General features: G+C 31.8%; 53 protein-coding genes and 1 tRNA gene. 26 read left to right on the top strand and 28 right to left on the bottom strand.

Annotated elements, in window-relative coordinates:
• From ABJD66_RS16585 to ABJD66_RS16530, 12 genes are all read left to right on the top strand, one after another.
• The coding region (locus ABJD66_RS16585; RefSeq protein ID WP_348133723.1) for an energy transducer TonB at window positions 1-732 on the top strand (732 nt) is incomplete at its 5' end.
• 319 nt (window positions 733-1,051) lie between these two features.
• Entirely contained in the window at window positions 1,052-2,071 is a 1,020-nt protein-coding gene (locus tag ABJD66_RS16580) for a LacI family DNA-binding transcriptional regulator (RefSeq protein ID WP_100894857.1), read from the top strand.
• Between the two features lie 107 nt (window positions 2,072-2,178).
• Window positions 2,179-2,871: a glycerophosphodiester phosphodiesterase family protein gene (locus ABJD66_RS16575; protein ID WP_348133718.1), complete on the top strand. Its 693-nt coding sequence runs from the start codon at window positions 2,179-2,181 to the stop codon at window positions 2,869-2,871.
• Window positions 2,871-4,151 carry an NAD(P)/FAD-dependent oxidoreductase gene (locus ABJD66_RS16570; RefSeq protein ID WP_348133715.1) on the top strand — a complete coding sequence of 427 codons (1,281 nt, stop codon included), beginning with the start codon at window positions 2,871-2,873 and terminating at the stop codon, window positions 4,149-4,151. Before ABJD66_RS16575 ends, ABJD66_RS16570 begins: the two co-directional genes overlap by 1 nt.
• Window positions 4,148-4,690: a DUF1697 domain-containing protein gene (locus ABJD66_RS16565; protein WP_348133712.1), complete on the top strand. Its 543-nt coding sequence runs from the start codon at window positions 4,148-4,150 to the stop codon at window positions 4,688-4,690. The genes ABJD66_RS16570 and ABJD66_RS16565 overlap by 4 nt, the downstream gene beginning before the upstream one ends.
• Before the next feature lie 74 nt (window positions 4,691-4,764).
• Window positions 4,765-5,847, top strand: coding sequence for a diphosphomevalonate decarboxylase (mvaD, locus tag ABJD66_RS16560; RefSeq protein ID WP_348133709.1), 1,083 nt, complete (start codon window positions 4,765-4,767; stop codon window positions 5,845-5,847).
• 22 nt (window positions 5,848-5,869) lie between these two features.
• Window positions 5,870-6,805 carry a mevalonate kinase gene (locus ABJD66_RS16555; RefSeq protein ID WP_303543020.1) on the top strand — a complete coding sequence of 312 codons (936 nt, stop codon included), beginning with the start codon at window positions 5,870-5,872 and terminating at the stop codon, window positions 6,803-6,805.
• Window positions 6,806-6,823: 18 nt separating this feature from the next.
• The gene (locus tag ABJD66_RS16550) at window positions 6,824-7,729 is read left to right on the top strand and encodes a geranylgeranylglycerol-phosphate geranylgeranyltransferase (RefSeq protein WP_100894863.1); all 906 of its coding nucleotides are present in this window, start codon (window positions 6,824-6,826) and stop codon (window positions 7,727-7,729) included.
• Window positions 7,729-8,679 carry a carbon-nitrogen hydrolase family protein gene (locus ABJD66_RS16545; RefSeq protein ID WP_348133705.1) on the top strand — a complete coding sequence of 317 codons (951 nt, stop codon included), beginning with the start codon at window positions 7,729-7,731 and terminating at the stop codon, window positions 8,677-8,679. The genes ABJD66_RS16550 and ABJD66_RS16545 overlap by 1 nt, the downstream gene beginning before the upstream one ends.
• Window positions 8,680-8,717: 38 nt before the next feature.
• A complete protein-coding gene (locus ABJD66_RS16540; RefSeq protein ID WP_348133702.1) occupies window positions 8,718-8,948 on the top strand; it encodes a hypothetical protein in 231 nt (76 codons plus the stop codon).
• A gap of 1 nt (window position 8,949) precedes the next feature.
• Window positions 8,950-10,026 carry a hypothetical protein gene (locus ABJD66_RS16535; RefSeq protein WP_348133699.1) on the top strand — a complete coding sequence of 359 codons (1,077 nt, stop codon included), beginning with the start codon at window positions 8,950-8,952 and terminating at the stop codon, window positions 10,024-10,026.
• 189 nt (window positions 10,027-10,215) lie between these two features.
• Window positions 10,216-11,052, top strand: a complete 837-nt coding sequence (locus tag ABJD66_RS16530) for a S4 domain-containing protein (protein ID WP_100894867.1) — start codon at window positions 10,216-10,218, stop codon at window positions 11,050-11,052.
• 233 nt (window positions 11,053-11,285) lie between these two features.
• On the opposite strand, the gene argH is transcribed toward ABJD66_RS16530, so the two are convergent.
• From argH to ABJD66_RS16455, 15 genes are all read right to left on the bottom strand, one after another.
• A complete protein-coding gene (argH, locus tag ABJD66_RS16525; RefSeq protein WP_348133695.1) occupies window positions 11,286-12,560 on the bottom strand; it encodes an argininosuccinate lyase in 1,275 nt (424 codons plus the stop codon).
• Between the two features lie 30 nt (window positions 12,561-12,590).
• Window positions 12,591-13,652 carry a M20 family metallo-hydrolase gene (locus tag ABJD66_RS16520; RefSeq protein ID WP_348133692.1) on the bottom strand — a complete coding sequence of 354 codons (1,062 nt, stop codon included), beginning with the start codon at window positions 13,650-13,652 and terminating at the stop codon, window positions 12,591-12,593.
• A gap of 1 nt (window position 13,653) precedes the next feature.
• Window positions 13,654-14,433: an acetylglutamate kinase gene (gene argB / locus ABJD66_RS16515; protein WP_348133689.1), complete on the bottom strand. Its 780-nt coding sequence runs from the start codon at window positions 14,431-14,433 to the stop codon at window positions 13,654-13,656.
• A 2-nt stretch (window positions 14,434-14,435) separates the two neighbouring features.
• Window positions 14,436-15,374, bottom strand: a complete 939-nt coding sequence (locus ABJD66_RS16510; protein WP_348133686.1) for an acetylornithine carbamoyltransferase — start codon at window positions 15,372-15,374, stop codon at window positions 14,436-14,438.
• On the bottom strand, window positions 15,374-16,507 hold the full coding sequence (locus ABJD66_RS16505; protein ID WP_348133683.1) for an aminotransferase class III-fold pyridoxal phosphate-dependent enzyme: 1,134 nt from the start codon (window positions 16,505-16,507) through the stop codon (window positions 15,374-15,376). Before ABJD66_RS16505 ends, ABJD66_RS16510 begins: the two co-directional genes overlap by 1 nt.
• 2 nt (window positions 16,508-16,509) lie before the next feature.
• The gene (gene proC / locus ABJD66_RS16500; RefSeq protein WP_348133680.1) at window positions 16,510-17,307 is read right to left on the bottom strand and encodes a pyrroline-5-carboxylate reductase; all 798 of its coding nucleotides are present in this window, start codon (window positions 17,305-17,307) and stop codon (window positions 16,510-16,512) included.
• Window positions 17,308-17,332: 25 nt separating this feature from the next.
• Window positions 17,333-18,307, bottom strand: a complete 975-nt coding sequence (gene argC, locus ABJD66_RS16495) for an N-acetyl-gamma-glutamyl-phosphate reductase (RefSeq protein ID WP_348133677.1) — start codon at window positions 18,305-18,307, stop codon at window positions 17,333-17,335.
• Window positions 18,308-18,312: 5 nt separating this feature from the next.
• Window positions 18,313-19,497 (bottom strand): argininosuccinate synthase domain-containing protein, encoded by a 1,185-nt coding sequence (locus tag ABJD66_RS16490; RefSeq protein ID WP_100894875.1) that lies wholly within the window; start codon window positions 19,495-19,497, stop codon window positions 18,313-18,315.
• Window positions 19,490-20,116 (bottom strand): GNAT family N-acetyltransferase, encoded by a 627-nt coding sequence (locus tag ABJD66_RS16485; protein ID WP_100894876.1) that lies wholly within the window; start codon window positions 20,114-20,116, stop codon window positions 19,490-19,492. Before ABJD66_RS16485 ends, ABJD66_RS16490 begins: the two co-directional genes overlap by 8 nt.
• A gap of 203 nt (window positions 20,117-20,319) precedes the next feature.
• Window positions 20,320-21,699 carry a polyprenol phosphomannose-dependent alpha 1,6 mannosyltransferase MptB gene (gene mptB / locus ABJD66_RS16480; protein WP_348133673.1) on the bottom strand — a complete coding sequence of 460 codons (1,380 nt, stop codon included), beginning with the start codon at window positions 21,697-21,699 and terminating at the stop codon, window positions 20,320-20,322.
• A gap of 175 nt (window positions 21,700-21,874) precedes the next feature.
• A complete protein-coding gene (locus ABJD66_RS16475; RefSeq protein WP_100894878.1) occupies window positions 21,875-23,359 on the bottom strand; it encodes a cellulose synthase family protein in 1,485 nt (494 codons plus the stop codon).
• Between the two features lie 2 nt (window positions 23,360-23,361).
• Entirely contained in the window at window positions 23,362-24,051 is a 690-nt protein-coding gene (locus ABJD66_RS16470) for a glycosyltransferase family 2 protein (protein WP_100894879.1), read from the bottom strand.
• Window positions 24,051-24,533, bottom strand: a complete 483-nt coding sequence (locus ABJD66_RS16465; RefSeq protein ID WP_348133670.1) for a hypothetical protein — start codon at window positions 24,531-24,533, stop codon at window positions 24,051-24,053. The genes ABJD66_RS16470 and ABJD66_RS16465 overlap by 1 nt, the downstream gene beginning before the upstream one ends.
• A 3-nt stretch (window positions 24,534-24,536) precedes the next feature.
• Window positions 24,537-26,117, bottom strand: coding sequence for a 4Fe-4S binding protein (locus ABJD66_RS16460; RefSeq protein ID WP_348133667.1), 1,581 nt, complete (start codon window positions 26,115-26,117; stop codon window positions 24,537-24,539).
• A 12-nt stretch (window positions 26,118-26,129) separates the two neighbouring features.
• On the bottom strand, window positions 26,130-27,473 hold the full coding sequence (locus ABJD66_RS16455; protein ID WP_348133664.1) for an FAD/NAD(P)-binding oxidoreductase: 1,344 nt from the start codon (window positions 27,471-27,473) through the stop codon (window positions 26,130-26,132).
• A gap of 213 nt (window positions 27,474-27,686) precedes the next feature.
• On the opposite strand from ABJD66_RS16455, the gene ABJD66_RS16450 reads away from it, so the two are divergent.
• Genes ABJD66_RS16450 through ABJD66_RS16425 form a run of 6 tightly spaced genes read left to right on the top strand, consistent with a single transcriptional unit; the run spans window position 27,687 to window position 33,407 of the window.
• Entirely contained in the window at window positions 27,687-28,406 is a 720-nt protein-coding gene (locus ABJD66_RS16450) for a DUF547 domain-containing protein (RefSeq protein ID WP_348133661.1), read from the top strand.
• A gap of 45 nt (window positions 28,407-28,451) precedes the next feature.
• Window positions 28,452-29,330, top strand: coding sequence for a hypothetical protein (locus ABJD66_RS16445; protein ID WP_348133659.1), 879 nt, complete (start codon window positions 28,452-28,454; stop codon window positions 29,328-29,330).
• Between the two features lie 47 nt (window positions 29,331-29,377).
• Window positions 29,378-30,379 carry a glycoside hydrolase TIM-barrel-like domain-containing protein gene (locus tag ABJD66_RS16440; protein ID WP_348133656.1) on the top strand — a complete coding sequence of 334 codons (1,002 nt, stop codon included), beginning with the start codon at window positions 29,378-29,380 and terminating at the stop codon, window positions 30,377-30,379.
• On the top strand, window positions 30,366-31,100 hold the full coding sequence (locus ABJD66_RS16435) for a hypothetical protein (protein ID WP_348133653.1): 735 nt from the start codon (window positions 30,366-30,368) through the stop codon (window positions 31,098-31,100). The genes ABJD66_RS16440 and ABJD66_RS16435 overlap by 14 nt, the downstream gene beginning before the upstream one ends.
• Before the next feature lie 3 nt (window positions 31,101-31,103).
• Window positions 31,104-32,366 (top strand): POTRA domain-containing protein, encoded by a 1,263-nt coding sequence (locus ABJD66_RS16430; protein WP_348133650.1) that lies wholly within the window; start codon window positions 31,104-31,106, stop codon window positions 32,364-32,366.
• 24 nt (window positions 32,367-32,390) lie between these two features.
• On the top strand, window positions 32,391-33,407 hold the full coding sequence (locus ABJD66_RS16425) for an N-acetylmuramoyl-L-alanine amidase (RefSeq protein WP_100894887.1): 1,017 nt from the start codon (window positions 32,391-32,393) through the stop codon (window positions 33,405-33,407).
• Here the strand turns inward: ABJD66_RS16425 and ABJD66_RS16420 are convergent.
• The 7 genes from ABJD66_RS16420 to ABJD66_RS16390 all read right to left on the bottom strand — a co-directional run bounded on the left by ABJD66_RS16420 (window position 33,404) and on the right by ABJD66_RS16390 (window position 37,225).
• Window positions 33,404-34,102 (bottom strand): TIGR04283 family arsenosugar biosynthesis glycosyltransferase, encoded by a 699-nt coding sequence (locus tag ABJD66_RS16420; protein ID WP_100894888.1) that lies wholly within the window; start codon window positions 34,100-34,102, stop codon window positions 33,404-33,406. The two genes, ABJD66_RS16425 and ABJD66_RS16420, sit on opposite strands and share 4 nt — an antisense overlap.
• Window positions 34,089-34,835, bottom strand: a complete 747-nt coding sequence (locus tag ABJD66_RS16415; protein ID WP_348133646.1) for a DUF547 domain-containing protein — start codon at window positions 34,833-34,835, stop codon at window positions 34,089-34,091. The genes ABJD66_RS16420 and ABJD66_RS16415 overlap by 14 nt, the downstream gene beginning before the upstream one ends.
• Window positions 34,836-34,880: 45 nt before the next feature.
• Entirely contained in the window at window positions 34,881-35,696 is an 816-nt protein-coding gene (locus tag ABJD66_RS16410) for a purine-nucleoside phosphorylase (protein WP_100894890.1), read from the bottom strand.
• 1 nt (window position 35,697) lies between these two features.
• The gene (locus ABJD66_RS16405) at window positions 35,698-36,345 is read right to left on the bottom strand and encodes a TIGR04282 family arsenosugar biosynthesis glycosyltransferase (protein WP_348133643.1); all 648 of its coding nucleotides are present in this window, start codon (window positions 36,343-36,345) and stop codon (window positions 35,698-35,700) included.
• The gene (locus tag ABJD66_RS16400) at window positions 36,326-36,823 is read right to left on the bottom strand and encodes a rhodanese-like domain-containing protein (protein WP_348133640.1); all 498 of its coding nucleotides are present in this window, start codon (window positions 36,821-36,823) and stop codon (window positions 36,326-36,328) included. The genes ABJD66_RS16405 and ABJD66_RS16400 overlap by 20 nt, the downstream gene beginning before the upstream one ends.
• Before the next feature lie 121 nt (window positions 36,824-36,944).
• Window positions 36,945-37,103 (bottom strand): GIY-YIG nuclease family protein, encoded by a 159-nt coding sequence (locus ABJD66_RS16395; protein ID WP_348133637.1) that lies wholly within the window; start codon window positions 37,101-37,103, stop codon window positions 36,945-36,947.
• A 49-nt stretch (window positions 37,104-37,152) separates the two neighbouring features.
• Window positions 37,153-37,225 (bottom strand) — tRNA-Phe (locus tag ABJD66_RS16390).
• A gap of 98 nt (window positions 37,226-37,323) precedes the next feature.
• On the opposite strand from ABJD66_RS16390, the gene ABJD66_RS16385 reads away from it, so the two are divergent.
• The 7 genes from ABJD66_RS16385 to ABJD66_RS16355 all read left to right on the top strand — a co-directional run bounded on the left by ABJD66_RS16385 (window position 37,324) and on the right by ABJD66_RS16355 (window position 45,046).
• Window positions 37,324-38,052 (top strand): type III pantothenate kinase, encoded by a 729-nt coding sequence (locus ABJD66_RS16385; RefSeq protein ID WP_348133634.1) that lies wholly within the window; start codon window positions 37,324-37,326, stop codon window positions 38,050-38,052.
• Window positions 38,053-39,330: a hypothetical protein gene (locus ABJD66_RS16380; protein ID WP_348133631.1), complete on the top strand. Its 1,278-nt coding sequence runs from the start codon at window positions 38,053-38,055 to the stop codon at window positions 39,328-39,330.
• Window positions 39,331-39,368: 38 nt separating this feature from the next.
• Window positions 39,369-40,757 (top strand): hypothetical protein, encoded by a 1,389-nt coding sequence (locus ABJD66_RS16375; RefSeq protein ID WP_303543081.1) that lies wholly within the window; start codon window positions 39,369-39,371, stop codon window positions 40,755-40,757.
• A gap of 55 nt (window positions 40,758-40,812) precedes the next feature.
• Window positions 40,813-41,364 carry an LPS export ABC transporter periplasmic protein LptC gene (lptC, locus tag ABJD66_RS16370; RefSeq protein WP_303543083.1) on the top strand — a complete coding sequence of 184 codons (552 nt, stop codon included), beginning with the start codon at window positions 40,813-40,815 and terminating at the stop codon, window positions 41,362-41,364.
• Complete coding sequence (locus tag ABJD66_RS16365) at window positions 41,361-41,561, top strand: hypothetical protein (RefSeq protein WP_100894897.1); 201 nt, start codon at window positions 41,361-41,363, stop codon at window positions 41,559-41,561. Before lptC ends, ABJD66_RS16365 begins: the two co-directional genes overlap by 4 nt.
• A gap of 2 nt (window positions 41,562-41,563) precedes the next feature.
• Window positions 41,564-42,853 carry a hemolysin family protein gene (locus ABJD66_RS16360; RefSeq protein WP_348133626.1) on the top strand — a complete coding sequence of 430 codons (1,290 nt, stop codon included), beginning with the start codon at window positions 41,564-41,566 and terminating at the stop codon, window positions 42,851-42,853.
• 90 nt (window positions 42,854-42,943) lie between these two features.
• Complete coding sequence (locus ABJD66_RS16355; RefSeq protein ID WP_348133623.1) at window positions 42,944-45,046, top strand: SurA N-terminal domain-containing protein; 2,103 nt, start codon at window positions 42,944-42,946, stop codon at window positions 45,044-45,046.
• Between the two features lie 54 nt (window positions 45,047-45,100).
• Here the strand turns inward: ABJD66_RS16355 and ABJD66_RS16350 are convergent, their stop codons facing one another.
• Both ABJD66_RS16350 and ABJD66_RS16345 read right to left on the bottom strand, forming a co-directional pair.
• Window positions 45,101-46,024 carry a GYDIA family GHMP kinase gene (locus ABJD66_RS16350; protein ID WP_348133620.1) on the bottom strand — a complete coding sequence of 308 codons (924 nt, stop codon included), beginning with the start codon at window positions 46,022-46,024 and terminating at the stop codon, window positions 45,101-45,103.
• Entirely contained in the window at window positions 46,017-47,336 is a 1,320-nt protein-coding gene (locus ABJD66_RS16345; RefSeq protein WP_348133618.1) for a hydroxymethylglutaryl-CoA reductase, degradative, read from the bottom strand. The genes ABJD66_RS16350 and ABJD66_RS16345 overlap by 8 nt, the downstream gene beginning before the upstream one ends.
• Before the next feature lie 262 nt (window positions 47,337-47,598).
• Between ABJD66_RS16345 and ABJD66_RS16340 the strand changes: the two genes are divergently transcribed.
• The gene (locus ABJD66_RS16340; RefSeq protein ID WP_303543094.1) at window positions 47,599-49,131 is read left to right on the top strand and encodes an oligopeptide:H+ symporter; all 1,533 of its coding nucleotides are present in this window, start codon (window positions 47,599-47,601) and stop codon (window positions 49,129-49,131) included.
• Between the two features lie 76 nt (window positions 49,132-49,207).
• Here the strand turns inward: ABJD66_RS16340 and ABJD66_RS16335 are convergent, their stop codons facing one another.
• The 4 genes from ABJD66_RS16335 to lpxB all read right to left on the bottom strand — a co-directional run.
• On the bottom strand, window positions 49,208-49,936 hold the full coding sequence (locus tag ABJD66_RS16335) for an MIP/aquaporin family protein (protein ID WP_348133614.1): 729 nt from the start codon (window positions 49,934-49,936) through the stop codon (window positions 49,208-49,210).
• Between the two features lie 103 nt (window positions 49,937-50,039).
• On the bottom strand, window positions 50,040-52,043 hold the full coding sequence (locus tag ABJD66_RS16330) for a ComEC/Rec2 family competence protein (protein WP_348133611.1): 2,004 nt from the start codon (window positions 52,041-52,043) through the stop codon (window positions 50,040-50,042).
• Between the two features lie 3 nt (window positions 52,044-52,046).
• Window positions 52,047-52,604 carry a C40 family peptidase gene (locus tag ABJD66_RS16325; RefSeq protein ID WP_348133608.1) on the bottom strand — a complete coding sequence of 186 codons (558 nt, stop codon included), beginning with the start codon at window positions 52,602-52,604 and terminating at the stop codon, window positions 52,047-52,049.
• A gap of 54 nt (window positions 52,605-52,658) precedes the next feature.
• Window positions 52,659-53,776, bottom strand: a 1,118-nt coding sequence (gene lpxB / locus ABJD66_RS16320; RefSeq protein WP_348133605.1) for a lipid-A-disaccharide synthase, incomplete at its 5' end; no start/stop codon positions are given.

The raw sequence follows: 53,776 nt of genomic DNA, 5'->3' as shown, positions 1-53,776 counted from the left end.
AAAAGAGCTTGTTTTAATGATAAAATAAATGAACATATTAGAAAACATTTTAGTTATCCAGAATCTGCACAAAAAGAAGGAGTACAAGGTAGAGTTTCTGTGCGTTTTGTAATTATGGAAGATGGCAAAATGGGTAAGTTGCAAACTCGCGGGCCAGCTGTAATACTAGAGGAGGAAGCAATACGTATTATAAAATTATTGCCAAATTTTAAACCAGGTAAGCAAAGAGGGCAAAATGTAAGAGTTCCTTTTTCATTGCCAATTTCATTTAGGTTAACGCCAGAGAGTGATAAAGAAAAATTAACTAACGATGTAAAGGCAGCTTTATTACGTAAAGAACAAGAAGAAAAAGATAGGTTGTATAAAGACGCAAAAGAAGTTCCTTTTTCTGTAATAGATGAGGTTCCTGTTTTTCCAGGTTGTGAAAATGCTACAGATAAAAAAGCTTGTTTTAATGATAAAATAAATGAACATATTAGAAAACATTTTAGTTATCCAGAATCTGCACAAAAAGAAGGAGTACAAGGTAGAGTTTCTGTGCGTTTTGTTATGATGGAGGACGGTAGCATTGGTAAAATTCAGATGCGTGGACCAGATGTTAGATTGGAAGAAGTTGCGTTGAATATTATAAAAAAATTACCAAATGTTACACCAGGTAAGCAAAGAGGAAAAGCCGTGAAAGTTCCTTTTTCATTGCCAATTACATTTAAGCTGCAGAAAAAAAATGACTAAAAGTTTTTATGCAATACAATTAATTGTTCTGTTTTTAACTTTAAAAGCTGGGGCGCAATCCTCGGCTTTTAAAATTGCAGAGGTAATTAAAGCAAAAATCAGAGTCTAAAGACTCTAGTAGTCAGTATTTTGTAGTGTTTGCAGAAAAACGAATTTCAGAATTAAAGAGTGAGATTTTTGCGAAAGGCGGATAAATTTTAGTAGATAATTGTCAATTTCTTCAATCTAAGACAAATTTAAAATCACAATCTGCTTTTATTATTTTAGAATATTGTTTTTTATATGTACATTCATCTGTTAGAAAAAAACAAAGTTCATTTTGAAAAAAGTTATCACCCTTAAACACATAGCAAGAGAGTTAGAAGTGTCTATATCTACTGTTTCTAAAGCACTTAAAAATAGTGAAGAAATAAGCAGAGATACCAAAGAGCGTATACAAGCTTATGCAAAACTTTACAACTACAGACCAAACAATATTGCAATTAGCTTAAAAAATAAGCGAACAAAAAATATAGGGGTAATTATACCAGATATTGTACATCATTTTTTTACAACTGTAGTACGTGGTATAGAGAGTTATGCCAATTCTAAAGGGTATAATGTTATCGTTTGCCTTTCTGATGAGTCTTTTGATAAAGAAGTTATAAATATGGAAATGCTTGCCAATGGTAGTATAGATGGTTTTATAATGTCTTTGTCTGTAGAAACACAATTAAAAAATGACTACAATCACCTTAAAGAAATTACAGACCAAGGTATTCCTTTGGTAATGTTTGATAGGGTTACTGATGAAATTGAGTGCGATAAAGTAATTATAAATGATAGAGAAGGTGCTTATTTAGCAGTTAAAAAATTAATAGCAAACGGACGTAAAAAAATAGCATTAATTACCACAGATAATTATTTAAGTATTGGTAAACAGCGTACAGAAGGATATTGTGATGCTTTGCGTGACCATGGTTTAGAGGTAAATGAAAACCTAATTTTAAGCTTGCCACAAATGAAAATGGATGAGCAAGCCATTAGCGATTTTTATGACAGAGAAGAGGTAGATGCTGTTTTATGTGTACATGAGTTATTTGCAATGTATAGTATGCGTGTAGCACTTAAAAGAGGATTAAAAGTGCCAGAAGATATAGAGTTTATTGGCTTTACAGATGGTAATTTGTCTAAATACGCTTATCCAAGTTTAACTGCAATTGCACAACATGGAGAGCAAATGGGAGAAATGGCTTCTAAAATGCTAATAGAAAAAATTGAAAGCGAAAAAGAAGAAGAAACCTATGTTACAGAGGTGTTGCAATCTACACTAGTAGAACGCGAGTCCACTAAAAATTAAGAATTAAAAATAGAAGACAAAGGACTAAAGCTAAGTTTTAGTCCTTTTTTTTATGCAGTTTTTTTACAATTTTACTTTGTGTATTTTTACTGTAAATACTAGTTTGTATGACTAAAAAATTACTTGTTATTGGCCATAGAGGAGCAATGGGTCATGAGACCGAAAATACTTTGGCTTCTATTAAAAAAGCCTTAGAATTAAAGGTTGATATGATAGAGATTGATGTTTTTAAAATTAAAAGCGGAGAAATTATTGTATTTCATGATGATGAGGTAAATAGACTAACAAATAGTACAGGCAGGGTTGAGGATTATTCGTGGCAACAACTACAAGAGCTTACACTTGTAGGCAACCATAAAATACCATTACTAACAACTGTTTTAGACACTATTAATGCTAAAGTTCCTGTAAATATTGAGCTAAAAGGAGCAGGCACAGCAAAAGATGTAAACACAATACTAGAGGGTTATATCAATACAAAAAACTGGAAATTAGACCAGTTTTTTATTTCTAGCTTTAATTGGGATGAGCTAATAGCAATGAGATCAATTAATAGCAAAATAGCTATTGGTGTGTTAACAGAAGAAGATCCGTTACAAGCAATACCTATGGCAAAACAATTGGGAGCACTAAGTATAAACCCAGATGAAAAAGATATTACAGCAGCTGTTGTAGCTACTATAAAAGGAGAAGGTTTTAAACTGTATACGTACACTGTTAATGCCCCAGAAAATATAATAAAAATGAAAAATTTACTTGTAGATGGTATATTTACAAATTATCCAGAACGTATATATTAATGTTTGATGTTATTATAATTGGCGGAGGCGCCGCAGGTTTTTTTACAGCTATACAAATTGCAGAACAAAATAGTAGTTTAAAAGTTGCTATTTTAGAGCGCGGTAAAACAGTTTTAGCCAAAGTAAAAGTTTCTGGTGGTGGTAGATGCAATGTAACGCATGCCGAGTTTAATCCGGCAGACTTGGTGCTTAATTACCCGCGTGGAGAAAAAGAGTTACTAGGACCTTTTCATAGTTTTTGCACAGGAGATACTATGGCCTTTTTTGAAGAAAGAGGTGTGCCATTAAAAATAGAAGAAGACGGTCGTATTTTTCCACAAAGCGACTCATCACAAAGTATTATTGACTGTTTTATTAATGAAACAGAACGTTTAGGCATTAAGGTAATGAAACTTTGTCCGGTTTCTAATATTGCTTATGCAGATAAAAACAAGCCAGAATTAGGCTTTTTTGTAACTACTCCTAAAAAAGAGTTTCAAGCTAAAAAAGTAGTTGTAGCAACAGGTAGTAATCCTAAAATATGGAATTTACTAGAAGGTTTGGGACATAAAATTGTGCCGCCAGTACCATCGCTTTTTACATTTAATATAAAAGATAGTCGTATTACAGGTATTCCTGGTGTGAGTACCACAGCCAGAGTTACTGTTTTTGATTCTAAAAAAGGCAAAACAAAAGTATCTAGCAAAATAAAAACTACGGTTAGTAAAAAACCATTGTTAGAGGCAGAAGGTCCTTTGTTAATTACACATTGGGGAATGAGTGGGCCAGCAATTTTAAAATTATCTGCTTGGGGAGCAACGCTATTGCACGCAAAAAATTACCAGTTTATAGTACAAGTAAATTGGTTGCCAGATATGGTTCCGGGTGCAGTTTTAGAGTATTTAAATTCGGTAAAAGAAACAGATCCTAAAAAAACAATTTTGCGTACAAAAATATTAGATATTCCTAGGCGTTTGTGGGTAAACTTGGTAAAAGCAGCAGACATAGATGAAACTGTAAAATGGGCTACAGCTACCAAAATACAGCTGCAAAATTTAGCAGATCAGTTAACAGAAAGCGAGTTTTCTGTAAACGGAAAAAGCACCTTTAAAGAGGAATTTGTAACCGCTGGCGGTATAGATTTAAAAGAGGTAAACTTTAAAACATATGAAAGTAAAGTAGCAAAAAACCTGTATTTTGCTGGGGAAGTTATAAATGTAGATGCCATAACTGGAGGTTTTAATTTTCAGAACGCGTGGACAGGTGGTTTTATAGCAGCACAAGCAATTTCTAAATTATGATAACTTATATAGCGCTTTTAAGAGGTATAAACGTTAGTGGTAAAAATAAAATTTTAATGGCAGATTTAAAGCAAATGCTATTACAATTAGAACTCTCTAATATTACAACCTACATACAAAGTGGTAATGTTGTTTTTACTTCTGATGAGGTTGATGCAACTGTTTTATCAGAAAAAATACACACTAAAATTTTAAACACTTTTAAGTTAGATGTTCCTGTTTTAGTGATAGCATCATCAACCTTACAAGCAATTTTTAAGAACAATCCGTTTTTGTCTGAAGAAGAAAAAGAAATTTACTTTGTATTGTTGGCAACTAAACCTAACGCAACGTTAGTATCAGAAATAAACAAAGGAACATATGCTACAGAAAAGTTTACAATTACAGACCATTGTGTGTATTTGCATTGCTTAAACGGTTTTGGTAAGGCAAAATGTAACAATAACTTTTTTGAGCGTAAACTAAAAGTGCAAGCCACAACCAGAAACTACAAAACAATGGCTAAGCTTATAAGTTTATGTGAGGCTTTAGAAGCTTAAAATATATTTTTATATTGCCATATAACCCAAATCTACTGGGAATTTTATTTTTATATTTGCTAAAATTTTAAAATATGACCCAAGAGGAGTTTGTGCCTAAAGCGTATACAAATGCAGCTTTAGAAGGAACCGTAAAATGGAAATCGCCCAGTAATATTGCTTTGATAAAATATTGGGGTAAAAAAGATAATCAAATTCCTGCAAACCCATCTATTAGTTTTACTTTAGATGCCTGTGCAACAACAACCTCTGTTACGTATAAAAAGTTAGATAGTAAGGCTGATAATTTTTCATTCGATTTATTTTTTGAAGGAAAACCTAAAGAAGATTTTAAACCAAAAATTGAAACTTTTTTAACTAGAATTGAAGCTTATCTTCCGTTTTTAAAGGAGTATCATTTTAAAATAGAAACATCAAACTCTTTTCCGCACAGTAGTGGTATAGCGTCATCTGCCAGTGGTATGTCTGCTTTGGCGTTGTGTTTTATGAGTTTAGAGAAAAAACTAAATCCGTCTATAACAACAGCATTTTTTAATAATAAAGCATCATTTTTAGCACGTTTGGGCTCTGGTAGTGCTTGCCGTAGTATAGAAGGTCCGTTGGTACAATGGGGAAATCATAAAAAAACAGAAGGTAGTACAGATTTGTTTGGTATAAAATACCCAAACGAGGTACATTCGGTTTTTAAAAATTACCACGATACTATACTGTTAGTAGACAAGGGACAAAAGCAAGTAAGCAGTACAGTTGGTCATAATTTAATGCACAACCACCCATTTGCTAAAGAACGTTTTGCACAAGCACATACAAATTTAAACGAGTTGCAAACAGTTTTTAAAGAGGGTAATTTAAAAAGATTTGTAGAAATTGTAGAGAGTGAGGCGTTAACCCTGCACGCTATGATGATGACAAGTATGCCGTATTTTATTTTGATGAAACCTAATACATTGCAGATTATCAATAAGATATGGGAATTTAGGGCAATAAATAAGTCAAATATTTGTTTTACCTTAGATGCAGGTGCAAACGTACACGTTTTGTACCCAGAAAACGAAAAACAAGTAGTGTACCAGTTTATTAAAGATGAGCTTGTTGCATATTGCGAAAACGAGCAGTATCTTTGTGATAGAATTGGTTTAGGCGCTAAACAATTGTAAATTAGTAATTAGATATTTAAAAATGAAAGGACCTTTATTTTACTCAAAAATTCTATTATTTGGAGAGTACGGAATCATAAAAGATTCTAAAGGACTTTCTATACCTTATAATTTTTTTAAAGGAGCATTAAAATCTTCTGATGAATTAACTGATGAGGCTAAAAAATCTAACGAGAGTTTACAACGTTTTGCTCTTTATTTAGAAAAAGTATCTGCAGAAGATAATAGCTTTTCTTTTGATATTGAAGCTTTAAAAGCAGACGTTGAGCAAGGTATGTATTTTGATAGCTCTATACCGCAAGGGTACGGAGTAGGTAGTAGTGGCGCGCTTGTTGCTGCTGTTTACCATAAATACGCACACAATAAAATTACTGTTCTAGAGAATTTAACTAAAGATAAATTGCTTACGCTTAAAGGGATTTTTGGTAAAATGGAATCTTTTTTTCACGGTAAATCTTCTGGTTTAGATCCTTTAAATAGTTATTTAAGTTTACCAATTTTAATAAACTCTAAAGATAATATAGAGTCTACAAGTATACCGTCTCAAAATAACCAAGGTACAGGAGCTGTATTTTTGTTAGATAGTGGTATAATTGGCGAAACTGCGCCAATGGTGCAGCTTTTTATGGAGCGTATGAAAGAAGATGGTTTTAGGCATATGCTTAAAGACCAGTTTATAAAACATACAGATGCTTGTGTTGAAGATTTTATTAGCGGTAACGTAAAATCTTTGTTTGGTAATATAAAACAACTATCTCACGTAGTGTTAGATCATTTTAAACCAATGATTCCGTCTCAGTTTCATAAACTATGGAAACACGGTATAGACACTAACAAATACTACTTAAAACTTTGTGGTTCTGGCGGCGGCGGTTATATCTTAGGTTTTACAGAGGATATAGATAGTGCACGTAAAGAACTTAAAGATTATAACTTAGAGGTAGTTTATAATTTCTAAAATTTTCATTTTTACTTTATGCTTAACAGAAAGAACAAACACCTTGTTTTAAAGTTCTTAAGTCTGTTTTCTGTGGTTAGAGGTTACAATATTTTAGTAATTGCTCTGGCTCAATATTTGGCATCAATTTACATACTGGCGCCAAACTTACCATTGCGTAGAGTAGTTTTTGATCTTAATTTATTTATAATAGTACTTGTATCAGCAATGGTTATTGCATCGGGCTACATTATTAATAATTTTTACGACTCGGAGAAAGATCTTATCAACAAACCTAAAAAAACAATGTTAGACAGGTTGGTGAGTCAGCGTACCAAGTTAACAACCTATTTTGTACTTAACTTTTTGGCTGTGTTTTTTGCCAGTTACGTATCATTTAAAGCTGTACTTTTTTTCTCGTCTTATATTTTTGGAATCTGGTACTATTCACATAAATTAAAAAAGATACCATTTTTAGGTAACTTTGTGTCTGCAACATTAGCTATAACACCTTTTTTTGTGGTTTTTGTGTATTATAAAAACTTTGAAACAGTAATTTTTGTACACGCAATTTTCTTGTTTTTACTCATTTTAGCACGTGAAATGATAAAAGATTTAGAAAACATAGCAGGAGATTTAGCTCAAAATTACAAAACAATTCCTGTGATTTACGGTGCAAAAACCTCTAAAATTGCAATTACTATTCTTATAGCATCTAGTCTTGTACCATCATTATTACTTATTTATAATTTTGATGTTGGCCATATGCACTACTACTTTAAATTGGCGGTTTTACTATTAGTTATTTTTTTAATATTTCTATGGAAATCAGACACCAAAAAGCAATACAATACATTACATAATATCTTAAAGTTTGTAATTATAAGCGGTGTTTTTAGTATTTTGTTGGTCGATATAAATCTCGTCCTAAACAGAATTTTATAATGAACAACATTTTAAAAGTTGGTTTGGCTCAAATTTCTCCGGTTTGGCTAGACAAAGAAGCTACATTAAAAAAAATTGAACATACAATTGTTGCAGCCGCAGAACAAAAAACAGAACTTTTAGTTTTTGGAGAAGCATTGTTACCTGGTTATCCTTTTTGGTTGGCGCACACCAATGGTGCTTCATGGGATTTAAAAGTAAATAAAGAAATACACGCACATTACGTTCGTAATTCTATACAAGTAGAGGCAGGAGAGTTAAACAGCATATGTGCATTAGCTAAAACTCATAAAATGGCCATTTATTTGGGTATTATGGAACGTGCTAAAGACAGAGGCGGACACAGTATTTATTGTTCTTTAGTATACATAAATGAAAAAGGTGAAATAAAATCTGTACACAGAAAATTACAACCAACGTATGATGAGCGCTTAACTTGGGCGCCGGGAGACGGCAACGGTTTGCAAGTACACCCTTTAAAAGATTTTACAGTAGGCGGCTTAAATTGCTGGGAAAATTGGATGCCTTTACCAAGAGCAGCATTGTATGGTTTAGGAGAGAATTTGCACATAGCAGTTTGGCCAGGTAGTGATTACAATACCAAAGATATTACAAGGTTTATAGCACGTGAATCTCGTAGTTTTGTTATTTCTGTATCATCTTTAATGAGAAAAGAAGATTTCCCTAAAAACACACCACACTTAAGTAAAATTTTAGAAAATGCTCCAGATGTTTTAGCTAATGGAGGCTCTTGTATTGCAGGTCCAGATGGCGAGTGGGTAGTAGCACCTATTTTACACAAAGAAGGAGTAATCTGCCAAAAAATAGACTTTAATAGGGTGTATGAAGAACGACAAAACTTTGATCCCGTTGGGCATTACTCAAGACCAGATGTTACTAATTTACAAGTAAATAGAGAGCGACAAAGCACTGTTACGTTTAAAGATTAATTTTTTAGTTTAATTATTTATTTAACGGCACAAGCAAGATGCTTGCGTTAGCGGGGGCTAATAAAAATAATTTAAAAGAACTTTGGAAAAAAGCATTTCAAAACACAGATACCAGCAAAGGACCTACTAAAACTGAAATATTTAATAATATTGATATAAGCTTAAAACAATCCTTATTTGGTCAAAACACAAATACTCAATTTCAAATATTTGAAAGTGTAGTTAATGATACAAATTCAAACCTTTATAAATTTATAAAAGCACAATAATATGTTTTTGCAAATAGAAAAAAAAGAACTAATAAGAAATTTTTTAGTCTCAGAAAATCTAATTTTAAGAGTTAATAATGACTTTGAATTATTTAAAAATGAAGTTTTCATTTCTGATAAAGTATTGGATAATAGTTATGAGAATTTTAAAGAAAAAATTATCTATTCAGATAAAACAGGAACTTGGATAGATAAAAATAAATTTGAAAATTTATCCTATTTAAAAAATAGTAAAGATTTACGCAATGAAACAATTATATTTTCTGGTGATTTTAAACTTGACTATCCAAATTTTTCAAACAAATATTATCTATACAATTTAAAAACAAGAGAAAAGAAATTTCTTCTAAAATTTAAAAATTTATTTTATTTTTTTCGTAAGAATACCTTTTTGTTCTTTTCTGATAAAATTAAAATTTATTCTTTCATAATATCTGATGATGCCTTTGTTTGGCAATTCAATTTAGAAACTTTAGGTAAGTTTGAAGACAGAGATGGCAACTTACAAAACTATGAAGTTCTTAAATTTATAGGTGCTTGGCAGAACTCTATATTAGTTGCGTGTTCTGGACAATTGGTTTTAGATATTAATAGTAACACAGGTGAACTAAATAGAAAATGGCAAGCATTGCCTGGTTATGGAAGTTCTGCTTTTCAAGGGCGTTTGCAACATAAAATACCTTCTACTGATGGTTTTCAGCTAGATATTTCTAAATCGTACCTATACCATTTAGCAGGTGCTTATATAGTAACAATAGATTTAGTTACTGGCAAAGCAGATTATCAGTCATTAAAAAATGCTTTAGAAGAGCACGTATTTTCTGGTTTTAGGTGGAGTACTGGCTATGCAGAAGATGAAACTCACATTTATACTATAGCAGAAATGAACCGTTTAAAGTTAGGTTTAGACTATATACCGCAATGTATTGTTGCATTTAATAAAAAAACACTAAAAATAGATTGGCACTATAGGTTTGAAGGAGATTGGATAAAAACTGAGATTCCTCAAATAGCCAATAATAAACTATATCAACTTAGCGGAGATAACACATTATATATTTTTAAAAAAGAAGAATAAATTAGCTTAACTAAAGTGTAGTAGGAGCGTTGTAAATTCAGTAAGCTAAAATAGTAATTCTAATTCAGATGTTACTAATTTACAAGTAAATAGAGAACAACAAAGCACTGTTACGTTTAAAGATTAATTAGTTAAACTATTATATAGTTATTCAAATTCCTTTGCTACCTTTGCAAAAAATATAATACAATGAGTAAATCTGACTATAATAAGGACAGAAAATCTTCAGGAAAGGATAATGGAGGAACAAGAAAGAGGAATTTTACTGGTTCAGGTGCTCCAAAACCAAAAAATACTCCAAAGCCATTTAATCCAGATTCTATAAGATTAAATAAATATGTTGCTAATTCTGGAGTATGTTCTAGAAGAGAAGCAGATGTTTTTATTGCTGCTGGTAGTGTTACCGTAAATGGTAAAGTAGTATCAGAAATGGGATATAAAGTAAAACTATCAGACGTTGTTAAGTTTGACGGTAGGCACTTAAACCCGGAAAAAAGAGAATACGTTTTATTAAACAAACCAAAAGACTTTAGTACAATGGTAAGAAACGAGCAAGGGAAAAGAAACGTTGCTGGTTTAATTTCTAATGCATCTAAAGCTACGTTATTGCCAGTAGATAAAATGGCAAAAGCATCTACAGGGTTATTGTTGTTTACTAATGATATGGAGCTAACAAGACGTTTAGTTAACCCTAAAAATGGTTTACGTAAAATTTATCATGTAGAATTATCTAAAGCATTAAGTGCTGCAGATTTAAAAAAGATTCAAGACGGTATTGCTATTGATGAAAAAGTAGTAAACGTACACGATATTAGCTATGTAGATAACGCACCTAAGAACCAAGTTGGTATTGAACTTTTTAGTAGTAGAAGTAATATTGTTACTAAAATTTTTGAACACCTAGGTTATGAAGTTGCTAAATTAGACAGAGTAATTTACGGTGGTTTAACTAAAAAAGATTTACCACGCGGACACTGGCGTTACTTAACAAAACAAGAAGTTGTTAACCTAGGAATGGTTAATTAATAAAAAAAGCCGTGTTTTTAAAAACACGGCTTTTTTTATTTCTAATATTTACCAGACACTTAATACCAAAATAGCAGCAAGGATAATATAAACAAGAATAGCTTTCATATTTTACATTTTTAGTTTGATGTAAAATTAGCTAGAGAAAAATATTTTTAATAGCTGACTTATAGCCAAAATAAAACCCCTGAGATCAGGGGTTTTATTTTTGTTTAGGGGAAAAGGTGTAAAATTTAATCAATTAATTTATTTCTAATTTCTTGCAAGCATAAATTACCCAAGCTGCCTTGGTGTGTGTGTTTAATATCTTTTTTAGGAGAAAAAGTACCTTCATTAATTTCTATGCCCATTTTTTTATAAGCATCTCTAAATGGTATTCCGCTTAAAACCAACTCGTTTAAGGTGTCTACGCTAAATAAATAATCATATTTAGGATCCTCTAAAATAGCTTCATTTACACGTACTTCTTTTAAGCTAAAAGTCAGTATTTCTAAACAAGCTTTAATGTCTTGTATTGCAGGTATAATAACTTCTTTTACCAACTGTAAATCTCTGTGGTAGCCACTAGGTAAGTTGTTTGTTATTAAAATTAATTGGTTAGGTATAGCTTGTAGTTTGTTGCATTTACCACGTATTAACTCAAAAACATCTGGGTTTTTCTTATGTGGCATAATGCTAGAACCCGTTGTAAGCTCATCTGGGAAAGAAATAAAATTAAAATTCTGACTCATATACAAACAAATATCCATTGCCATTTTAGATAGGGTAGCGGCTACATTGCTAATGCCAAAAGCAGTAGCTTTTTCTACTTTACCACGACCCATTTGCGCAGCAACAACATTGTATTTTTGTGTAGCAAAGCCCATTTCTTTAGTAGTAAAATCTCTGTCTATAGGAAAAGAACTTCCGTAACCAGCAGCACTACCAAGCGGATTTTGATCTGCTATTTTGTATGCAGCATCAACAAAATATAAATCATCTATTAAACTCTCTGCATAGGCAGAAAACCAGAGTCCAAAGGAAGATGGCATAGCAATTTGCAAATGCGTATAACCAGGTAATAGTACACCTTTATATTTTTCGGCAAGGTTTAAAAGCAGGTCAAATAAAACTTTTACTTCGCTCTTAATTTCTTGTAATTCATCTTTTAAATACAAATGCATAGCCACTAAAACCTGATCGTTTCTAGAACGTGCTGTATGTATTTTTTTGCCAGTATCTCCTAGTTTTTCGGTTAGTATAAACTCTATTTTAGAGTGCATATCCTCAAAAGAATCTTCAATAACAAAAGTTCCTTTTTCTATAGTTTTTGCAATTTCATTAAGCTCTTTTACCAAACTTTCTGCTTCTTGTGCTGTAATAAGCCCTATTTTGCCAAGCATTTTTGCATGAGCTTTAGACGCTATAACATCGTATTTAGCAAGTAGCAAATCTAATTCTCTATCGTTGCCAACAGTAAAGTGATCTATTTTTTTATCGGTACTAAATCCTTTATCCCAAAGTTTCATAATCTTTTTGTTTTTATAGTTGATTGCTTATTACAGAAACCCGTTTAATATTTTAATATATAAATCTATACCTTCTTCAATTTCATTTACATAAATAAATTCATCTGCAGAATGTGATCTAGTGCTGTCACCTGGACCTAATTTTAAAGATTGACACGTAAGTGCCGCTTGGTCTGATAGTGTTGGTGAACCATAAGTTTCTCTTTCTAAAGCAATACCAGATTGCACTAAAGGGTGGCTAATATCTATAGCTGATGAATTTAATTTTAAACCACGCGGAGTAAGCTTGCAAGGAGCTTCTTTTTGTAACATCTCTGCAACCTCTTTATTTGTATATTTATCATTAACCCTAACATCTATAACCAAGTCTACTTTAGCAGGTACAACATTATGTTGCTTGCCAGCATTAATTTGTGTTACCGTAAGTTTTACTTCGCCTAAAACATCAGAAACTTTAGAAAAAGTATAATTTTTAAACCACTCTAACACCTTTATAGTGTTGTAAATAGAATTATCATTATTAGGGTGCGCTGCATGAGATGGTGTTCCTTTTACTTCTGCGTCAAAAACAACAAGTCCTTTTTCTGCAATAGCCAACTGCATTAAAGTAGGTTCACCTACAATAGCAACATCTATTTTTGGTAGTTTAGGTAGTAAACCTCTTAAGCTATTTGGTCCGGCAGATTCTTCTTCCATAGATGCAACCATAAGTATGTTGTGGTTTAAGTTCTCTGCGTTGTAGTAGTGAACAAATGTAGCCAATAAAGACACCAAACAACCACCAGCATCATTACTACCTAAGCCGTATAATTTTCCGTCTTCTATATGCGGATTAAATGGATCTTTTGTGTAAGCAGAGTTTGGTTTTACAGTGTCATGATGCGAGTTTAAAAGCAGAGTTGGTTTGCTATTATCCCAATATTTGTTTTTTGCATAAACATTGTTATTGTCTCTAGTAAACGGAATATTAAAACTTGTAAACCAGTTTCCTATTGCATTTGCAGTTTTATCTTCTTCAGAAGAGAACGATTGTATAGATATTAGTTCTTTTAATAAATCTATAGCCTTTTCTGTAAGCTGTTTTTGTTCCATTTTATAATGTTATAGTGGTGTAAAGCGTTTCATTTTTATTTAACATAGAAACATCTCCTATGCAGACCGTAGTTACTTTTTTGTGCAATGCATTAAAGCAGTTCTCAAGTTTTGGGAGCATACCATCTGCAATTATCTTACTATCTAAAAGTTCTTTGTAAGTGTCTGTATTTAATTGTTTTACTACAGATTTATTATTAGTTACGTCTAGTAAAACACCTTTTTTCTCAAAGCAATAATACAAAGTAGTATTGTATAAGCTACTCATTGCAATTGCAATTTCAGAAGCAATAGTATCTGCATTGGTGTTTAGTAATTGCCCAGATTTATTATGTGTAAGTGCACAAAAAACAGGAGTCCATTTGTTTTGTAGCATAGTATTAATAGCGTTGCTATTAACAGTTACAATATCACCTGCAAAGCCATAATCTATGTCTTTTACTGGTCTTTTTACTGCTTGTATAACATTAGCATCTGCACCGCTTAATCCTATAGCGTTACAATTTATACTTTGTAATTTAGACACAATGTTTTTATTAGCCAAACCACCATATACCATTGTAATTAACTCTAAACTTTGTGCGTCTGTAATACGTCTTCCGTTTATAAGTGTAGATTCTATACCTAGTTTTTTTCCGAGTTCTGTAGCTAATTTTCCGCCACCGTGAACTAATATTTTTAGGCCTTCAATTTTAGAAAAAGCAATTAAAAACTTACTTAGTTCTTCTTTGTTCTCTATTACGTTGCCGCCAATTTTTACAATGGATAATTTTTGTGCCATGGTTACTGGTTTTCTAATATTTTTTTTAGTGCTATTTGTGCAGCAAAAGTTCTGTTATTGGCTTGTTCTATTACTAAAGATTGGTTGCTGTCTAAAACAGCATCTTCTACAATTACATTTCTACGTACAGGCAAGCAGTGCATAAATTTAGCAGCTCCTAATTTTTTTAAAGTAATTGTCCAGTTTTTATCTTGATTTATAGTTTTACCATAATCTTGATAACTACTCCAGTTTTTAACGTATACAAAATCAGCGTTTTCTAAAGCCTTCTCTTGGTCATATTCTATAGTGGTATTTTTTGTAATATCAGTATTTAACTCGTACCCTTTTGGGTGTGTAATTACAAAGTCAGCATCTTGCAAATGCATCATTTCTACAAAAGAATTGGCTACTGCGTGCGGTAAAGCTTTAGGATGTGGAGCCCAAGAAAGTACAACTTTTGGTTTAGGTTTTGCATTATTTTCTTCCAAAGTAATAGCGTCTGCCAATGCTTGTAACGGGTGGCCAACAGAACTTTCCATATTTAAAATAGGAACTGTGGCGTGTTTTATAAATCCGTTAATAACCAATTCTGCCTCATCTTCTTCTTTATCTTGTAAATTTGCAAAGGCTCTAATACCAATAACATCACAGTACTGAGAAACTACCTGTGCAGCTTCTTTAATGTGTTCAGATTTACCTTGGTCCATTACAGTGCCATCTGTAAATTCTAGTGTCCAACCTTCAGAGCCAAAATTCATTACAATAACCTCCATACCTAAGTTCTGGGCAGCCTTTTGTGTGCTTAACCGTGTTCTTAAACTGTTATTAAAAAATAATAATACAATGGTTTTATCTTCTCCTAAGTTTTTATGTTTTTTAGGGTTTTTCTTTAATTCTATGGCTTCATCAACCCAATTGGGAAGAGAATCTATATCTGTTATGGAAACGTAATTCTTCATTATAATTTATTTAATTCGGCTTGTAAAGCATCAAAAAACACATCTATTAAAGCTGTGGTTATGTTTAGCGCAGGCAGAATACGTAATAAGGTTTTATCTTTAGCTCCGCCAGTAAATACAAACTGATTGTATATCATTTTTTTTCTAAGATCACCAACTTCAAAATCAAACTGAAGTCCTAACATTAAACCACGACCTTTTACTTTTTTTATTTGTGGTATTGTAGCTGCTTGTTCTACAAAGTAGGTGTGCAATTTTGCCGCATTGCGTATTAAATCTTCTTGCTCTATAACTTCTAAAACTGCTAATGATGCAGCGCAAGCTAAATGGTTGCCACCAAAAGTAGTACCTAATAAACCGTAAGAGGCTTTTATTTTTTCTTGAATTAGAACACCACCAACAGGAAAACCATTACCCATACCTTTAGCAATTGTTACAATATCTGGTTTTATATTATGATGCTGGTAGGCAAAGAACTTTCCTGTTCTACCGTAACCAGACTGTACTTCATCTGCAATTAAAACAACATTGTGTTTTTTACATAATGCTTCTATATTTTGATAAAATTCTGTTGTAGGCTCGTCTAAACCACCAACACCTTGTACTGCCTCTAAAATAACAGCACAAACATCATCTTTTTCAATTTCGGAAGTAAAAGATTCAATATCATTAAATGCTAAAAAAGTTACTTTCTGTTGTTTGTTTATAGGTGCATTTATAGCAGCATTGTCTGTGGCAGCAACAGCAGCAGATGTTCTACCATGAAATCCGTTATTAAAAGCAATAACTCTAGATTTATTAGTGTAGAATGATGCTAATTTCAAGGCATTTTCATTAGCTTCTGCACCAGAATTGCATAAAAACAAATTGTAATTATGACAATTAGATAGCTCTACAAGTTTTTCTGCCAACTCACTTTGTAATGGGTTTTGTACAGCATTGCTATAAAAGCCAATTTTATCTAATTGTTCTTTAATTCTGCGCACATAATGTGGGTGAGAATGACCAATAGAAATAACTGCATGACCACCATAAAAATCTAAATATTCTTGACCTTTATCATCTATAACTTGACTGCCTTTTGCAGAAACCGGAGTTACATTGTATAAAGGGTATACATCAAATAAATTCATCCTTAATTTTTTACTTTAAACTCACTTATTTTGTCAAATGAAGCTACAATTCCTCTAATTAAAGAAGAGCTTAATCCTTGGTGCTCCATCTCGTTTAAACCTTTAATAGTGCAACCCATTGGCGTAGTTACACGGTCTATTTCTTGCTCAGGGTGGTTACCAGATTCTATTAATAAACTAGCGGCACCGTTACACGTATGCATTGCCAATTCTTGTGCTTCTTTAGCATCAAAGCCTAGTTGTATTGCTCCTTGCGTAGTAGCACGTATTAGTCGCATCCAAAAGGCAATTCCGCTAGCACAAATTACTGTAGCAGCTTGCATTTGACTTTCTGGAATTTCTAACGAATGTCCCATTCTATTAAAAATAGCTTTGGCTAATTCTATTCGTTTTTTACCCATTTCATTACTACAAACACACGTCATAGATTGTCCTACAGAAATAGCCGTATTTGGCATACTCCTAATAATATAGGTGTCTTTACCTAGTACAGCTTCAATTTTTTTAATACTAAAACCAGTTATGGTAGATATTATAATATGTTTTTCTGTAAGCAAATCTTTTACATCATTTAAAATACCTTCAAAATGATTGGGCTGTACAGCAAAAATTAATACGTCAGAATTTTTTACAGCCTCTCTATTGTCTGCAGTAACAGTTACGTTGCCATAAGTTTTATACTCTTCAATACTTTCTGTACTTCTTTTAGTTAAATACATTGTAGTTGCTCCGTTAGAGTTTAAAATACCTTTGGCAATAGATAATCCTAAGTTTCCGGCACCTATAATAGCTAGTTTCATATTGGTTTTATTTTTTAGATTGATGTTAAAATGCGGATGCTTTTAAGTTTAAACCTTCATCTTCATTAAAACCGTACATTAAATTCATATTCTGTATCGCTTGTCCAGATGCACCTTTTAGTAAATTATCTATAGCAGATGTAACTAATAAATTACCATTGTGTAGGTGTAAATGCAAGTGACATTGGTTGGTGTTTACTACTTGTTTTAAATGAATTTCTGAGTCTGATACGTTTGTAAATTTTGCATCAGCATAAAAATTAGTATACAGCTTGTAAGCATCTTCTAAACTCCCTTTGTATTTTGAGTAAGCAGTAACAAAAATGCCTCTAGCAAAATTTCCTCTTTGCGGAAGAAATAGTAACTCTCCAATTTCATAGTTGTAGCTCATTAAACTTTCTCCAATTTCTCCTAAATGTTGGTGTGTAAATGGCTTGTACCAAGATACATTGTTGTTTCGCCAGCTAAAATGGGTAGAGTCGCCCGGTTTTACGCCAGCGCCAGTACTGCCAGTTACTGCATTTATATGTACATCATTATGTAAAATATTTGCCTTAGCCAATGGTAATAATGCAAGCTGAATTGCTGTAGCAAAACAACCTGGATTAGCTATGTAATTAGCTGTTTTTATTTTATCCTTATTAGTTTCTGGCAAGCCGTAAATAAATTCTTTTCCGTTTAAAATAGCATCATTATGTAACCTAAAATCATTACTTAAATCTATGATTTTAGTGTTACTTGAAAATGAATTTTCTGTTAAGAAAGTGGTAGAATTACCGTGACCAAGACATAAAAAAACAAGGTCTACTTTTAAATTTACGTCACCAGTAAACTTAAGATCTGTTTGTCCTAATAAATCTGGATGTGCTGTTGTAATATTTTTACCAGCTCTAGTTGTGCTGTAAATGAAATCTATATTTACTTTAGGGTGATTTAAAAGTAACCTTATTAACTCACCACCTGTGTAACCAGAACCACCAATAATACCTATGTTAATCATCCTATTTAATTTTTATTTACGTGATTGTATATTTTACCAGAGTTAGATAAAATTTTAATAAACCCTTTTGCATCGTCAGCTGTCCATCCTTTATTCATTTCGCCATAACTACCAAAAGAAGCATTCATAAGATCATGTTTAGATGCTATTCCATTAAGCTCAAACCTGTATGGATGTAGCGTAATAAATACATCTCCGGAAACATTTTTTTGAGTGTCTTTAAGAAAAGCTTCAATGTTACGCATTACTTCATCTAGGTAATTACCCTCATGTAATAACATACCATAAAAGTTACCTTGTTGTTCTTTTTGGTATTGTTGCCATTTTGTAAGTGTGTGTTTTTCTAACAAATGGTGTGCTTTTATAATTAGTAATGATGCAGCAGCCTCAAAACCAACTCTACCTTTAATACCAATAATTGTATCGCCAACGTGTATATCTCTACCAATAGCAAATTTAGAAGCAACATCATTTAACTTTGTAATGTTGTTAATAGGCTTATCTTGTTCATCATTAATAGCGGTAAGTTCTCCTTTAGTAAAAGTTAACTTAACGTCTAAGGGGTTATTTTCTGTAAGCTGACTAGGATATGCAGTGTCTGGCAATGGAGAATGTGATGTTAGTGTTTCATCACCACCAACAGAAGTTCCCCAAAGCCCTTTGTTAATAGAGTATTTTGCCTTTTCCCAAGGGTAGTCAACACCATTTTCCTTTAAATATGCAATTTCTACTTCTCTAGATAATTGATTGTCTCTAATAGGGGTAATAATTTCTATTTCTGGTGCAATTATCTGAAAAATCATATCAAACCTAACCTGGTCATTACCAGCACCTGTACTACCGTGCGCAATATATTTTGCACCTATTTTTTTAGCGTGATTTACAATTTCTATAGCTTGTACAATACGTTCTGCACTAACAGATAATGGATATGTATTGTTTTTTAAAACATTACCAAAAATTAAATACTTTACAACTTTGTTATAAAAAGTCTGCACGGCATCTATAGAAGTATAGCTACTTGCGCCTAATTCTATGGCTTTCTTTTTAATGTTAGAAATTTCTTGTGTAGAGAAACCGCCAGTATTTACACTAACAGCGTGTACCTCAAAACCTTTGTCTTTTGATAAATATTTTGCGCAGTAAGACGTATCTAAACCACCGCTATATGCTAAAACTAATTTACTCATCTTTATTTTTCTTTTTTAAGAACAATTGTTCTTTTATGCTTTTTAATCTTTTAAATACTTTGCCATCTACCTCTTTTTTTTGGGTAGCTTTTTGTTTTGCAGCAGGATCGTACAACATACCAGTGCACAAACACATTTTTTGTTCTGTTCTGGTTAGTACATCAAAATTTTTACAAGTTTGGCAGCCTTTCCAAAATTCAGGGTCATCTGTAAGTTCAGAAAATGTAACAGGTTTGTAACCAAGCTCGTAGTTCATTTTCATAACAGCTAAGCCTGTAGTAATACCAAATATTTTTGCGTCAGGAAATTTTTCTCTAGAGAGCTTAAAAATTCGTTCTTTAATTTGTTTTGCAAGTCCAAGATTTCTAAAATCAGGATGAACAATAAGTCCAGAATTGGCAACAAATTTATTGTGTCCCCAAACCTCTATGTAACAAAAACCTGCAAATTTTTCTCCGTCTAATGCAATAACAGCATTACCATTTTGTAGCCTTTTTAAAATATATTCTGGCGTACGTTTGGCAATACCAGTACCGCGTACTTTGGCAGAATCTGTTATTGTATCAGAAATTATTTGCGCATATTTAATATGCGATGCATTAGCAATTACAATTCTCATTGAATGTTGCTTTTATGTTAGTATTGTAAAATTTTATGTCTTGAAAAACGGAATTGGACTCACCTAATTCCTATATAGAAGTAATACCCTTACGGGCGGCGGCGTGTAGGAACAAGCGTAGCTAAGGGTGTAGAAACCCTGCTAATAAATAATATGTTTGTGTTCTTGTTCATTACAAGATCAAATGTACAAATTAAATTGAGCTAGCCTAATTTAGAAGTTTCTTTTTTTGAATATAATAAGTTTTGTCTTTTTAACTTAAGTATTTCGTAAATAATAACACCAAATATTGCAATATACTCAATTACGAGTATTCCTAAATGCTCTTTAAAATCTGGGTTTGCATATGCCCAATAGCTTAAGAAAACAGCTGCGGACCATATAATAGCAAATCTAAACTTAGTAAATACACTAAGTAATATTAAAAATATAATGTACCAAGGGTGTACTGTAGTAGATATAAAATAGTAAATAGTTAGTACCCAAAGCATACTAGTAAATAAGCTGGTAATGGTTTTATTATTTTTTATAAATGAAAAAAGCAAGACCATAATAATAGTTATGTAGGGAGAGATTTTACCAAAAGCCTTTATAGTTTCCCAGTCTTTACTACCATTAATTTCGGCAACTTTTTTAATAATATTATAGATGCTAGCATTAAACTCAAAATTACTAAACCAAAGTCCTATAGTTGTGGTGTAATTATTTATAAATTCTGATGAATAAAAAGGGATTAAAAGAGCAAGAACTGTAACACCAATAATAGTATAAAACGGAATTGTTTTTTTTAAACCTAGATGTCTTATAAAAAGAGGTAGAAAAATAAGAGGAACCAACTTTGTGGCTATTGAAAGTGCTAAAATTGGCGCAGCTAACAAATACTTTTTTTGAGCAAGCAAGTACATACTCCATATAAAAAAGAAAAGCATTACACCTTCAAAATGAAGATTTCCGGTAAGCTCTATAATAACTAGCGGGTTTAAAAAATACCAAAATAGTAAATGTGATGATAAGTTTAGCTTTGCTAGTAATTTGCGCCCAAAATATAGAATGCCAATATCTGCAAGTATAATAATAATACGCATTGTTAGTATGCCTCCAAGCATACTTTTACCGCTAAAAAATGCAGCTAAGGCAAATATAAACTGATTTAAAGGAGGGTAGTTACTAAAATTTTTAGCACTAATTTCTCCCATACTAGCATACAGGTGCGCAGCATTATCTATGCTAATTTTTCCTAGCTCTACAATGGTGTCTGGAGTTTGTAAATAAGGGTTTAAACCTTGTAATACTAATTCTCCATCCCAAATAAACCTATGAAAATCCTGAGAAAGCATTGGCTCTACAAACAAAAACACAAGTCTAAATAATACACCAGCAGTGAATAATAGTTTTAAGTTCCATTTTTCAAACTGAATAAGCTTGTAGCATAAAAAGAATAGTGCTGCAGTTAATGTAATTAACTTAGGAAAATCTGTGCGTACCAAATGGTAAGCAAAAGTGTAGTAAAATAGTAAGCTAGCAAGTAGTAATAATATAGGTATTTTGTGTAACCTATAATATGATAAAATTTTTACTTGCATTACAAAAATTATAATTTACATTAAGTCTCCTAAAGTACTAAAAATTATGCAATTCTATGTTTGTAATCTTCTGAGAATAAAAATATGAATCTAGAATTTTAAGCAGAGTAAACCTATATCACCCTAATAAAAATTAGAATAAATTAATGTGTTATAATTTAATGGTAAAATTAGTTTATGCCTTTGCTGTAAGCGAGTTAAAGAAAACGTAACCAAAGCCTAAAAACAACATAAAATGGAATGGAAAAAGACCAAAATCGTTTAAAGGAATTGCAGAGTACATACCAAATAAGAAATATAACATTAGTCCAAATTCTATAATCATATTTGGAGATAATTTTTTAGCAAGGTATTTGTTCCCTTTCCAACTATCAGAAATATTATTGATATTAAATTTAGGAGTACGTACAAATTCGCTTCTTTTTCCTCTGTGACCTTCTAAAACAGCAAGTGTATTGTGTAAAGAAAAACCTAGAGCAATAGAAAAGAATGTAAAGAAAAGTCTTATATAGTCTATAAACTTACTAAGGCTACTACCTTGTATACTTTTAAAAGTAAACCAGTAGCATACAAATAGTATAACTGTACTTAAAATAAAGAAACTAGTTACTTCAAAAACCCAACCTAAAGATTCGTTTCTACTTTTAATGTATAACATAGGTATGCTTAAAAGTGCTACTAAAAATACGCACAAAAACATAGAACTATTTAAAAGGTGCATTACTCCGTGAAACTTAGTTTTAAAAGAGATGTTTTTAGCAGAAACAACGCTAACCACAGATTTTCTAAAGTTTTCTGCACCACCTTTGTTCCATCTAAATTGCTGAGAACGAGCAGCAGAAATAACAACAGGTAATTCTGCAGGTGTTTCTACGTCTTCTAAATATTTAAACTTCCAATTTTTTAATTGTGCACGGTAACTTAAATCTAAATCTTCAGTTAAAGTGTCGCCTTCCCAGTTACCAGCATCTATAATACAGGTTTTTCTCCATATACCTGCTGTCCCGTTAAAATTTATAAAGTGTCCTTTTGCATTACGTCCAACTTGTTCTAATGTAAAGTGTGCATCTAAAGCAAAAGCTTGTATTCTTGTTAAAACAGAATAATCTCTGTTAATGTGTCCCCATCTAGTTTGTACAACACCTATTTCTTCGTCTTTAAAGTAAATAACTGTTTTCTTTAACCAATCTGAGTCAGGTAAAAAATCGGCATCAAAAATGGCAATAAAATCACCTTTTGCAGATATTAAACCTTCTTTTAGGGCTCCGGCCTTGTAGCCTTGCCTGTTTGTTCTTCTAATATGTTGTATATCTAGACCTGTTTCTTGTAAAGCTTCAATTTGTCTAGCTGTTTCAATTACAGAGTCATCTGTAGAATCATCTAAAACTTGAATTTCTAATTTGTTACTAGGGTATTCAATTTTAGCAATGTTTTCTAACAATCTTTCTACAACATATTCTTCATTGTAAATAGGAAGTTGTATTGTTACATAAGGAACTTCTTTAGCGTCTAAAAGGTTGTATTTAGGGGCTTCTTTGTTTCTTCTTTTATAACCCAAATAATTAACAAGTAAGTTAAGTTGAGCTAAACTGTAGAAGAAAATCAGTAGAAGAGCTAAACTATATATACCTATAATTATGTATGTAATTGCAATTTCCATATTTATTTAAAACTGTATTTAAATATCCATCCAAGGATCTTTACACCGGCAAATATAGTACCTTTTACTGTGCCTGAGACCTTTGATACACCAATTCTTTTTTTATAACGTACAGGAACCTCTAAATATTTTAACTTTTTCTTTAGAATTTTGAGTTGCATTTCTACGGTCCATCCATAGGTTTTGTCTTGCATTTCTAAATCTAAAAGTGTATTGTATTTAATGGCTCTAAATGGCCCAAGGTCTGTAAAATTAGCACCAAAGAAAATTTTCATTAACACGGTGGCAAGCTTATTTCCAAAAACCTGCTGTGGTGTCATACTACCATTTTCTCTACCTTTTTTAGTTCTGGCACCAACAACAAAATCTACTTTATTTTTTAGTATGGGATCTACAATTTTTATCAGTTCTTCTGGATAATCTGAGTAATCTCCGTCAATAAATACGATAATATCTGGCTTGTTGGACTTTTTTGCAATGTAATCCATACCTTTTAAACAGGCATAACCGTATCCTTTTCTGTTTTCAGTAAGCACGGTAGCACCTGCTTCTTCTGCATTACTAACGGTGTTATCTGTAGAATTGTTGTTCACAACAATAATTTCGGAAACAATTGATGGTATGTCTTTTATAACTTTACCTATAGAATCGGCTTCGTTATAAGCCGGAATAATTACGTTTATTTTTGTCATTACCTTAAATCGGATAAATTGTTTTCCTTTTTAAAACCTGCAAAACTAAACCATTCTTTAATTTTTTTACCATTTTTATATTTTTCGGCAGAGGAAAGCTTTTCATTTTTATACTTTAAGCAGTATCCATTTTTAACATTATAGGCTAATTGGCATTTGTGGTTAATTTTACCATCACTAGTATAAAATAGCCACCAACCAGTTTTATCACCGTTTTTATAATGGCCTTCTTTTTCTAGTGTTCCTTTTTGGGTGTAAAAGTACCAATAGTTTTCTTGTTTATTATTGGTGTAATGTCCTTGTTTGGCAAGAGTTTTATTCTCATTATAAAATTTCCAAAAACCTTCTTTATTATCATTATTTACCCACCCTTCTGCTTTTAGCACACCAGAGGCATAATATTCTTTACGGTATTCTTTAGTATCTACATCATTAAGGTTTGCAAATATGACAAGTGAAATTAAGACTAAACGGAATAACATAATTTATTTTTTGTTAACCAAGTCCATTAAGTCAACATCGTTACCTAATAAAACTTCAGTAGGGTTAATACGTCCTTCTTCTGGTCCGTTTTCTAATTTTAAAACTCCACGTGGACAAACAGCAGAACATACACCACAACCAACACAGCTAGAGCGTACAATGTTTTCTCCTTTTTGCGCATATGCACGTACATCTATTCCTTGCTCACAGTAAGTAGAACAGTTACCACATGATATACACTGGCCACCATTAGTTGTAATTCTAAACCTAGATTTAAAGCGTTGCACAAAACCTAGGTAAGCAGCTAATGGACAACCAAACCTACACCAAACTCTGTTGCCAAAAATTGGGTAAAAACCTGTACCAATAACACCTGCAAAAATAGCTCCTATTAAAAGGCTGTACACGTTTTGTACGGTTTGTGTTTTTATACCTAAAACAGTACTAGATTCTGCAAAAAAGCTGTAAAGTGTCATAAGCGTCATCCCAACTGCAAAAACTAAAACAGCGTGTATTAACCAGCGTTCTACTTTCCAAGAAAATAAAGATTTGCTAGAGTGCTGCCTGTATGGGTCTCCTAATGTTTCTGCTAAACCACCACAGCCACATACCCAAGAGCAATACCATCTTTTACCAAAGAAATAGACCATTATTGGTACAATAACCAAGGTTAGAGCTATTCCCCAAACAAGAATAAAAATACCAATGCCACCATTAGCAATAAGGTCTTTTAAATTCCATTGAAAAAAGAAATCGTAATCTAAAGGAAATGCATTTTTAAAATCATAATACGGCATTTGCAAGCGCACCATAATTTCTGGAATTAAGAATGCAAATACTATCTGAAAAAATAAAACAGACGTAGTACGAAAAATTTGGTACATATTATGTCTGTATTTAATGTACATACGTACAGCCATTACCGTCATAACTACACAATACATAAAACCATATACAAACCAATGGCCCGCAGGGTTGCCGCTAAGAGACTCACTAATTGGGTCTACTAAAAATGTCCAGTTTACTGCGTATTCAGAATAAAAATAAAGTATAATATAAAAACTAAATAAAAAGAAGAAAACTAGCCAAGCAACTATACCACGGTTTGTAGCACTTTTTAAATAAATGCCATCATTTTTTATTCCTTTTTTGCCTAGTAAAACTACATTAGGTAGTATAAACATTAGGGCTCCAATAATACCTAATCCAAAGGTTAAAAACCACATTGTGCCTTTGTTTTCTGGTATAAAACCATAACTAGAAGCTTTACGAATTGCCGCCGCCATATTGTCTCCACTAGCATATGTTTTTTTGCCCCATTCTTTATTTTTTATGTGCGTGGTATTTGCTTTGTCTATAGCATCATCAAGCACGGGAGCTAAAAAAGTTGAGCTAGAAAAATCTTTGCCAACTAACTTAGATTCAAGATCTTTAATTAACAGTTCGCTTTTAACACCTTGACTGCTAATTGTTTCATCAAAGGTTTTTTGGTCTAGTTTAAAATTTCCTAAAAAAGGAGTAGCTGCAAAAATGCCCAATCCTACTAAAAATATAACAAGGCCTAAATATTTAATTGTTTTCATTTTTTTTATTGATTAAGCGATGTTGAATATTCTTTTTAAACTTTTCTTTTTTGCTGATAAATTGGTGTTGAATTCAGCATTGTATTTTGATAAAATTTCGGTTTCATATTGTTTATAAAACTCGGGGTCAAAATTGGCATCTTTTAAATGTTGAAGCACAAATTCTATATCCTTTTTTTGAGTAAGCCATTTGTTAAAAACCTCGTGACGCATACGAATACCAAAGGTGTTAATGCCTAAAAACTCTTTAGTGTCTTTATGGTAAGCAATTGTTATGCAAATATTTTCTTTGGCGTGTCTCCAATGAAAATGTGCTTCATAATCTTGTTTGTTACGCTCGCTAAAAACCCAACCATAAGTTTGGTATTCTATATCTAAAAACTTAGGAGAGTTAAACCAATGCCCTGGTTTGTATTCTAACTTGTTACCGCAAATGGTTTGGGCTAAGGTTTCGCCCATCATTCTACCAGTATACCAAACAGCTTCAATAGGTCTTCTGTTTCCTATGCTTTGGTGTTGTTCTGCACAATCTCCAATGGCATAAATATCTTTAATGTTTGTTTCTAAAAACCTATTTACTTTAACACCACGACCTAATTCTATACCAGATTCCTTTAAAAAATCTATGTTAGGAGATACGCCTGCAGTTAAACCAACAACAGTGCACTCTATGGTTTCTCCTTTATCTGTAGTAATAGCTTTAGCTCGCCCGTTTTCATCGGCAATAATTTCTACTAAGTTGGTGTTTAAACGTAAATCTATGTGGTGGTCTAAAATATGTTCGTTTATAAGTTCAGACTCTCCTTTTGGTAAAACACCATTCCAAAAACTAGTTTCTCTTACTAAAAAGGTAACAGGTATTTTGCGTGAGCGTAGCATTTCTGCCATTTCTATACCAATTAATCCGCCACCAACTATTACAGCTCTTTTACAAGTTTTATTGTCCGGAGCGTTTTTTTGTAACTGTTCTAAATCTTGTTTAGAGTATAAACCTTGCACACCTTTTAAATCTTGTCCTGGCCAACCAAATTTATTAGGTTTAGAGCCAGTTGCAATAATTAGTTTGTCATAAGAAATAGATAAATTTTCTAAATCTACCTTTTTATTGGTGTGGTCTACATTGTTCACATATCCGTTTACAAGTTCAATTCTATTTTTTTTCCAAAACCAATTTTCATAAGGCTGTGTATGTTCAAACTTCATATGACCCATATACACATACATAAGCGCAGTTCTAGAAAAAAAGTACTCAGATTCAGCAGAAATAATTGTAATTTTTTTGTCAGATAATTTTCTAATGTGTCTTGCGGCAGTTACGCCTGCAATACCATTACCAATAATAACAATGTGCTCCATAGTTTTAAATATTAAGGTGTCTGTCGGGTTTAAAGATCTAAACTTAACGTTGAAAAGTTTATTTATATATTTTCTAAATAAGAATAAACTTGATTTCGTTTTGTTATCAAAATGTGATACTTAACAAGTTTCTTTGCTTCAAATAAAATTAAGATGTTGTTGTATGTTTTAATAAAAAGCAGCGACACACTTATTAAATAATACCAAAGTAATATGAAAAATACTATTAAAATATCGGTCTTACTTATTCTATTTAGTATGGCAACTGGTTTTTCTCAAGATACAAACAACTTTTTTACTAAAGCTAATGCTTTTTTTAATACCAATGTTATGAATGGTAAAGTAGCTTATAAAAGTATTAAAGAGTCGCCTAAAGAGTTAAACAACCTTGTAGAGCAAATGAAAACTATAAAAGTAGCTAAGAGTGATGTTGCTACCTACCAGGCTTTTTGGATTAATGCTTACAATATTAATGTTATAAAAAATGTAGTAGAAAATTACCCGTTAAAATCTCCTTTAGATAAAACAGGTTTTTTTGATAAAATAAAACATACTGTAGCAGGCAAAGAGCTTACTTTAAATGATATGGAGCATAAAATGCTACGTGCAGTTTTTCCTAAAGAGCCACGTTTTCATTTTGTACTGGTTTGTGCAGGTTTAGGTTGTCCTCCAATTATTAACAAAGCCTATATGCCAAGCATAATAGAGGATCAATTGCAAATGCAAACAGAAATAGCCATTAACAATCCTAGCTTTATTATGGTGAATAAAAATAAGGTGAAGCTTTCTCAAATTTTTGAGTGGTATAAAGGAGATTTTACACAAGACGGTACATCTTTAATAGACTTTGTAAATCTTTACAGAAAAGACAAAATTGATGCTAAAGCAAAAGTGTCTTTTTATGCATATGACTGGACACTAAATAAGCAATAAAAATAAATAAGTAAAACAACAAACAACAAACAACAATAAAAGAATATGAAACAATTAAAAACAATAGCCTTACTGTTAGGTTTACTAACTACGTTTACAGGATACTCCCAAGAAGATGAAGACGATGCTCAAAAAAGTAATATACAGCAGTATACACCATCTAAATTAATAGGAAAAGGACAGTTTGATATTAAATGGTTTAATAATATCTACACAGAAACAGAAAGTACATTTACAGACGGTAAGCAGCCAAGACAAACATTTTTTACCTCTACATTAGAAGGTTATACAGGTGTAGGTGAAAACAATAGATGGAATGTAGGTGTAATATTAAAAATACGCTCTAATACCATTAATGGCTCTAAAACTTTAGATGCTTTAAAATTTAAGAGTGAAGACGGTATTTCTAGAGCTGGTTTAACATCTTTTGCGCCATCTGTAAAGTTTGTGCCTTTTGAATCTGTGGGTAATTTTTCTATACAAAGTTCTTTATATATTCCTTTGGTAGATAATGAAACAGAGAACGATGTTTTTTTAGATCAAAACGGATTTATATGGCAAAACAGGTTTTTTTATGATTATACTTTTCCTGGAGATAAGTGGCAATTATTTACAGAGTTAAACACAGAGCTTAATTTTGGAGATAAAGAAAAGAGCTTTGCAAACAATAGTTTAGGGTTAACTCCTGGTGTTTTTCTAAGTTATTTTCCGGCAAATAAATTTACGGTTTTGGCTTTAGCGCAACACTCACAACGTATAGATTTAGGAAATAATTTTAGTCAGAACTACACAGCTTTAGGTGGTGGGGCAAAATACCAATTAACAAATGCACTTAACTTAGAGTTGTTGTATACCAATTTTGTTGGAGGTGATAATACAGGACTGGGTGAAACATTTAACTTAGGACTAAGAGCAATTTTTTAGGCACTAACATTAAATACCTTAATTTAGGAGGTTTAAAATTATAGTTTGTGAAAAAATTAGGCCTCCTTATATTGTTTTGTTTGCAATTCTCATGCAATAGCCAAGTAGAAAAAAAGATAAACGGAATAAGCTTTGTCTCTTCAAGAGATAAAGTTACTCAGAAAAATATAGCTCCTATTTTGGCTATAAATGCAAACGCAGCATCTGTTATGCCATTTGGTTTTATAAGAGATGTTAATGAGCCCGATTTAATTTACAACTCGGACAGGCAATGGTTTGGAGAACGAAGAGATGGTATAAAGCATTATGTAGATATTTTACATAAAAATAAGATGAGTATAATGCTAAAGCCTCAAATTTGGATTAGAGATGGCAAGTTTACGGGCACATTAGAAATGAAAACAGAGGAGCATTGGCAGAAGTTTGAAAAAAAGTACTCAGATTTTATCTTAACATACGCGGCATTAGCAGAAGAAGTTAATGTAGATATTTTTTGTATTGGTACCGAGCTTGAAAAATTTGTACTGCATAGACCAGATTTTTGGAGCCAATTAATAACAGATGTCAAAAAAGTATATAAAGGTAAGTTAACCTATGCGGCCAATTGGGATGAGTATCCTAGAGTTCCTTTTTGGAAAAGTATAGATTACGTTGGTGTAGATGCATATTTTCCTTTGTCTAAAGAGCAACACCCAACTGTAGATCAATTAAAAGCAGGATGGCAACCACATAAAAAGGCATTAAAACAAATGTCTAACACTTTAAATAAACCAATTTTATTTACAGAATATGGTTACAGAAGTATGGACTTTACAGGAGAAAAACCTTGGTTGGTAGACCGTAACCAGACTAAAGTAAATTTAGAAGCACAATCTAATGCTACTAAAGCTATTTTAGAGATGTTTTGGGCAGAGGATTGGTTTGCTGGAGGCTATGTTTGGAAATGGTTTATAGACCACGACAAGGTTGGTGGTGAAGATGATAATAGGTTTACACCGCAAAATAAACCAGCGGAATTGGTTTTAAAACAATATTATGGATTTAAGTAAATTAAAATATTTTCTTCTTTTTTTAATTTTGATAACCTACGGTTGTTCAGAAGATGGATTAACTAGTTTATCTTCATTAAAATTTGCTTTAGACGGTGAGACTGTGGTTAAAGACAATGTTATTGCTTGTGCAGCTAGTGGAGACAAACAAGGAGAAGTAAATGTGTTTTTTTACCCAAGGGAAGGAGCTACCAATTTTAGGTATTTTGAAACAGAAAATATAGCTGTAGATAAAAATAATTTTGAAGCATATACAGAGTTAGCTCCTGACATATTTAATGTTTTTAACGGAAAAATAAAGCGTTTCTTAATTAACTCTTCAGAAGAAAAATGGGTTATTGTGTCTTTTAAAGAAGATGGTAAAATACATATATGCAACCCAATACGCTTAAAACATATTACTAAACCTACAGAAAAAATTAATACAGTATCTGTTGATGAAACAGAACCTACAATGCCAATTTTTTCTTGGGAAGATGGCTTGTATACAGATTCTGTTATTTATTTTCAGGTAGTAACAGATAATCAAAATAACTTTTTGTCGGGCACGTATACTAATGACAAAATGTTTCAGTATTACAAACTAGACAATGTAGTGCTTAACATAACAACTAAAGAGCCACCAACTTTAAATAAAACACAAACCTACGGTTTTACTTTAATGGCAGTTAGCCAAGATAATTGGGTTAACTTATTAACAGAAACCGACTTTTCTCCTTAAATTATGAAAAAACTAATTTATTTATTTTGTTTCCTTTTTTGTGGAATTATAGTTTCTCAAGAACTAAAAATTGCTGATGTTAGTTTTGTTGGAGCTAAAAAAACCAAAGTATCATTCTTAAAAAATATAGTGCCAATAACTCCAGGTGCTGTTACAGATTCTACTGCTATTTTAGAGGCTGTTAATCAGCTTAAAAAATTACCTTCAATAGCAAATGCTACTTTTCAATTGGTTAACAATACTGTAGATAAAGCGTATAATTTGGTTTTTACAGTAGAAGAAAATTTTACCATAATACCATTTGCAAATTTGTATACTTCTTCTAATGATGATTTTGCTTTTAGGATAGGTATACAGGAGTTTAATTTTACGGGGCGTAATATTACTATAGGTGGTTTTTATCAGAAAGATATATTTAACTCTTATGGTTTGCTTTTTAGAGCTCCCTATTTGTTTAGTGCAAAAGCGGGTTTGGCTGTAAGCTATAACAATTTAAAAACACAAGAGCCTATTTTTTTTGATAACAGCACCGCAGATTACAAGTATCATAATGAAGCTGTGGAGATCTTGGGTTTGTATCAATTTAACCAAAGACATAGCTTAGATTTGGGTGTGAATTTTTTTACTGAAAAATACAACTACATACGTGGAGCAACCAATGTAAACGTACCACAAGCATTAGATGTAAATAAGTTTTCATATAAGGCAATTTATAAATACAGTAATATACAATATCATTATCAATATTTAGACGGATTTAAAAGTACTTTAAATACTCAATACGTGCATAGCTCTACAAAAGAACTAGATAATTTTGTAGTTGCTTTTAACGACTTTGTTTACTACAAAAGAGTAGGTGAACGTGGTAATTGGGCTAATAGGTTACGAGTAGGCTTAGCTACTAATGATGAAACACCTTTTGCTCCGTTTTCTGTAGATAATAATATAAATATAAGAGGCGTTGGTAATATAATAGATAGAGGTACGGGATCTATTGTTTTAAATACTGAATACAGATATACTCTGGTAGATAAAAATTGGTTTGTATTACAAGGAAATACATTTGTAGATGCTGGTACTTGGCGTAATCCAGGCGGGCAATTGGACGATTTTATAGATTCAGATAATTTAAGAGTATATCCAGGTGTTGGTTTACGTTTTATTCACAAAAAGATTTTTAACGCAATTTTTAGGATAGATTATGGGTATGGTGTAACAAAAAATGCATCAAAAGGCTTAGTTTTTGGAATTGGGCAGTATTTTTGATAATATTTGTGTAAAAGTCCACTAATGATATTGAAAAAATATGCAATTTTAAGTATAATGCTAGTAATAGCAGTTACTCAGCTCTATTCTCAAGATAAAGAAAAAACGGTTGTAGCTCAAAAAGGAGAGGGTATTTACACCTTACTTCGTAAGTTTGATATGAGTCCGTCTAAATATTATTCAGATTTTATTGCTTTAAACGAAAAAAACTTAAGAAACGGCAAACATTTATACGAAGGTAGAACTTATATTATACCAGATAGACTTATAAAAGTTGATGGAGAAGAAAAATTACCAGCAATAGTAAATGGGTATCCTATTTTTGGAAGAAAGCACGCTACAGTACAACAAAAAAGTACAAAACTTAAAGGTGCTGTTTACTATTTAATTTCTGGTCACGGTGGGCCAGACCCTGGAGCTGTAACTAAATATGGTAAAAAACTAATTTCTGAAGATGAGTATGCTTATGATATTACATTGCGTTTGGGTAGAGAGTTAATTTCACACGGAGCCTTAGTGTATATTATTATAAGAGATGAAAATGATGGAATTAGAGATGATAAAATTTTACCCTTAGATTATGATGAGGTTTGCTATCCTAATAAAACTATTCCGTTAAACCAGGTACAGCGTTTAAAGCAGCGCGTAGATGCTGTAAATGATTTGTATTTAAAAAATAAAGGTAAATACCAAAGGTTAATAGTTACACATATAGACAGTAGAAGTGTTGGGCAAAATATAGATGTTTTCTTTTATCATCATGAGAAAAGTAGTAATGGTAAACGCTTAGCAGAAAGCATTCACAAAACATTTGATTCTAAATACAGAGAATACCAGCCAAACAGAGATTATACAGGTACATTTTTAGATAGGAGTGGTTTGTATTTAGTTAAAAATACCATACCTGCTATGGCTTATATAGAGATAGGGAATATTAAGAATAAAAAAGATCAAAAAAGAATACTGGTTGCAGAAAACAGACAAGCACTTGCAAAGTGGATTAGTGAAGGTGTTTTGCTAGATCATTCTAGAAACAACTAGTTAGCTATATTTTTTTTGTAGTAATTATGTAATTCCTGCGGAGTTTTGCCTAAAATTTTTTTAAGGTGAATAACACCAAAGTGGTATTGTAATTTTACCATTCCTTTTTCTTGGTATTTACGTGCAGATGTAGTTACCTTATCTTGTATTACGCTAAAATTTGTGGCTTTATATAGTCGTTCTATAAACTCTCCATCTTCATAAATTATGTACTCTTCGTTAAAGCCATTAAGTTTAAAGAATAAATCTTTGGTAATAAATAATGATTGATCACCGCCTCTACATACTTTGTGATTAATACGAGTAAACCACGCAAAAAATTTCAGAAAAATACTTTTACTATCAAATTGCATTCTAAAGCTACCAGCAGCATTTTGGTCTGTTATGGCTTTTAATATTTTACAGTCAAATTGATAAGGAGGAATTGTGTCTGCGTGTAAAAAATAGAGAATATCACCATTGGCTACTTTTGCACCTGCATTCATTTGCTTGGCGCGTCCTTTTTCTGAAGAAATAACAGTTACATTTAAAGTAGTAGCAACAGTGGTAGTATTATCTGTACTACCACCATCTACAACTATTATTTCATCTATTTGTTTAAAGGTGCTACGTGTGTTAATCTCTTTAATTAGTTTGGCAATAGATGCCTCTTCATTAAAAACGGGTATTATAATGCTTAGCTTATTTTGCTTCATTTAAGCTCCAATTATAATCAATATATTTAACCTTGGCGTTATCTTTTACTTGTGTAGAAGAGTATTTGTTTATAAAGCCAATTAAAGTTGTGTTCTCTGTAAAATCGCTCTTAAACCATTTAAAAATTTCAGACAATTCTACTTTATTCGTGTTAATGATGTTTCGTTTTTTATCAGCAATAAAATCTACAGCAGCAGTTTCTAATTGTGCGTCCATAGTATCTGCTAAAAAGGCTTTATTAACTAGTTTAGGACAAGAGTAAGATGCGCAATTTATAGCAAAATGTATGCGAGGTTCGTTCATTTTGCGCAAAACCTTGTGTTCTACATAGCCCAAAGAATACATTTTGTCGCCAATGGCAACAACATCTTTATCCCAAGGAGATTTAATGTCTTTAATGCTTTTAGTAGGGTAGTTGTCTATAATTAATTTTACTGTCCCAGCATTGTAAAGGTTTATATAATAAGCTAATTTTTGGTTTTTAGACCAATTTTTAGCAGGAGCATTTTTTTGCAATAGTGTTAGGTAAGCTTCTAGTTCTTTTTTATCATTTACAAAAGCCTTGTAATTAACATCGCCATTAGAGTTTACATTTTTTTGTAATAATGTATTCCATTTTTGGTGACTAGGTACCTCGCTAAAATTTTCTTCTGTAATTTTAGGTGTAGACCCAAAATAAAAGAACCCTATTATTGATAAAAATGCAGCTACCGCAGATATTTTATAAACCATTTTCAAAATGTATTTTTATAGTTTGTCCTTTTTAAGCTTTAAAACTTACAGAGTTTTAATTAGCTCTTTAAAAAGTTTAATCATTTTTGGTTCTGTTTCTCCTGCTATTTTAATTATTTCTTTAATGTCTGCAGTTGCTAAATTATCTGGGTCACACTCATCTGTTAGTACAGAAACGGCAATTATAGGTAATTTTAAATGGTTTGCTACAATTACTTCTGGTACAGTACTCATACCTACGGCATCTGCTCCAATAATTTTTAACATTCTATATTCTGCCTTTGTCTCTAGTTGAGGTCCAAGTACAGCAGCATAAACACCAGAGTGTAATGTAATACCTTCTTTTTTAGCAATGTTTTTTAAGGTGTTAGTCATTTCTGTATCGTAAGGGTTACCCATGTCTACAAAACGTTCTCCAAACTGTGAAACTCCTTTAAAAGCAAGTGGAGAGCCTCCTAAAAGATTAATGTGATCTTCTAGCAACATCATATCGCCCTTTTTAAAATCTAGATTTATTGCACCAGCAGCATTAGATATAAAAAGCTTTTTAATTCCAAGTTTATGCATAACGCGTATTGGGTAGGTAACGTCTTGCAAGTCGTACCCTTCATACATATGAAAACGTCCTTGCATAACAACAACAGTTTTACCTTGTAATGTGCCGTAAATAAGTTTACCAGAATGAAACTCTACTGTTGCTAATGGGAAAAAAGGAATATGGTTATAATGAGCCTCAATAGGATTTTCTATTTCGTTAGCTAAGTTGCCTAAGCCAGTACCTAAAACTATTCCAATTTCTGGGGCATTAAATCCTTTGTTTTGTAAATACGCTACAGAATCTTCAATCTCTTGTTTAATCATTTTATATATTTTTTAAAAAAGGTTTAAAAGCATCAATGTCTTTTATATCTTCATAGTAATCAACATCGTTTTTAGCTTCTAATAAAATTGTTTTTTCGTCTTTTAAATTATTTAATGTGTCTTTTAAAACAGTGTCAGTACCCCATTTTTTGTTTCTAAAAATAGCTGAATTAAGTTTTTTCATTCCTAATAAATAGTAGCCGCCATCTGTTGCAGGACCAATAACAAAGTTATTTTTATTTAACTGATTAAAAGCATTTTCTAGATCTGCTTTTGTAATATCATACATATCACTACCAATAATTATTATGTTTTGGTAACCATCTGCAAACCCCTGCTTAAAAGCATTTTCCATACGTATACCAAGATCGTCGCCATTTTGTAATTTTTTATTATAAATGCTGGCGTCCCAGATATCATTTTCTCTTATGGCAACAGAATAATGAACCTGCTTGTCTATATTTTTTAAGTTTTGCGTAATAGAAACTGTATGGTCTAATAAAAATTTATAAATATCCAATGCAGTTTTATCTCCCGTTTTTGCAGCTAAACGAGTTTTGCATTTTCCTAATTCTGGGTTACGGGTAAAAATTAACAGTAAGTTTTTATTCAATTTTTTCAAAATATAATTAATAAATTTTCTCGGCATTGGTCACTAATTTAGACCAATACTTACTGTGTGTATGTATTTTGTTTGTCTCTAGGCTGTCTTTAGAGTAAACAGGATTGTTTTTGTTTTTCCATTCAAAAATACCTCCGTATAGATTTTTAATGTTAGTGTAGCCAGCTGCAGCTAGTTTTTCTCCAACATCTTCAGATCTTATACCAATAGAGCAATAAACTACTATTTCTGTGTCTTTATTTTTTATTGTTGATGTTACTTTTTTAATATTAAAAAAATCATAACCAACACAAATAGCATCTTTAATGTGGCTAACGTTGTATTCTTTCTCTTCTCTGGTGTCTAGTAAAACATACTCTTTTTTGGTTAAAAGGGAATCTAATGTAATGTATGGTATACTTTCTTTGTTATGCTTTTTAAGTAGTTTTTTTATAGTTGGTTGTGCAGTACTTAAAAGCGGAACCAGCAGAAAAAGGTAAAAAAGTAATGTAAGTTTTTTAATCACAAGTATGCATATTTTAGGTAAAGATAAGATTTTGTGTTTTGTTATAAAACCAATAAAATTAAAATAACGTTCAGGTTTAATAAACTTAAATTAAAGATAACTTTTTCAATCAATTTTTTTTTCAGAATACAATTTTCCAATCTTTAGCACTTATAGTAAAGCTATGTTTGTAATGCTGTTCTTGGTGCAGAATTAACCTATTTTTAAGGCTGTAAGTTTTTCCAATATAAAATCTATCAATAGATTTACTGTAAAGAAAATAGATAAAGTGTTGTTGCATAGGGTATAAAAAAGAAAAAACCCGAACATTTCTGATCGGGTTTTTAAAGTGGTGCCTCCAGGAATCGAACCAGGGACACATGGATTTTCAGTCCATTGCTCTACCAACTGAGCTAAGGCACCATGCCGTTAAGCGGGTGCAAATATAAGAGCTATTTTCGTATATCCAAACAAAAAATAAAAAAAGATTTTATTTTTTTAAATTTTATAATATTTGTAAAATGAATTTAATTGTAGATGCAGGTAATACCTCAGTAAAACTGGCGGTTTATAAAGGAAAGGAACAAGTTTATTTTGATTCAATAAAACTAAATAGTTTTTTAGACCAGGTACAAAAGACATTTTTAGCATTTCCAGATATTAAAGATGCTATTGTATCATCTGTAGGAGCATTGGGAGAAGAACAAATAATCAAACTTGCGGTGTATTGTAATGTGCACACATTAAGCGCATCAACCAAAATACCTTTTAAAAACTTGTACGGTACACCAAAAACGTTAGGTGTAGACCGTATAGCATTGGCTACAGCGGCATTTTATCAATATACAGGAAAAAATACATTGGTTATAGATGCGGGTAGTTGTGTTACATATGATTTTATGAATGAAAAAGGAGAGTATCTCGGTGGTGCAATTTCTCCGGGAATAGCAATGCGGTTTAAAGCAATGCATAACCAAACAGCTAATTTGCCATTATTAGATAAAGAAGGTGAAATACAGTTAATTGGTGATTCTACAATATCTAGCATGAAAAGTGGCGTAATTCACGGAATTTGTTTAGAAATTGATGGTGTTATTAAAGAATATAAGGTTAGATTTGCAGATTTAACAGTTATTTTAACAGGCGGCGACGCTCATTTTTTGTCAAAACGATTAAAAAATACCATATTTGCGCATTCCAATTTTCTCCTAGACGGACTTAATTATTTGCTGGAATACAACAAAGACTAAATGATAAGAAAAATAATTATTGCAATAGTATGCTGTATGGCAGGTACTATTTATGCTCAAAACGGCACAGTTTCTCCTTATTCTTACTTTGGAATAGGTGATTTAAGATCTATAGGATCAGTAGAAAATCAAATGATGGGTGGTATAAGTATGTATGCAGATAGTATACACGTGAACCTAAATAACCCAGCTGCTTACGGTTTACTAGGAAGAACAACTTACACGGCATCTTTATCTAGAAAAGAATTAAGTTTAAAAAGTACAGGTGGTTCTCAAAACTCTTCTGTAACAAGTTTAGATTATTTAGCTATTGGTTTTCCAATTGTTTTAGGTAAACTAGGACTTGGTTTTGGTATAAAACCATTTACTTCTGCAGGTTATGAGGTTGAAAATACATTTAGCACCGCAGATAATGGAGAAATTACAAATGTATATTCTGGCGAAGGCGGTGTAAATTCTGTTTTCTTTTCTGTAGGGGGTAAAATTATTGAAGATTTAAGTGTTGGTATTACAGCAAACTATTACTTTGGTGTTGTAGAAAGCAGAAGAGTGCAAGATGTAGAAGATGTACAATACGGTACTTTTGATTTTAGAGAATCTAAAGTTAATGGTGCTAACTTTAAAATATCTGCAAACTATACTCCAATGCTTACAGATAAAATTAGAATGAATACTTATTTTGGTGTAGAAACACAAAATAACTTATCATCAGATAACACAAAAACTATAGGGTCTTTTTCTTCTAGTACAGGACAAGAGATAGAAGCTATAGATGTAGATTTAGACAACGTTGGTTTAGCAAGTAGAGGAGTAACAATACCAACAACAACTACAGTTGGTTTGGGTTTTGGTCAAGACAGAAAATGGTTTTTTGGAGCAGAATACGGAGCTCAGAAGTTTGAAGATTATACAGCCCCATTTTTTGCAGTTGATAATTTAGAATATGAAGATGCATCTAGAATTGCATTTGGAGGTTTTTATACACCAGACTACACATCTTTTACAAATTACTTTAAGAGAGTAACTTACAGGGCAGGAGCTAAGTTTGTTAACTCTGGTATGGTTGTTAATAATGAAGACATAAAAGACTTTGGCATAACTTTTGGATTAGGTTTACCAATGAACGCACCAAACGATCCTTTTTCTAACATTAATATTGGATTTGAAATTGGAAAAAGAGGAACAACAAGTGCAGACCTAATTCAGGAAAACTATTTTAAAGTTAACCTTGGAATATCTCTAAATGCCAAGTGGTTTGGTAAGAGAACAATAAATTAAAAAGAGTTTATAACCATTAATAATAAAAACCAATTAAGATGAAAAAGAAACTTTACTTTATAGCGATTGCTTTTATAAGCGTTATGGGTGTAAGCTATGCTCAGGAAACAGCTGCTGCTACAGTTGATAAGTCAGAATGTAAAAATAACTTTCAATTATATGCGCAGGATGCAAAAGTTAAAAATTATGATGCTGCATACGGGCCTTGGAAAAAGGTTTATGATGCATGCCCAGATCATCATCAAGCAAACTTTCAGTACGGAGAGCGTATTTTAAAGCATAAAATAAAAAATGCCTCTGGAGCAGAAAAAACTGAGTTTATAAATATGTTATTAGGGTTGTATGATAATTATATTAAATACTATCCTACAAAAACATCTAAGGCAGAAGTTATAATAGACAAGCAGTTATTAAAGTATGATAACAAAATGTCTACTGATGAAGAGGATTATGCTGAATTAGGTAAGGCTTTTACGGAAGACAGAGCTAACTTTAAAAGTGTAAAAGCATTATACTTATATTTTTCTAGCCTTGTAAACTTGCATAAAGCTGGTAAAGAGGAGTTACAAACTGTTTTTGATGTATATGATGATGTAACAGAAAAGATTGAAGAAGATAACAAAGCTTTAACTGCTAAAATTAGTACATTATTGGCTAAAGAAGATGCTGGTACAATTACTAAAAAAGAAGCTAATAACTTAAGAGTTTACAGTGCAAACTCTGGTAATTACGGTAAAGTATCTGGTAGTATAGACTCTAAATTAGGGGATTTAGCTAACTGTGAAAACTTAATACCATTATACGAGAAAAACTTTGAGGCTAAGCAAAATGACCTTAAGTGGGTAAAAAGAGCGGTAGGAAGAATGTATTCTAAAGATTGTTTAGATTCTCCAATGTTTAAAAAATTATTTGAAAAGCAATTGGCAATGGAGCCATCTGCAAGTGCTTACTTATACTCAGCTTCTTTAAAATTAAAGTCAGGAGATAACAAGGGTGCTTTAGCAGATTTTACAAAAGCTAGTGAGTTAGAAACGGATTCTTATAAAAAAGCAGATATTTTATATAAAATTGCTGCTAGATATAGCAGAATTAGTAAGTCTACATCTTACAAATATGCTAACAAGTCATTACAAGCAAACCCATCAAATGGTAAAGCTTATTTACTTATGGCTAGCTTAGTGTCTAGTAGTGCAAACTCTTGTGGATCTACTAAGTTTGAGAAATTAGCTGTAAATTGGAAAGCTGCAGAATTAGCTAGAAAAGCAGGTAGAGTAGATCCTTCTTTAGGTTCTGCTGCAAAATCAGCTGCTAGTAGATATGTACAGAGAGCACCAACAAAAACAGATATTTTCTCTAACAACATGCAGGGCAAAACAGTTAGCTTTAAGTGTTGGGTTGGTGGTAGTGTAAAGGTGCCTAACCTATAAGATGATCACAATAAATACATATAAATTTTTAAAGAGCATTGCCATAATTTGTTTTATGGCAATGCTTTTTTCGTGTAAAGATAATTACAAGCGTGTTGGTGTAGAGGCTACTAAATTAGTCTACCCGCAAGGGATTGCCAATGATTTGGTGTTTACATATACAGAAACTAAAGATCCTGTAAAAAATGAAAAAGAAGTAACTACTAGGGTTATGGCAGTGTTAACAGCTCCAGTTAGGGAAGATTTTAATAATCTTACATTTCCAAAAGAGGTTTTTCCAAAGGGGTTGCAAGTGGAGTTTTTTGATGATAAAAACCAGAAAAGCACAATAACTGCAGATTACGGTATTAGTTATTCTTCTACAAAATTAATAAGTTTACGAGGTAATGTTGTAATACATACGCATGACGGTAAGCAATTTAAAACACCACAGTTGTTTTATGATCAGGTTAATAAATGGATTTTTACTCAGGAAAAATTTGAGTTTATAAACCCGGAAGATGAATCTGTAATGTATGGTGAAGGGTTTGATTCTGATAAAGATTTAAAACAAGTAAATGCACACAAAACAACAGGCTTAAAAACAATAAAAGACGAGGAAATATGATGAAAATTTTAAAGTATACAGAGGTTTTATATTTGGTAGTAGCTATACTAGCATCTGTAAAAATGTATACACTTTGGAGAGCAGGGCAAGACTTTTATTTATTTGCTTTTTTTGCTGTAATTTCTATTGGTATGTTCTTTTTTAGAAGACATTATCGTAAAAAGTTTGAAAGTAGAAAACAAGATAATAACTCATAACCTTGGTAACATCAATCATTATTATTGTTGTATCATTATTGCTTTCTGCATTTTTCTCAGGAATGGAGATTGCATTTATATCTGCTAACAGAATACATTTAGAGATCGAGAAAAAACAAGAAGGTTTTTTGTCTACCGTATTATCTAAATTAACAGCCAAACCTTCTAAGTTTATTGCCACTATGTTAATTGGTAATAATATAGCTCTTGTTATATATGGTATGTATATGGGAGATTTGCTTATGAGTTGGTTTACTGGCTTATTGCCTACAAGTAGTGGTTTTTTAGATTTGTTACTAACAGATTTTGGATTATTATCTCAAACCATAATTTCTACTTTAATCATTTTAATTACGGCTGAGTTTTTGCCAAAAGTGTTTTTTCAAATTTATGCAAACTCTTTTTTAAAGGTTTTAGCAATACCTGCTTATTTCTTTTACGGATTATTTTCTTGGATCTCTAATTTTGTAATCAGTGTATCAGACTTTATTTTAAAAACATTTTTTAAAACAGACGGTGATCATAGTCAACTTGCTTTTAGCAAAGTAGAATTGGGAGATTATATTACAGAACAGTTAGAGACTGTAAATTTAGAGGATGAAGTAGATTCTGAAATACAAATTTTTCAGAACGCGTTAGAATTTGCAGCGGTAAAAGCAAGAGAAGTAATGGTGCCGCGTACAGAAATTGTTGCGGTAGAGTTACATGATACACCAAAAAATTTAACCAAATTATTTACAGAAACTGGTTTTTCTAAGATAATGGTGTACAAAGAAACTATAGACAATATTATTGGTTATGTACATTCTTTTGAGTTGTTTAAAAAACCAAAAACAATAAAGAGTATTCTGCTTCCTATAGAATTTGTGCCAGAAACTATGTTGGTTAGTGATATTTTAGATTCGCTTACAAAAAAAAGAAAAAGTGTAGCTGTTGTGTTAGATGAGTATGGTGGCACGGCAGGTATAATGACGGTAGAAGATATTGTAGAGGAATTGTTTGGTGAAATAGAAGATGAACATGATACCACAGATTTGGTAGAAGAGCAGCTAAAAGACGATGTTTATAAGTTCTCTGCAAGACTAGATGTAGACTATATAAACGAAAATTATAAATTAGAATTACCAGAGAGTGATGAGTATGAAACGCTTGGTGGTTTAATAGTAAACGAAACTGGAGAAATACCAGAAAAAGATTCAGAAATTAAAATTGAAAACTTCAATTTTAAAATAATAGAAGTGTCAAATACTAAGATAGATTTGGTAACCCTACATATACTTGAAAAAGAGTAGGTTTTTAGTGTTAAAAATTTGATAAAAATTAAATTTTAAAACCCAAAAAGAAATGGTATTTTTGCCCACTGATTTTAAACATTTTATAAAATGGCGATTTTAGAGAACATAAGAAAGAGAACAACTGTATTAATCCTAATTATAGGTTTAGCCTTATTTGCGTTTGTTATCTCTGGTATTTTTAGTGCAGATGGTATGTCTGGTGCAAAAACAGGTACTACTGTAGCAGAAATTAACGGAAAAGATATTTCTATTGATAAATTTAGAAGAGAGGTTGAAGCCGCTTCTAACCGTTTTGGAGCTGGTGCAACTTCTATGCAGGTTGTAAACAGTGTTTGGGATCAAGAAGTGAGAAATGCTGTTTTAAGTGATGAGTTTGATGATTTAGGAATCTCTATAGAACAAGACCAAATCATAAACTTTATAGCTTCTAACCCAGGATTTGCTCAAAACCCACAATACCAAAATGAAAATGGTGTTTTTGATGAGTATATTTTTAAAGAATTTATTTCTACTTTAAAAACAGAAAACCCTGGACAGTATGCATTGTGGATTCAGCAAGAGCAGGCTATTATGCAAGCTGCTAAAGAGCAAACTTACTTTAACTTAATTAAAGCAGGTTTGGGAGCTACTTTAAAAGAGGGTGAGTTAGACTATAAATTGGCTAACGATAAAATAGATATTAAATACGTAAGAGTACCTTACACTTCTATAGCAGATAGTTCTGTTGCAGTTAGTAAAGATGAAATCTCTTCATATATTAACGATCATAAAGAAGATTTTAAACAAGAAAAAGCTAGAGATTTTCAGTTTGTTTATTTTGAAGAAAAACCATCTTTAGAGGATGAAAAAGCTGTAAAAGAAAAAGTACTTAGTTTACTTAATGATAAGGTAGAGTACAATGACACAATTTTAGGATTTAGAAATACTAAAAATGTAGAAGAATTTTTAGATCGTAATTCAGATTTAAAATATGACACTATCTACAAAACTAAAAATGTTCTTACTCCAAAATTTGCTGATACTTTAATGGCATTAAATGTTGGTGATATTTACGGACCTTACCGTGATGGTAATTTCTTTAAAGTATCTAAAATGATAAGCAAGAAAAAAGACGGTAATGTAAAAGCTAGTCATATACTTGTTGCTTGGGAAGGTGCAGAAAGAGCAAATCCAGAAGTTAAAAGAACAAAAGAAGAAGCTAAGAAAAGAGCAGATGAGTTATTAAAAGATGCTAAAAAAGGAGATGTAGAATTTTCTGTATTAGCTCGTGATAATTCAGATGGTCCTTCAGCAACAAGAGGTGGAGATTTAGGATATAGCCAACAAGGTAGAATGACTCCTAAGTTTGATGAGTTTATGTTTAGCAACAATGTAGGTACTATAGGTATGGTAGAAACAGAATTTGGTTACCATATTGTAAAGGTAGATGACAAGCAAGATTTAGTTCGTATTGCAACTTTAGCAAGAGCTATTGAGGCTTCAGAGGCAACAATAAACTCTTTGTTTACTAAGGCTACTCAATTTGAAAGTGATGCCAAAGACACAGATAAAACATTTTTAGAATTATCTAAAGAGAAAAAATACGTTGCAAGACCAGTAAATAAAATTAAGGCTATGGATGAAAACCTTCCTGGCTTATCTGCTCAAAGAGCAATTGTACAATGGGCTTTTAATGATGATTCTAATGTAGGTGATATTAAACGTTTCTCTGTAAATAATGGTTATGCAGTAGTGCAATTAACTGGTAAATATGCAGAAGGTTTAATGTCTGTAGAGGATGCATCTTTTATGGTGTTACCAAAATTAAGAAAAGAGAAAAAAGCAGCTCAAATTATTGCAGCTAATAAAGGTAAAGATTTGGATGCTATTGCTAAGGCTAATAATGTATCTGCTTCTACAGCATCTGCATTAACTATGAAATCTCCAACAATACCTGGTGCAGGTAGAGAGCCGTTTGTAGTAGGTAATGCTTTTGGTCTTAACCAAGGAGAAACTTCTGGTTTATTAGAAGGTGAAACTGGTGTATTTATGGTATCGGTTACTAAAAAGGAAGAAGCTCCTAAATTAGAAAACTATAGTACATATGCTAATATGGTACAAACAACAGCTACACAGAGAGTAAATTCTGCAGTTTATAATGCATTAAAGAAATCTGCTGAGATTGAAGATAACAGAGCAATGTTCTACTAAAAGAAATTGTTTTATTAATCATATAAAAAAAAGCCTCCAATTTGGAGGCTTTTTTTATTTTATTAAATCTGTATATTTAAAGATGGTATTGTAACCCTTTTGTTTAAAATAGGAGGGGGTTTCTTTATTTCCTGTGGCAAGTATAAAGTCGCCGCCCCAGGCACCTAAACTTTTTATGGCTCCGTTATAATCTGCAAACATTAACTCTTTAACGGTTGTTGTTTTTAATGCGTTAGACAGTAGTTCTTCGTGCTTGTTAATAAGAGTCTCAAAAGTGGTTAAAAGTGTTGCAGAAGCTATTTTTTTGGTAATTTCTGTAATGTCTTTTATTAGTTCTTCTTTGTTAAAAGTACATTCTTTATATGCGGCAATGGCATCTCTGCTATTTTGTTTTTTATTTAAGTGAATAAAATATAAATGATCAACAAACAGAGGATTAAACTCTATAATCTTAACAGTAGGTATGCTATTTATTTTTTGATAGAAAATAGGAGTATTGTTTTGAGCACAAGCAATATCATAACCACTGCCTCCCATTGTGTTTTCTAATAATTTAAAAGCATCTACTTTAGCCCAAGTTGCAATATTATTTATTAAGGTAGATGAAGATCCAAGTCCCCAGTCTCTAGGGAAATCTAATTTAGTTTCTACTGCTAGGCCTTTAGTGTTTTTTAAAAAGCCAGAATTTAACAGTTGAGCTTCTTTTAAAATAGATTGTAATGTTTTGGCAGTATCAATCCAAGTTTTATCTTTTTCTTCGGTATTTAGTATATGTAAATCGCTACATCTAAAATTAGTGCTAAACCAAGTATTGTTATTAACGTCTATACTTTTCCAAGTAATAGTAGCGTTACTTGTTTTTGTTACCGTTAAATTTTGACCGTATATTGTAGGTACAGCTAAACTTGTAGCGCCATCTAAAACAACATATTCTCCTGTAAGTAATAATTTGCCGTTACTATAAAATTCCTTAGTCATTTTTTAAATTGTTGTAAGCAGAAACTACCGCGCTATGTGTAACCGTATTTGTTTTAAAATGGTTGGTAAGTGTCTTTTTTTCTTCGTCTGTAGCACCAAGCTGATTTAAAATATTTAACAAGTGCATTTTCATATGGCCCTCTTGTATACCAGTTGTTACTAAAGAACGCAGCGCTGCAAAATTCTGAGCCAAACCAGTTGCTGCCACAATTTGCATTAATTCTGTTGCAGACGGTTTTTGTAAAATGTCTAGCGCAACTTTTACTAATGGATGTAAATTTGTTAATCCACCTACGGTTCCTAACGCTAATGGTACATCAATCCAAAATTTAAAAACCCCATTTTCTATACTAGCATCTGTTAAACTGCTATACTTTCCGTTTTTACTAGCATAGGCGTGTATGCCAGCTTCAATAGCTCTAAAGTCGTTTCCTGTAGCTAAAATAACAGCATCAATACCATTCATGATGCCTTTATTATGGGTAACGGCCCTGTAGGTTTCTACTTTTGCTATAGTAACCGCTTGTACAAGTTTTTCTGCTAAATGTTGTGCTTCTTCAATGTTGCCTTCGCTTAGCTCTTCAATTGTACAGCTAACCTCAGCTCTAACAACGCAATTTGGAACGTAGTTAGATAAAATGCTCATTACAACTTCAATATTTTTTTCATCATCAGAAAAATCAGCATAAACTAATGCTTCTGTTTTTAAAGTTTTAGCAAACTGTTCTAGACAAGAGTTTATAAAGTTGGCGCCCATTGCATCTAATGTTTCAAAAGTGCAATGTAGCTGGTAATAGTTCTCTAAATCTTCAGTTTTATTACGGAGTTCTATATTTGTAATTCCGCCACCACGTTTTTTCATACTAGTGGTAAGCTCATCGGCATCTGTGTAAATTTTAGATTTAATAGTATTAAAAAAAGCCTCTAACTTTTTTTCATCACCCTTAAAAATAAAATGAACCTGACCTACTTTTTCTGTCCCTAGAATAGTAGTTTTAAATCCGCCTCTAGATAACCAAAACTTAGCAGATTTACTAGCTGCGGCAACTACAGAACTTTCTTCTATAGCCATTGGTACAGCATAAAGCTTATTGTTAATTAAAAAGTTAGGAGCAATACCTAAAGGCAAATAATAATTAGATATGGTATTTTCTATAAACTCATCATGCAGTTTTTGGAGTTTAGTATCAGAATTCCAATACACTTTTAATACTTCTTTTGTGTGTTCAGTATTAAGGGTGTAATTATCTGCAATCCAGTTTATTTTTTCTTCTTTGCTTAGTTTAGAGAATCCTTGTATAGGGGCAGTCATAGTTGGTTTTTTACAAGTGCCAAAGATAAACATAATGTGGCAACTTTTTTTGACTCATATATCTGTGAGTTTTGCCTGTCTAATTACAATATTTAAGATAAAAAGTTTACTATTTATTAACATTATTAGCAAACTTGAAATTTTTATCTCATTTTTGATAAAATCGTAATAGTGTAGATTTATATACTGTATCAATGGGATGTAGTTTTGCTAATGGTTTTAGTTTATTGCAACCCCACTAATAAATTAATTTTTTATAATTATGGAAAACACTGTTAAATCAGTTGAAGAACAAGAGCTTTTTGGACATCCAAAAGGATTGTTTTATTTATTTTTTGCGGAGTTATGGGAGCGTTTTAGCTTCTATGGAATGCGTGCTTTGCTAACACTATATATGGTAGATGTTGTTTTTGCAGCTTTAGCATCTAGAGATTTTGCAGCAGCAGCAGTATACGCATCTTACGGCTCTTTGGTTTATGCTTCTACGGTAATTGGAGGTAGAATCTCTGATAAGATATTGGGAATGCGAAAGTCTATTTTTTTAGGAGGTATTTTAATGTCTGTAGGACATTTTGTTTTAGCCATAGAACATGATATTACTTTCTTTTTAGCACTTGCATTAATTGTTGTTGGTAATGGTTTTTTTAAACCAAATATATCAACATTTGTTGGCTCGTTATACAAGGACGGCGATAGTAGAAAAGATTCTGGTTTTGTAATTTTTTATATGGGGATTAATATCGGAGGTTTTGTTGCACCTTTAATTTGCGGTTATTTAGGTAAAACTTTTGGTTGGCATTATGGATTTGGACTGGCAGGTATTGGTATGCTATTGGGACTTATATTCTTTTATAGTGGAATTAAAAAGAATGTTTTTGGAGATAGAGGTTTACCGCCTGTTAAAGGAGTTTTGGAAAAGACAATTTTAGGTGTTAAACAAGGTATAATGATTCCTATTTTGGCTGTTTTATCTGCTCCTGTTATTGCTTATTTACTGTCTTCTTATAAGTCTTTAGGAGAAAAGGGTACTTTTTTAGAAGATGATAACATTGTTAATATTATATTTTATTTAATTGCTATAGGTATTGCGGTTTTTTTAATAAATGTTTTAATAAAAGCTACAGTAGATGAACGTAAAAAGCTAATTGTAGCTATTTTGATTACGTTTTTTATGACACTTTTCTGGGGTTTTCATGAGCTTTCTGGTAGTGTAATAACGTTGTTTGCAGAAAGAAATGTGAATCTTACTTTTATCGACGCTTCACAAACTAATGCATTAAATTCAATGTTCATAATTATATTATCAATTCCAATATCAATGCTTTTTGCTTATTTGAGGAAAAAGAAAATGGATCCTAGAACACCATACAAATTTGGTTTAGGACTTGCTTTTGCCGGTATAAGTTTCTTTATACTTTCTTTAAGTAGTGGTAGTGCAGATGCAGACGGGATGGTTCCTTTTTCTTATTTGTTAATTATGTACTTTCTAATTTCTGTTGGGGAGTTGTTTATGTCTCCAGTAGGTTTATCTAAAATTACAGACCTTTCTCCAAAGCGTATTGTAGCTTTTATGATGGGAATTTGGTTTTTAGCTTCAGCATTTGCATTTCAAATTGTTGGTTTTATTAGTAAGCAATTGGCTGTTGAAAGTGATGATAAAAACGTAGGAGGGTTAGATACCTTAGGTATATACACAGACGGTTTCTTGTTAATATCTAAATATGCACTAGGGGCAGCTGTTATTGTTTTAGTGCTTTCTCCTTTAATTAAAAAGCTAATGGGTAAAGTTCATTAATTTTTATAAATACAATAAAAAAATCCTTTTTTACAATCTGTAAAAAGGGATTTTTAGTTTTAATAATCTTATTAAATTAACTTAAAGCAAGCATTAAAAAAGCAGCTAAAGAAGCTCCTAATATTGGTCCTACAACGGGAATCCAAGCATAGCTCCAATCGCTTTTAGCTTTATTTTTTATAGGTAATAATGCGTGTACAATTCTAGGTCCTAAATCTCTTGCAGGGTTAATAGCATAGCCTGTAGTGCCACCTAATGATAAGCCTATAGCCCAAACTAAAAATGCAACCGGAATTGCTCCTACAGAGCCTAAACCAATAGTTGTATTAGATTCAGTTATTGTAGCATCAGAAAAATAAAAGATAGTTAGTAATAATACAAAAGTGCCTATAACCTCACTAAAAACATTGGTAAATGTGTTTTTTATGGCGGGTGCAGTACAAAAAACGGCTTTCTTTGCATCAGCATCTTCTGTGGCATCAAAGTGATTTTTGTATGTTAACCATACAGCAGTGGCGCCAAGCATAGCACCAATAAATTGCGCAAGAATATACATAGGTACTTTAGACCAAGCAAATTTACTTGCAATTGCCAAGCCAATACTTACTGCAGGGTTTAAGTGCGCACCACTATATGGCCCAGCTATAACAACACCAACATAAACAGCAAGTGCCCAACCAGTTGTTATAACAATCCAGCCACTATTATGACCATTTGTGTTTTTTAAAACAACGTTGGCAACAACACCGCCACCAAGTAAAATAAGAATAGCAGTACCTATAATTTCAGCAATAAATGGAGTCATTTTTTTATTTTTATTTTAAGGTTGTTCAATATTAAAGATCATTAATGTTTGGTGTATAATTCTCTATTTTTTTTAATAGAGGTGTAAAGGTAAATATCTGTAACTAATAAAATGTGTAATATCCTTTTTCGCCAGTATAATAAAAAGGAATGTTTCTTTTTAAGCAAGTAGCTCTCCAAAGTGCTATTGTACTTTTGTAATTACTACCGTCTGCAATTATTTGCTTAGGCTTAATTTCTGTAATTAACCTATTTAAATTTAGTTTGGCAGACTGTGTAAGTAACACAATACTATTTTCTTTTTTTGGGTAAACGGCTAAACTATCTACAATAATTAGTAGGTTGTTTTTGTATCTATAATTGTTTTTAAGTATAAATTTTGCTACAGAATCTATACGCTCTGCAGTGCTAATATTTGCTAAAGTTTGATTGTTTTTTAAATTGATATTAGAATGTACATTTAGTTCTTGTCCAGATTGATGAACCAAAATTGTATTTCTGTTTTGGTGTAATACATATAGTTGATCTTTGGTAGTGGAGTTGTAATTATAAAATATAATACAGGCCTGAAAAAGAAGTATACTACCAAGTAAAAAAACGGTTCTTTTAAAATTTCTTTTCTCAAAAAACATAAGCAATAGTACTAAAAACAGGTAACTTATTGCAATCTGAATTTTATTAAAAGAGATGGCTTTTATTAAAAAGTTTTCTTGTAATGCTACCCATTTCACAACACTATTCATTGCAAAAATAATACTGTTATAAATTGCAACTAAAAATTGTGGTAGTGTATTACACAATGCTAAAACAAGCACTAGAATACCTGTGCTTAGTATAATTCCTAAAAACGGAATTATGGCTAAGTTGGTAATAAAAAATAGTCCAGGAAACTGATGAAAGTAGTATAAACTAATAGGCAATACACCCAGCTGTGCAGCAAGGCTAACCGTTAACAATTGCCATAATTTGTTTGTAATATAATATTTGGGTTGCAACAGTTTTTGAAAAATAGGATTAAAAAGAATTATAGAAAATACAGCAGCATAACTCATTTGTAAACCAACAGAAAATAAAAGATTTGGTTGTAGTAATAGGATAAAGAAAAGTGATAATGCTACTATATTAAACGAGCTTGTTGGTCTATTTAAATACATAGCATAAGCTACAAATGTAAACATAGTTACGGCTCTAACTAAAGAGCTAGATAAACCAGCAAGTAAAGCAAAGCTCCACAAGAAAATAACTATTACAACCAGCTTAATAGTTTTACCTTTTGGGAGGTACTCTAAAGGAGAGAATATAAATTGTAATATTAATAAAAGAATACCTATATGTAAACCAGATAGTGCTAAAATATGTATCGCGCCAGCATTTTTATAAGCATCTAAAGTCTCTGCTTGTATAGTGTTTCGTTCTCCTAATAAAAGTGCTTTTATAATGCTAAGTTCTTCACTACCAAAACCAGCATTGTTTAGTTTGTTTGTTATTTTAGTTCTAACAGATGCCGCTATACCTTTAATTGTTTTGTTTGTAGATAGTAACTGTTTGTAGTTTTTTTTAATATCTATTTTATGGTAGACACCTAAATCCTCTAAATACGCTGCGTAATTAAATTGGTGTGGGTTTAGAGGTTTATTTATATTTTTTAGTTCAGAATAAACAGCAAGTTCGTCATCAACTAAAAAAGTAGTATTTGTAGAGTCTTTGGGTAAATTAATTAAAAAAACACCTTTAGTTTTTGTGTCATCTAGATTAATTAAAGTAGCAATGTATTTATGGTTATATGTATTAGATTTTAGAACCTCACTTATTTTAATATGCCACAAATGTGTATTGGCAAAATCTTTATTACTATAGTGTAATTTATTATTTTTTGGAGTGGCTAAGCTAGCTGTAAATACACCAAGAAAAATAACTGAAAGTATTGCAAAAATACCAAAAGATAATGCTCTTTTTTTAGATGTTTTAAAAAGAAAACCGAGACCTATTAAAAAGAATATTAACAAGCAAAAGGAAGTAAGTATTGGTAATTTTAGTATGGTTTGTATCAGAATTCCGGTAATTAAGCATAGTGTTAATTTTACCGAAATAAACTGAAACGGCTTCATAAATTAAAGTATTCTTGTAGCTTTTACAAAGGCATAATTCCAATATCCTTCTCTTAAAGATGATACAATTACACCTCTAGAAGTGCTTGCGTGTATAAATTTAATTTCGTCGTTATCTGTAGCAACAACCAATCCAACGTGGTTAATTCTTTTTCTTTTTTTTGATGTCCTAAAAAAAAGTAAATCTCCTTTTTCTACATCTTTAACCCTAACTTCTTTTCCTTCTTCTGCCATAACATAAGACACTCTGGGTAAAGATATGTCGTTTTCAGAAAAAGCAACGTAGAGTAGACCAGAGCAGTCCATTCCTCTTTTTGTGGTTCCTCCAAATTTATAAGGTGTGCCAGAAAAGGCTAAGGCAGAATTTATAATTTTGTCTGCTTTGCGCTCAATAGCAATTTCTTCAGCTTTTCTTTTAGATCTAGGAGAGTTTCCTTTTTCTATAATTGTTTTAGAAGGCGCAACACTTACTTTGCGCTCTTTATTGTAGGTAGTTTTCTTTTTAGAGCCACAACTGGCCAAAGAAATAATTAGCAGGAAAAAAGTTATTTTACGGATCATTCCAAGAAAAATTTAGGACACTTGCTTACCAAATTTAGTAAATTTAATTGGTTTTTATTCTTTAGGTTTTGTATTGGTAACAATTAATTCTGCCGCTTTTTTACTTGCACCTGCGCCTCCTAATTTTTTTTCGAGCTGATAATATTCTTCAAATACCTTTGTTCTGGTGTCTTTAGATAAAATTTTGTTTAGCTCAATAGTTAAACTTTTTGTATTTAAATCGTCCTGAATTAACTCCTTTATTACCTCTTTATCCATTATTAAATTTACTAATGAAATATATTTTAAAGTAATAATTTTTTTGGCAATATAGTACGATAGCCAGTGGGCCTTGTAACATACAACTTGTGGTACTTTAAATAATGCAGTTTCTAAGGTTGCAGTACCGCTTGTAACTAGTGCCGCTGTAGATAAAGTTAGTAAATTGTAAGTTTGGTTAGCTACAAAACCAACTTGTGGATTTTTTAGAAAAGGTTTGTAAAATTCTAAATCCAAGCTAGGAGCACCAGCAATTACAAACTGGTAATCTGTAAAGGATTTGGTTACAGAAAGCATTACGTCTAGCATTTTTTGCACTTCTTGCTTTCTACTACCAGGTAAAAGAGCAATAATTTGCTTTTTAGGGTCTAAATTATTGTTAGCTCTAAACTCAGCTTCATTAGGTAGTTTTTGTTTGCTTATAGCGTCTAATAAAGGGTGGCCAACAAAATGTACTGGGTAATTGTGTTTTTTTTCGTAAAAATCTTTTTCAAACGGAAGAATAACATGCATAGCATCTATATCTCGTTTTATTTTAGAAATTCTACCTTCTCTAGAAGCCCAAATTTGTGGAGAAATATAGTAATTAGTTCGGTAGTTTTGTTCTTTAGCCCATTTTGCAATACGTAAATTAAAGCCAGAGTAATCTATAAAAATAATAGCATCTGGTTTAAAAGCATCAATATCAGTCTTACAAAATTTTAAATTTTTAGATATTTTATTAATATTACTTATAACCTCTATAAAACCCATAAAAGCCATACTTTTATAGTGTTTTACTAGTTCACCGCCAGCTTGTTGCATGAGGTCACCACCCCAGCACCTTATATTGGCACTAGTATCTGCATTTTTTATAGCTTTTATAAGGTTAGATCCGTGTAAATCTCCAGATGCTTCCCCTGCAATAATGTAAT

It is taken from the genome of Cellulophaga sp. (assembly GCF_039943695.1).
Lineage (GTDB): Bacteria > Bacteroidota > Bacteroidia > Flavobacteriales > Flavobacteriaceae > Cellulophaga.
The sequence above is the reverse complement of the archived record's forward strand: the minus strand, read 5'-3'. Positions and strand labels throughout refer to the sequence as shown.

Bases quoted from the DNA above. Each gene is read 5' to 3' on its own strand.
- ABJD66_RS16575 (WP_348133718.1), top strand. From the start codon at position 2,179: ATGACTAAAAAATTACTTGTTATTGGCCATAGAGGAGCAATGGGTCAT.
- ABJD66_RS16570 (WP_348133715.1), top strand. From the start codon at position 2,871: ATGTTTGATGTTATTATAATTGGCGGAGGCGCCGCAGGTTTTTTTACA.
- ABJD66_RS16565 (WP_348133712.1), top strand. From the start codon at position 4,148: ATGATAACTTATATAGCGCTTTTAAGAGGTATAAACGTTAGTGGTAAA.
- mvaD (WP_348133709.1), top strand. From the start codon at position 4,765: ATGACCCAAGAGGAGTTTGTGCCTAAAGCGTATACAAATGCAGCTTTA.
- ABJD66_RS16555 (WP_303543020.1), top strand. From the start codon at position 5,870: ATGAAAGGACCTTTATTTTACTCAAAAATTCTATTATTTGGAGAGTAC.
- ABJD66_RS16550 (WP_100894863.1), top strand. From the start codon at position 6,824: ATGCTTAACAGAAAGAACAAACACCTTGTTTTAAAGTTCTTAAGTCTG.
- ABJD66_RS16545 (WP_348133705.1), top strand. From the start codon at position 7,729: ATGAACAACATTTTAAAAGTTGGTTTGGCTCAAATTTCTCCGGTTTGG.
- ABJD66_RS16540 (WP_348133702.1), top strand. From the start codon at position 8,718: ATGCTTGCGTTAGCGGGGGCTAATAAAAATAATTTAAAAGAACTTTGG.
- ABJD66_RS16535 (WP_348133699.1), top strand. From the start codon at position 8,950: ATGTTTTTGCAAATAGAAAAAAAAGAACTAATAAGAAATTTTTTAGTC.
- ABJD66_RS16530 (WP_100894867.1), top strand. From the start codon at position 10,216: ATGAGTAAATCTGACTATAATAAGGACAGAAAATCTTCAGGAAAGGAT.
- argH (WP_348133695.1), bottom strand. From the start codon at position 12,560: ATGAAACTTTGGGATAAAGGATTTAGTACCGATAAAAAAATAGATCAC.
- ABJD66_RS16520 (WP_348133692.1), bottom strand. From the start codon at position 13,652: ATGGAACAAAAACAGCTTACAGAAAAGGCTATAGATTTATTAAAAGAA.
- argB (WP_348133689.1), bottom strand. From the start codon at position 14,433: ATGGCACAAAAATTATCCATTGTAAAAATTGGCGGCAACGTAATAGAG.
- ABJD66_RS16510 (WP_348133686.1), bottom strand. From the start codon at position 15,374: ATGAAGAATTACGTTTCCATAACAGATATAGATTCTCTTCCCAATTGG.
- ABJD66_RS16505 (WP_348133683.1), bottom strand. From the start codon at position 16,507: ATGAATTTATTTGATGTATACCCTTTATACAATGTAACTCCGGTTTCT.
- proC (WP_348133680.1), bottom strand. From the start codon at position 17,307: ATGAAACTAGCTATTATAGGTGCCGGAAACTTAGGATTATCTATTGCC.
- argC (WP_348133677.1), bottom strand. From the start codon at position 18,307: ATGATTAACATAGGTATTATTGGTGGTTCTGGTTACACAGGTGGTGAG.
- ABJD66_RS16490 (WP_100894875.1), bottom strand. From the start codon at position 19,497: ATGAGTAAATTAGTTTTAGCATATAGCGGTGGTTTAGATACGTCTTAC.
- ABJD66_RS16485 (WP_100894876.1), bottom strand. From the start codon at position 20,116: ATGAGAATTGTAATTGCTAATGCATCGCATATTAAATATGCGCAAATA.
- mptB (WP_348133673.1), bottom strand. From the start codon at position 21,699: ATGCAAGTAAAAATTTTATCATATTATAGGTTACACAAAATACCTATA.
- ABJD66_RS16475 (WP_100894878.1), bottom strand. From the start codon at position 23,359: ATGGAAATTGCAATTACATACATAATTATAGGTATATATAGTTTAGCT.
- ABJD66_RS16470 (WP_100894879.1), bottom strand. From the start codon at position 24,051: ATGACAAAAATAAACGTAATTATTCCGGCTTATAACGAAGCCGATTCT.
- ABJD66_RS16465 (WP_348133670.1), bottom strand. From the start codon at position 24,533: ATGTTATTCCGTTTAGTCTTAATTTCACTTGTCATATTTGCAAACCTT.
- ABJD66_RS16460 (WP_348133667.1), bottom strand. From the start codon at position 26,117: ATGAAAACAATTAAATATTTAGGCCTTGTTATATTTTTAGTAGGATTG.
- ABJD66_RS16455 (WP_348133664.1), bottom strand. From the start codon at position 27,473: ATGGAGCACATTGTTATTATTGGTAATGGTATTGCAGGCGTAACTGCC.
- ABJD66_RS16450 (WP_348133661.1), top strand. From the start codon at position 27,687: ATGAAAAATACTATTAAAATATCGGTCTTACTTATTCTATTTAGTATG.
- ABJD66_RS16445 (WP_348133659.1), top strand. From the start codon at position 28,452: ATGAAACAATTAAAAACAATAGCCTTACTGTTAGGTTTACTAACTACG.
- ABJD66_RS16435 (WP_348133653.1), top strand. From the start codon at position 30,366: ATGGATTTAAGTAAATTAAAATATTTTCTTCTTTTTTTAATTTTGATA.
- ABJD66_RS16430 (WP_348133650.1), top strand. From the start codon at position 31,104: ATGAAAAAACTAATTTATTTATTTTGTTTCCTTTTTTGTGGAATTATA.
- ABJD66_RS16425 (WP_100894887.1), top strand. From the start codon at position 32,391: ATGATATTGAAAAAATATGCAATTTTAAGTATAATGCTAGTAATAGCA.
- ABJD66_RS16420 (WP_100894888.1), bottom strand. From the start codon at position 34,102: ATGAAGCAAAATAAGCTAAGCATTATAATACCCGTTTTTAATGAAGAG.
- ABJD66_RS16415 (WP_348133646.1), bottom strand. From the start codon at position 34,835: ATGGTTTATAAAATATCTGCGGTAGCTGCATTTTTATCAATAATAGGG.
- ABJD66_RS16410 (WP_100894890.1), bottom strand. From the start codon at position 35,696: ATGATTAAACAAGAGATTGAAGATTCTGTAGCGTATTTACAAAACAAA.
- ABJD66_RS16405 (WP_348133643.1), bottom strand. From the start codon at position 36,345: ATGCCGAGAAAATTTATTAATTATATTTTGAAAAAATTGAATAAAAAC.
- ABJD66_RS16395 (WP_348133637.1), bottom strand. From the start codon at position 37,103: ATGCAACAACACTTTATCTATTTTCTTTACAGTAAATCTATTGATAGA.
- ABJD66_RS16385 (WP_348133634.1), top strand. From the start codon at position 37,324: ATGAATTTAATTGTAGATGCAGGTAATACCTCAGTAAAACTGGCGGTT.
- ABJD66_RS16380 (WP_348133631.1), top strand. From the start codon at position 38,053: ATGATAAGAAAAATAATTATTGCAATAGTATGCTGTATGGCAGGTACT.
- ABJD66_RS16375 (WP_303543081.1), top strand. From the start codon at position 39,369: ATGAAAAAGAAACTTTACTTTATAGCGATTGCTTTTATAAGCGTTATG.
- lptC (WP_303543083.1), top strand. From the start codon at position 40,813: ATGGCAATGCTTTTTTCGTGTAAAGATAATTACAAGCGTGTTGGTGTA.
- ABJD66_RS16365 (WP_100894897.1), top strand. From the start codon at position 41,361: ATGATGAAAATTTTAAAGTATACAGAGGTTTTATATTTGGTAGTAGCT.
- ABJD66_RS16355 (WP_348133623.1), top strand. From the start codon at position 42,944: ATGGCGATTTTAGAGAACATAAGAAAGAGAACAACTGTATTAATCCTA.
- ABJD66_RS16350 (WP_348133620.1), bottom strand. From the start codon at position 46,024: ATGACTAAGGAATTTTATAGTAACGGCAAATTATTACTTACAGGAGAA.
- ABJD66_RS16345 (WP_348133618.1), bottom strand. From the start codon at position 47,336: ATGACTGCCCCTATACAAGGATTCTCTAAACTAAGCAAAGAAGAAAAA.
- ABJD66_RS16340 (WP_303543094.1), top strand. From the start codon at position 47,599: ATGGAAAACACTGTTAAATCAGTTGAAGAACAAGAGCTTTTTGGACAT.
- ABJD66_RS16335 (WP_348133614.1), bottom strand. From the start codon at position 49,936: ATGACTCCATTTATTGCTGAAATTATAGGTACTGCTATTCTTATTTTA.
- ABJD66_RS16330 (WP_348133611.1), bottom strand. From the start codon at position 52,043: ATGAAGCCGTTTCAGTTTATTTCGGTAAAATTAACACTATGCTTAATT.
- ABJD66_RS16325 (WP_348133608.1), bottom strand. From the start codon at position 52,604: ATGATCCGTAAAATAACTTTTTTCCTGCTAATTATTTCTTTGGCCAGT.